24 protein-coding genes and 1 pseudogene (2 of these 25 cut by a window edge) are annotated in these 57671 nt (G+C 72.2%); 23 read left to right on the forward strand and 2 right to left on the reverse strand.

What is annotated here, in order from left to right; all coding sequences use genetic code 11:
* A protein-coding gene (locus tag KUM44_RS25570) for an aldo/keto reductase (RefSeq protein WP_254390078.1) crosses the window boundary here: on the reverse strand, positions 1-670 show its 5' portion. The gene continues 302 nt to the left of window position 1, outside the view; 670 of the gene's 972 nt are visible here — the first part of the coding sequence; its start codon is at positions 668-670; the stop codon falls past the left edge of the window.
* 443 nt (positions 671-1113) lie between these two features.
* On the opposite strand from KUM44_RS25570, the gene KUM44_RS25575 reads away from it, so the two are divergent.
* From KUM44_RS25575 to KUM44_RS25680, 23 genes and pseudogenes are all read left to right on the forward strand, one after another.
* Positions 1114-1770, forward strand: a complete 657-nt coding sequence (locus KUM44_RS25575) for a 4'-phosphopantetheinyl transferase (protein ID WP_217211463.1) — start codon at positions 1114-1116, stop codon at positions 1768-1770.
* Between the two features lie 841 nt (positions 1771-2611).
* The gene (locus KUM44_RS25580) at positions 2612-3073 is read left to right on the forward strand and encodes a hypothetical protein (RefSeq protein ID WP_217211464.1); all 462 of its coding nucleotides are present in this window, start codon (positions 2612-2614) and stop codon (positions 3071-3073) included.
* 322 nt (positions 3074-3395) lie between these two features.
* Complete coding sequence (locus KUM44_RS25585; protein ID WP_217211609.1) at positions 3396-4553, forward strand: acyl-CoA dehydrogenase family protein; 1158 nt, start codon at positions 3396-3398, stop codon at positions 4551-4553.
* A gap of 80 nt (positions 4554-4633) precedes the next feature.
* The gene (locus KUM44_RS25590) at positions 4634-11047 is read left to right on the forward strand and encodes a MupA/Atu3671 family FMN-dependent luciferase-like monooxygenase (protein ID WP_217211465.1); all 6414 of its coding nucleotides are present in this window, start codon (positions 4634-4636) and stop codon (positions 11045-11047) included.
* The gene (locus tag KUM44_RS25595; protein WP_217211467.1) at positions 11047-18954 is read left to right on the forward strand and encodes a non-ribosomal peptide synthetase/type I polyketide synthase; all 7908 of its coding nucleotides are present in this window, start codon (positions 11047-11049) and stop codon (positions 18952-18954) included. Before KUM44_RS25590 ends, KUM44_RS25595 begins: the two co-directional genes overlap by 1 nt.
* Positions 18951-22352: a non-ribosomal peptide synthetase gene (locus tag KUM44_RS25600; protein ID WP_217211469.1), complete on the forward strand. Its 3402-nt coding sequence runs from the start codon at positions 18951-18953 to the stop codon at positions 22350-22352. The genes KUM44_RS25595 and KUM44_RS25600 overlap by 4 nt, the downstream gene beginning before the upstream one ends.
* 296 nt (positions 22353-22648) lie before the next feature.
* Complete coding sequence (locus tag KUM44_RS25605) at positions 22649-29485, forward strand: type I polyketide synthase (protein WP_217211470.1); 6837 nt, start codon at positions 22649-22651, stop codon at positions 29483-29485.
* 74 nt (positions 29486-29559) lie between these two features.
* Positions 29560-29775, forward strand: coding sequence for an MbtH family NRPS accessory protein (locus tag KUM44_RS25610; RefSeq protein ID WP_217211471.1), 216 nt, complete (start codon positions 29560-29562; stop codon positions 29773-29775).
* Positions 29772-30539, forward strand: a complete 768-nt coding sequence (locus KUM44_RS25615) for a thioesterase II family protein (protein WP_217211472.1) — start codon at positions 29772-29774, stop codon at positions 30537-30539. The genes KUM44_RS25610 and KUM44_RS25615 overlap by 4 nt, the downstream gene beginning before the upstream one ends.
* On the forward strand, positions 30536-34069 hold the full coding sequence (locus KUM44_RS25620; protein WP_217211473.1) for a non-ribosomal peptide synthetase: 3534 nt from the start codon (positions 30536-30538) through the stop codon (positions 34067-34069). Before KUM44_RS25615 ends, KUM44_RS25620 begins: the two co-directional genes overlap by 4 nt.
* Before the next feature lie 8 nt (positions 34070-34077).
* Positions 34078-35937 carry a CocE/NonD family hydrolase gene (locus KUM44_RS25625; protein WP_217211474.1) on the forward strand — a complete coding sequence of 620 codons (1860 nt, stop codon included), beginning with the start codon at positions 34078-34080 and terminating at the stop codon, positions 35935-35937.
* A gap of 79 nt (positions 35938-36016) precedes the next feature.
* Complete coding sequence (locus tag KUM44_RS25630) at positions 36017-36997, forward strand: alpha/beta fold hydrolase (protein WP_217211476.1); 981 nt, start codon at positions 36017-36019, stop codon at positions 36995-36997.
* A 38-nt stretch (positions 36998-37035) separates the two neighbouring features.
* Positions 37036-37848 (forward strand): LLM class F420-dependent oxidoreductase, encoded by an 813-nt coding sequence (locus KUM44_RS25635; RefSeq protein WP_217211478.1) that lies wholly within the window; start codon positions 37036-37038, stop codon positions 37846-37848.
* A gap of 388 nt (positions 37849-38236) precedes the next feature.
* On the forward strand, positions 38237-40021 hold the full coding sequence (locus tag KUM44_RS25640; protein WP_217211480.1) for an ABC transporter ATP-binding protein: 1785 nt from the start codon (positions 38237-38239) through the stop codon (positions 40019-40021).
* The gene (locus KUM44_RS25645; RefSeq protein ID WP_217211482.1) at positions 40018-41805 is read left to right on the forward strand and encodes an ABC transporter ATP-binding protein; all 1788 of its coding nucleotides are present in this window, start codon (positions 40018-40020) and stop codon (positions 41803-41805) included. The genes KUM44_RS25640 and KUM44_RS25645 overlap by 4 nt, the downstream gene beginning before the upstream one ends.
* A gap of 67 nt (positions 41806-41872) precedes the next feature.
* The gene (locus KUM44_RS25650) at positions 41873-43045 is read left to right on the forward strand and encodes a pyridoxal-phosphate dependent enzyme (RefSeq protein ID WP_217211483.1); all 1173 of its coding nucleotides are present in this window, start codon (positions 41873-41875) and stop codon (positions 43043-43045) included.
* A 56-nt stretch (positions 43046-43101) separates the two neighbouring features.
* Positions 43102-47652 (forward strand): type I polyketide synthase, encoded by a 4551-nt coding sequence (locus KUM44_RS25655; RefSeq protein WP_217211485.1) that lies wholly within the window; start codon positions 43102-43104, stop codon positions 47650-47652.
* Positions 47649-52301: a type I polyketide synthase gene (locus tag KUM44_RS25660; protein ID WP_217211487.1), complete on the forward strand. Its 4653-nt coding sequence runs from the start codon at positions 47649-47651 to the stop codon at positions 52299-52301. Before KUM44_RS25655 ends, KUM44_RS25660 begins: the two co-directional genes overlap by 4 nt.
* A 97-nt stretch (positions 52302-52398) precedes the next feature.
* Positions 52399-52992: a cysteine dioxygenase family protein gene (locus KUM44_RS25665; RefSeq protein WP_217211489.1), complete on the forward strand. Its 594-nt coding sequence runs from the start codon at positions 52399-52401 to the stop codon at positions 52990-52992.
* A 34-nt stretch (positions 52993-53026) separates the two neighbouring features.
* Positions 53027-54340: pseudogene (locus tag KUM44_RS47640) on the forward strand (amino acid adenylation domain-containing protein); the annotation flags it as partial.
* A gap of 87 nt (positions 54341-54427) precedes the next feature.
* Positions 54428-55648, forward strand: a complete 1221-nt coding sequence (locus tag KUM44_RS47645; RefSeq protein ID WP_374202075.1) for an FkbM family methyltransferase — start codon at positions 54428-54430, stop codon at positions 55646-55648.
* Positions 55649-55900: 252 nt separating this feature from the next.
* Positions 55901-56413, forward strand: a complete 513-nt coding sequence (locus KUM44_RS25675; protein WP_217211494.1) for a flavin reductase family protein — start codon at positions 55901-55903, stop codon at positions 56411-56413.
* A gap of 169 nt (positions 56414-56582) precedes the next feature.
* Positions 56583-57467, forward strand: coding sequence for a LysR family transcriptional regulator (locus tag KUM44_RS25680; RefSeq protein ID WP_217211496.1), 885 nt, complete (start codon positions 56583-56585; stop codon positions 57465-57467).
* A 114-nt stretch (positions 57468-57581) separates the two neighbouring features.
* Here the strand turns inward: KUM44_RS25680 and otnI are convergent, their stop codons facing one another.
* Positions 57582-57671: the end of a 2-oxo-tetronate isomerase gene (gene otnI, locus KUM44_RS25685; RefSeq protein ID WP_217211498.1), read on the reverse strand. It continues 756 nt past the right edge of the window; only the last 90 of its 846 coding nucleotides appear in the window; the start codon falls outside the window, past its right edge; it ends in the stop codon at positions 57582-57584.

Consider the following 57671-nt stretch of genomic DNA (forward strand, 5'->3'; position numbering starts at 1 on the left):
CTCCCCGTACGCTCCCGGCGGCGGACGCCGCGTCGCGGTGCTTGCCCGTCAGGAACCCCTGCGCCAGCCCGAAGTAGGGCACGCAGGAAAGCCTCTCCTCGATACAGAGGGGGAGCAGCTCGCCCTCGAACGGCTCTCGGTCGGCCAGGTTGTACGGGGGCTGTACCGCCACGAACCGGGCGAGGCCGGCCTTGTCGGACAGGGTGAGGGCTTCCCTCAGCCGGGCTGCGGTGGTGTTCGACGCCGCGAGGTGGCGGACCTTCCCGGCCGAGACCAGGGCGTCCAGCGCCGTCAGGGTCTCCTCCAGGGGAGTGTCCGGATCGTCGGCGTGCGTGTAGTAGAGGTCGATCCGGTCCGTTCGGAGGCGGCGCAGCGAGTCCTCGACGGCCTGGCGGATCACCTTGCGGCCCAGTCCGGACAGGCCCTCCTTGCGGCCCACCTTGGTGGCGATGACCACCTGGTCCCGGACCTTGCGCGTGGCGAGCCAGCGGCCGATGACCGTCTCGGACTCGCCGCCGTTGTTGCCGGGGGCCCACTGTGAGTAGGAGTCAGCAGTGTCGATGAAATTCCCGCCGGCCTCCAGGTATGCGTCGAGGACGGCGAACGAGGTGTCCTGGTCCACGGTCCAGCCGAAGACGCTTCCGCCCAGGCAGAGAGGGAAGACTTTCATGTCGGATTGCCCAATAGCAGCCATGGTCGCTTTCTGAATGCGGTGTGCAGTCATCTTGACTCGGAGAATACGGAGGCATGTCCCCGTCGTAGTGCGGGTGTATCTCAGATCGCGAACGGTCGAATACTCCGACAGGTTCCTCCGGCGGGCAAGGCTTACTGTCCAACTCGCCCTCCATGTCGGGAAAGTTCGCGTATGGAGTTGAGTACCGGATTGATGTCTCGCAGGCGGGTGTGAGCCTTCTCGAAAACTCTTGCCGGGCCCCGCCGGTTGACGTAGCGTGGCTCGGGCCGGCGTGACCATAAATGGCCGGTGTTCGCTGGCGGTTCGGCCGGGAGTCGTAGCGTCGGCGATGAGGTCACCCACTCTCCGGGAATCCCGAGGGAGGCGTGGCCTCGGGACGGGTGGGCGGCAGAGCCCACCGCATCTGCGGGGGAGCGCTGATGATCGAAAGGCTGTTACCGGCTGCGGTGGCCGTCGCGGAGACGCGCGACGACCCACCCCACGCGCCGCTCCTTGACGGGGAGTCGGAAATCGTGAGCCGCGCAGTGGAAGAGCGAAGACGGGAGTTCGCCGCCGTCCGCTGGTGTGCGCGAAGAGCGCTCGCGGACCTGGGTGTCGGTCCCGTTCCCATTCTGCCGGGCGAGCGCGGCGCCCCTGTGTGGCCGGAGGGCCTCGTCGGCAGCATGACCCACTGCGACGGATACCGCGGGGCGGCCGTGGCCCGGGTGTCCGACGGCGTGCTCGCGGTCGCTGTCGACGCAGAGCCCCATCTGCCCCTGCCGGACGGGGTGCTGGGCGTCATGGCGCTCCCGGCGGAGCGGCTGCGGATCGCGGACATGGGGCGATTCGATCCCGAAGTCCATTGGGACCGGCTGCTGTTCAGCATGAAGGAGTGCGTGTACAAGGCTTGGTTCCCGCTCACCCGCACCTGGCTGGGTTTCGAGCAGGCGGACATCACGATCGAGCACGGGGGCACCTTCTCGGCCCGTCTGCCGGCAGCCGATCCCGCTGTACCCGCCGACGGGTTCACCGGCCGGTGGCTTGTGGAGGAGGGGCTGATCGGCACTGCCCTCGCGGTGCCGGCGGCGCGGTCCTGACCGAGCGTGTGCCGGCGTCCGGGACGCAGCAGGCTCTCGGTTTGCGTACATCAACGAAGTAATCACGCCATCGACGCGAAGTCGCCATCCGGGGACTTTTGCTTTATCAATTCCCATGACGGAAAAATATGGGCTGGTGATTCAGGTCGCAGACGGCTCGGCTGGTGATGATCATGTCTGTGACATACTCGGAGAGCGATATGTTCTATTCGGCGAGATGGAGCTGACGTAAGGGCGAGGGTGACGGGGCCTGCTGGATACCCTGCACGGTCCTGAATTCCTCGCACGGGGGCAGGTGGACATTGCGCGGCGAATGCGGCCGCGGTGCGGATCTCGCGAGTTTGACCTCTCGCGTGGCTTCCGTTTGCAATCGCCAACTTCCGACCGTGTCGCTGCGCATGTCGCGGCGGGCGCCCAGTTCTCCCTTTCCTCCACACCCGCGGCATGCGGTGACAGTATGAGGCCCAGGGGCTTCCCCATGGTGCAGACGGGAATTGAAGTGTCAAACGATGTACAGCAGATCGATCGATGTCACAGTTGCAAACGTGACGTGGTTCGGATGCGGCAGGCCGGTCAGGGTCGGCTGCATGTGTGTGGAAGTTGTTTCGATCAGTTCAGGCGAAATCTGATATCCCTGCCGCACCTCTACCGCCAGTGCGAGGAAATGCTGACGGTGACGCCGCAGAAGGGTGAGAAGGTATCCCGTCAGCCAGGCCGGGGGATCTCACTCAATTCCAGTGCGGTGGAGGCCCGGGATTCTGTCCGGGCGCGCCTGCTGGCCTGGTCCGACCTGGTCGCAACCGAGCGGGCCTGCGCCGCCCCCGACCGGTCGGTAAACGTCATGGCGGCTTTTCTCCACCGTCATGCCCATTGGCTCTGCGCGCACACGGCGGCCGCTGACGTCGTCGCTGAGATCGCCGAGACCGCGGCCACCGCGAAACGGGCCGCCTATCCCCACCAGGCGCGCAAGTTCAGGGTCGGCCCGTGTGTCGAGCAGCAGTGCGGCGGCTCCCTGGTCGCCGTGATCCAGCCCCATGAGCAGCTCCTGCCGAGCGAACTGCGCTGCGACATCGACCCCGAGCACGCCTGGCCCGCGCACCGCTGGCGCGAACTGGACCGGCAGGTGAGCCGGCAGAACGCCTCGGGCGGCGAGCGCTGGCTCACCGTCGTGGAGGTCTCCAAGCTGTGGGGCCTGTCCACCAGCAACGTCTACCGGCTCGCGTCGGTGAACAGTTGGCGGCGTCGCGCGGACGGCCGCAGGGTCTACTACTACGAGGCCGACGTGCTCCAGTCCGTGGGCTGACGCCGTCCCGTCGAGGCTTGTGCGTGGCGGCAGTTGACTCTTGACTTCCGGTCTGACGGCTAAGAGTATGAAAGTCAGACTGCACACGTGTCTGTGCAGGTCGCGCCCTGAACCGTCCTTCGAACCGGTCAGGCGGAGCACCAACCCGGCGGTGACACCGACACCGTTGAGACGCCACGCGGTACCGTCCCGGCGCCCGGCGGCCCACCCCGGTCCTCCCCACTTCCACGAGCGTCCTTCGACCGATGACGCTCGGCTCGCGCGCGCCCACCGTGGCGCGGCAGTTCACTCCTCCGCTCGTGACACAAGGTGGTGCTTGTTTGTGATCGTCCAGTTGTCTCCGGATCAGCGGGCGGCCTGGAGCCGGTTCAAGGCCCTCGCCGAGAAGGAGATCCTTCCGCACGCCGCCGCGTTCGACGCCGAACAGGCGATCTCCACGGACGTGGTGCGCGCGCTCGCCGACGCAGGCTGCCTCGCGGCGCCTGTGCGGGCGGACAGCGGTGGCGGCGGCATGGACTGGGTGACGTACGGGCTGCTGAGCGAGGAGCTCGGCCGCGCGTGCCAGAACATCCGCAACTTCGTCGCCGTCGAGGACATGGTGGCGCAGGCGCTCGACCGCTGGGGCACCGCCGAGCAGCGGGACCGCTGGATCGGCCCGATCCGCCGCGGCGAGACGCTCGCCGCCTTCGCCCTCACCGAACCGGGCATCGGCTCCGACGCGGCCTCCATCGAGATGGACGCCGAGCCCGTCGCCTCACCGGACGGGGAGGACGGCTTCGTCCTGCGCGGGAGCAAGAAGTGGATCAGCTTCGGCCAGATCGCGGACCTCTTCCTCGTCTTCGCCAAGCTGGACGGCAAGCACACCGCGTTCCTGGTCGAGCGGGACACTCCCGGCCTCACCGTCAACCCCCTCAACGGCCTGCTGGGCCTGCGGGGTTCCATGCTCGGTGAGCTCGTCTTCGACGACTGCCGCATCCCCGCCGGCGCGCTGGTGGGCCGGCCCGGCATGGGTCTGACCTTCATCGCCTCCTCCTCCCTCGACCTGGGCCGCTACAGCACCGCGTGGGGATCGGTCGGACTGGCCCAGGCGTGCATGGAGGCCTCGGTCCGGCACGCCGACGCGCGCCACCAGTACGGCGGCCCGATCAGCGACCACCAGTTGGTGCGGCGGATGCTCGCCGACATGGTCACTGACATCACCGCCACCAGGGCCCTGTGCCACCAGGCCGGACTGAGCAAGGACCAGGGCGAGGCGGACGCGGTCAACCTCACCCTCATGGCCAAGTACCGTGCCTCGCTGCTGGCCAACAAGGCCGCCGCCGACGCCGTGCAGATCCAGGGAGCGCAGGGCATCGGCACGCCCGGTCAGGTGGAACGGCACTTCAGGGACGCCAAGGTCATGGAGATCATCGAGGGCACCACTCAGATCCAGCAGTCCATGCTCGGCCAGTACGCCAGGCAGGTCGTCGGTCGCGGCTGACCACCGACCGGTACGTCGCCCGGGCCGCAGATCCGGCCACCGCAGACAACACCTCGATCACGGGGGAAGGACCAGCCTCGATGAACAGTGGACGGCCTGCGAGCCGCATCGCCGACTCGCTCACCGGTCTGTTGCTGCGTCGCTCCGCGGAGCAACCCGACTCCGTCGCCTACACCTTCCTGGAGCGCGACAGCGAGGTCTCCTGGACCTACGGCGAACTTGACGCCCGGGCCCGGGAGATCGGCGCGACACTTCAGCGGCACTGCGCGCCGGGGGAGCGCGTGGTGCTCGTCCTGCCGCCCGGACTCGACTACGTCGCCTCGTTCTTCGGATGCCTGTACGCCGGGGTCATCGCCGTCCCCGTGTACCCGCCGAACGGGGCCGGCCTGGTCCGCAGCCTGTCCCGGCTGGAGGCGATCGTCTCCGACGCCCGCCCGACCGCGGCCCTGACCCTCGGGGCCGTCGCGGCGCAGCGCGACGCGTTCGCCGAGTCCAACCCCCTGTTGGGCACGCTCCGGTGGATCGGGGTGGACACCGACGTGGCCCCGGAGGCCGACTGGCGGCCGGTGCCGGTGCCCCGTGACGCACTCGCCTTCCTCCAGTACACCTCCGGTTCCACCGGCACTCCCAAGGGGGTGATGGTCAGCCACTCGAACCTGCTGCACAACGGCGCGGACATCGAGCGGTTCTTCCAGCTCACACCCGACAGCAAAACCGTGATCTGGCTGCCGCCCTACCACGACATGGGCCTCATCGGGGGCATCCTTCAGCCGCTGTACACCGGATACCCGACGGTGCTGATGGCGCCCATGGCCTTCGCTGCGGACCCCCTGCGCTGGCTGCGGACCATCTCCGACCACCGTGCCACGACCAGCGGCGGGCCGAACTTCGGCTACGAGCTGTGCCTGCGCAAGATCTCCCCCGAGCAGTTGGAGGGCCTGGACCTGAGCTGCTGGCAGGTCGCCTTCAACGGCGCCGAGCCCGTCCGCGCCGACGTCATGGACGCCTTCGCGGACTTCCTGGCGCCCACCGGCTTCCGCCGCGAGGCGTTCTATCCCTGCTACGGACTGGCCGAAGGCACCCTCATCGTCACCGGCGGCTCGCCCAAGGCGGCACCCGTCGTGCGCGAGACCGAGGGCGCCGACCCCGTGGTGGGCTGTGGACAGCCCTCTCCTGAACAGGAACTGGCCATCGTCGACCCCGAGACGCGCCGACGCCGCGTGGACGGAGAGGTCGGGGAGATCTGGGTCAGCGGCCCGAGCGTCGCCCAGGGTTACTGGGAGCGCCCCGAGACCAGCGCCGAGGTGTTCGGCGCGCGCATCGAGGGCTCGGGGGAAGGCCCCTTCCTGCGCACCGGCGACCTCGGATACGTCGTCGACGGCGAGCTGTTCGTCTCCGGCCGCATCAAGGACCTGATCATCCTGCGTGGGGTGAACCACTACCCGCAGGACATCGAGTACACCGCCTTCCGGTCCCACCCGGCACTCCGGCACAACGGCGGAGCCTGCTTCACCATCCCCGTCGACGGCCAGGAGGTGCTGGTCGTCACGCACGAGGCCGAGCGGGTCCACCGCGACGCCGACGTGCGGGAGGTCGCGGCGGCGGTGCGGGCCGCCGTCGGAGAGAACCACCTCATCGCCCCGTACGCCTTCGCGCTGGTCCGGCCCGGACGGCTGCCGCGCACGTCGAGCGGCAAGATCCAGCGGTTCGCGGCCCGCGAGCAGTACCTGGCCGGCACGCTCACCGTGCTCGGCGTCCACGAGTACGGCCAGGACGACGCGACCGAAGCCTCCGCCGCCGCCGTCGCAGAACCCGCCCCGGCACGCACGCCTGAGGCGGTGGAGGCGTTCCTGCGGGCGGGCGTCGCGCGGCGCACGGGCGGCGACCCCGACGCCCTGGACCTCGGCATGTCCGGCCCCGCCCTGGGCCTCGACTCCCTCGACCTCCTGGAGATCCAGCACGAGGTGGAGAAGGCGTTCGGCGTCGAACTCGGGTACGAGGCCATGCACGGCGCCCCGGTCCGGGACGTCCTCACGACCGTGGCCGCCGCCGTCGAGGCCGCGCGGGACATGGCCGGACCCGATGCCACCGGCCCCGACGCGCCTCCCGCCGCCTCACCCGACGAACTGAGCCACGGCGAGCGCGGCCTGTGGTTCCTCGACCACGTCACCGGCTGCGGCCCCGCCTACAACATCGCGGGAGCGGTACGCCTCCCCGACGACGTCGACCCGGCCGCCCTGCACCGGGCGCTCGACCAGGTGGTGGAGCGCCACACCGCGCTGCGCACCTCGTACAGCGCGGGTGACGGGCAGCCGGTGCGCCGGATCGACGCCGAGCGGAAGGTCGTCCTCGACCGTACGGACGTCGCGGACGACGCGCCGGACGCCCTGGAAGACCTGCTCGCGGACGCCGCTGCCGAGCCCTTCGACCTGACGGAAGGGCCCCTCGTACGAGCCCGGCTGTGCGCGGGCGCCGACGGCCGGCGGGTCCTGCTGCTCGTCATGCACCACATCGTCGCGGACTTCTGGTCGATGTCCCTGGTCGTGGACGAACTGGCGCGCTGCTACCGGGCGGTGCTGACCGGCACGGCCGCGCAACTGCCGCCGGCCGGCGACTACGCGGACTTCGTCGCGGCGCAGAAGCGGTACACGCAGAGCCCCGAGGGCGAGGCCGCCGCCGCGTTCTGGGGAGAGCGGCTCGGCGGCGAACTGCCCGTACTGGAGCTCCCCACCGACCGGCCCCGCCCGCCCGTCCAGACATACCGCGGTGACACCCACGACTTCACCGTGGACGCGGAACTGCTCGGCGGGCTCACCGCTCTGGCCCGGCAGTCGGGGACGACGCTGTACACCGCGCTGCTGTGCGCCTTCGAGGTCCTGCTGCACCGCTACAGCGGCCAGACCGACATCCTGGTCGGCTCGCCGGTGTCCGGCCGGGGCCGCCCCGCGTACGCGGACACCGTCGGCTACTTCGTCAATCCCGTGGTCATCCGCGGCGATCTCGGCGGCGACCCGGTCTTCCGCGAGCTGCTGGCCCGGTTCTCCCGGACCGTGTCCGAGTCGCTGGCCCACCAGACGTACCCGTTCGGCCTGCTGGCCGAGCAGCTCCAGGCGGGTCGCGACCCGGCGCGGTCCCCCGTCTTCCAGGCCATGTTCATCCACCACCAGGCACCCTCCCGGTTCCCCGGCGACCTCGCCGCGGTCGCCACCGGGCACGGGACGCGGCCCTTCACCGTGGCGGGGCTCGACCTGGCGCCGGTCCACGTGCCGCAGCGGACCGCGCAGTTCGACCTCACCATGATCGTCGCGGAGCACGGGGACGGTCTCGTCGGACGCGTCCAGTTCAACGCCGACCTGTTCGACCGCGCCACCGTCGCCGACCTCGCCGACAACTTCCGCACCCTGCTCGCGGGCATCACCGCCGACCCCGACCGGCCCCTGTCCGCGCTGCCGCTGCTGAGCGAGGAGAAGAGCCGGCGCGTACTGGTCGACTGGAACGACACCGCCCTGGACCTCCCCGGCGAGTTGTGCGTCCACGAGGAGTTCGAGGCGGCGGCCGCCCGTACGCCCGACGCCGTCGCCGTGGTCTTCCGGTCGGCGCTGCTGACCTATGGGGAGCTGTCCGAGGCGTCGGACCGGCTGGCCCGGGAGCTGGTGGGGCGGGGCGTCGGCGCGGAGTCCCGAGTCGGTATCTGCCTGGACCGCTCCCCGGAGCTCGTCGTCGCGATGCTGGGCGTCCTCAAGGCCGGCGGCGCGTACGTGCCGCTCGACCCGGACTACCCGCGCGACCGGCTGGACGTGGTCGTCTCGGACGCGCGGCTCGACCTGCTCGTGACCCGCCGCCGCGTGGCGCACCGGGTGGCGGAGGGCGGCGTCCCCCTCCTCGACGTCGACACCGTCCTCGCCGCACCCGACGGGCAGACCGGATGCCCGGCCGGTCGGGCATCCGCGGACAACGCCGCGTACCTCCTCTACACCTCCGGCTCGACCGGCGTCCCCAAGGGCGTGGTGGTCACCCACCGCAACGTGGGCAACTTCTTCGCCGCCATGGACCAGAAGGTCGGCTGCGGGACCGACGACACGATGCTCGCCGTGACCAACGCCGGGTTCGACATCTCCGTCCTGGAACTGCTGTGGACGCTCACCCGAGGCGCCAAGGTGGTACTGGCGGAGGACGTGCTCTCCCGGCAGGCCGCGCCGGCGGCCCCGGCCAAGCCCGTCGACTTCAGCCTGTTCTTCTTCGCCAGCGACGCACGCTCCGGCACGGACGACGCCGGCCGGCGCTACGACCTCGTCTTCGACAGCGCCCGCTTCGCCGACGAGCACGGCTTCACCGCGGTGTGGACCCCCGAGCGGCACTTCCACGAGTTCGGCGGCCTCTACCCCAACCCCTCGGTGCTCAGTGCCGCCATCGCCGCCGTCACCCGCAACGTGGCCGTCCGAGCGGGCAGTGTCGTCCTGCCGCTGCACTCGCCGGTGCGCGTGGCGGAGGAATGGTCCCTCGTGGACAACATCTCCGGCGGACGGGCCGGCGTCGCGTTCGCCTCCGGTTGGCACGCCGACGACTTCGTCTTCTTCCCGGAGCGGTACGAGGACCGCAAGGAGCAGATGTTCCGGGACATCGACACCGTGCAGCGGCTGTGGCGGGGTGAGACGGTCTCCCTGCCCGGCGGCACCGGCAAGCCGGTGGACGTCGCCATCCGCCCCGCCCCCCTCCAGCCCGCGCTGCCCACCTGGATCACAGCCGCCGGCAGCCCCGACACCTTCGCCAGGGCGGGAGCCATCGGCGCGAACGTCCTCACGCACCTCCTCGGCCAGACTGTCGAGCAGGTCGCGGAGAACGTCCGCCGCTACCGCGAGGCACGGCTCCAGCACGGCCACGACCCGGACGCCGGCGTGGTGACCCTGATGCTGCACACCTTCCTCGGTGACGACGTCGAAGCGGTGAAGGAGCAGGTCCGCGAACCGTTCACGGCTTACCTGCGGTCGTCGGTCGGGCTGATCGAGAACCTGGTACGCACGCTCGGCCTGCCCGTCGACCTCGCCGCGATGAGCAAGGCCGACATGGACGACCTGCTGGAGTTCGCCTTCAACCGGTACTTCGACACCGGCGCGCTGTTCGGCACGCCCGAGTCCGTACGCCCGCTGATCGAGCGGTGCGCCGAGGCGGGGGTCGACGAGATCGCCTGCCTGGTGGACTTCGGGCTGCCCCGCCAGACGGTGCTGGACGGGCTGCCGGCCCTCGACCAGGTGCGCCGGCGCAGCGGACGCGAAACCGCAACCGACGCCGGCACCGCCGGGGACGAGGACAGGTCCCTCGCCGGCCAGATCGCAGCCTGGCGCCCGACACTCCTACAGGCGACCCCCTCCGCGATGCGGCTGATGGCCCTCGACAAGGCGGCCGTGAGCGGACTGGCGTCCCTACGGGCACTGCTGCTGGGCGGCGAGGCGCTCCCACCCGACCTCGCCCGGGAACTGCGCGAACAGTTGCCCGCCCGGCTGATCAACATGTACGGCCCGACCGAGACGACGATCTGGTCGGCCACCCACGAGGTGACTGCCGTGGAGGAGATGGTGCCGCTCGGCGGCCCCATCGCCAACACCCAGATCCACATCGTCGACGACGGCCTGCGCCCCGTTCCGGTCGGCGTGGCCGGTGAACTGGTGATCGGGGGCGCCGGGCTGGCCCGCGGTTACTGGGGTCGCCCGGACGCCACCGCCGAGAAGTTCGTGCCGAACCCGTTCACCCGCACGCCCGGGGCGCGCCTGTACCGCACCGGCGACCTCGCCCGCTACCGCCCCGACGGCCGCGTCGAGTTCCTCGGGCGGATCGACCGGCAGGTCAAGGTACGAGGGCACCGCATCGAGCTCGGAGACATCGAAGCGGTCCTGGCGGCCCGCGAGGACGTACGGGAAGCCGTCGTGATCGCCCAGCGGGAATCGTCCGCCGGCACCCGGCTCGTCGCCTGCGTGGTGGCGGCCGACGGCGCCGCCCCGTCCGCCCGCGACCTCCAGCGCGGCCTGCGCGAGCGGCTGCCCCAGTCCATGATCCCCAGCGGGTTCGTCCTCCTGCCCGACCTGCCGCGCACCGCCCACGGCAAGGTCGACGTCAAGGCACTGGCGGCCCTGGAGTGGTCGGGCTCCGGCAACGGCGCCAAGGCGGCACCGGTGACGGAGCTGGAGCGGTCGATCGCCGTGATCTGGAGTGAGGTGCTCGGAGTCGAGTCGGTCGGGTTGTACGACAACTTCTTCGACCTCGGCGGACATTCCATGCTGATGGTCCAGGTCCACAACCGGCTGCAGCGCGAAACGGGCGTGGAGCTGCCCCTGATCAAGCTCCTGGAGCACCCCACGGTCAGCGCGCTCGCCGCCCATCTGGGCGAGGGCGGCGCCGACACGGAGCAGCGGGTGTTCTCCGACAGCGAGGCACGAGCGCGACGTCAGCGCGACAGCAGGCGAAGGTCCCGCGGGCTCGGTGGAAGGGGCAGGGCGTGATGAGCGAGCTCAACGAGCCGGCGGAGGACCACGGGTCGGACATCGCCGTCGTCGGCATGGCCTGCCGGTTCCCCGGCGCGCCCGACGTCGAGACGTTCTGGGCGAACCTGCGCGACGGCGTCGAGTCCATCCGGCACTTCACCTCGGAGGAACTGGCCGAGCTGGGCGTGCCGCCGGAGGTCTCGGGACAGCCCGGCTTCGTCCCCGCGGGCGCTCCGATCGACGACCCCGAGGGCTTCGACCACCGCTTCTGGGGGTACTCCCCGCGCGAGGCGGCGCTGCTCGACCCCCAGCAGCGGCTTTTCCTGGAGACCGCGTGGTCCGCGCTGGAGCACGCCGGCCACACCACGTCCGGCCGGTCCGGCACCATCGGCGTCTACGCCGGCATGGGCCTGAGCACCTACCTGCTGTACAACCTGCTCGACCATCCGGACATCGGCGACTCCGACACACAGCTCGCCATGCTCGGCAACGACAAGGACTTCCTGAGCAGCCGGGTCTCGTACCACCTCGATCTGCGCGGCCCCAGCATGACGGTCCAGACCGGCTGCTCGACCTCGCTCGTCGCCGCCCACCTCGCCTGCGACAGCCTGCTCAGCTACCAGTGCGACGTGGCCCTGGTCGGCGGCAGCACGGTGGTGCTGCCCGAGCGCACGGGCTACGTCCACGTCCCCGGCGGCACGGCCTCCTCCGACGGGCGGTGCCGGGCCTTCGACGCGGCCGGCGACGGCACGATCTTCGGCAGCGGGGCGGGCGTCCTCGCCCTCAAGCGGCTGGACGACGCCCTGGAGGACGGCGACACCGTGTACGCCGTCATCAAGGCGTCCGCGGTCAACAGCGACGGTGCCAACCGGGTCGGTTTCACCGCGCCCAGCCTGGACGGTCAGGCCGAGGTGGTCCTGCGCGCGCAGAAGATCGCGGACGTCGATCCGCGGACCATCTCGTACGTCGAGACGCATGGCACCGCGACGAAGCTCGGTGACCCGGTGGAGGTCGCCGCGCTGACCAAGGCCTTCCGGCAGGGCACCGACGCCACCGGGTACTGCGCCATCGGCTCCGTCAAGACCAACATCGGGCACCTGGACGCCGCGGCGGGCGCGGCCGGCCTGATCAAGACGGCCCTGGCCCTGCACCACGGGCAGATCCCGCCGTCGCTGAACTTCGACGACCCCAACCCGCAGATCGACTTCGCGGCGAGCCCCTTCTACGTCAACACGGAGCTCGCCGACTGGCCCGACCGGGACGGCCCCCGGCGGGCCGGCGTCAGTGCCTTCGGCTTCGGCGGCACGAACGCTCACATCCTCCTGGAGCAGGCGCCCGCCACGCCGCCCGCCCCGGACGGTGCCGGGCCGGAGCTCCTCGTCCTGTCCGCCAAGACGCCTTCCGCGCTGGAGGAGATGACCGCGAGGCTCGCCCGCCACCTCGAGGAGCGGCCCGAGCTGGCGATGGCGGACGTCGCCCACACCTTGCGGCAGGGCCGGGTCCCGTTCGAGCACCGCAGGGCGTTCGCGGTGCGGGACCGCGAGGACGCCCTCGCCGTACTGGGGGACGGCGACCCCGCGCGGCTGCACGAGGGGACCGCGGCCCGCCAGGACCGGCCCGTCGCCTTCATGTTCGCCGGGCTCGGAGACCAGTACCGGGGGATGGGCCGGGACCTGTACCAGGGCATGCCGGAGTTCCGGACGGCCGTGGACGAGTGCTGCGACCTGCTCCGGCCGCTCCTCGGCCGCGACCTGCGGGACGAACTGGGGCTGCGCGGCCCGGCCGTCGAGGCGCCCGCGAGCGGCGGGTTCGACCTGCGGCGCATGATGTTCGGCGGACGCGAGGAGGAGGACGACCCGTTGCGGCGCACCGGGCTCGCCCATCCGGCGCTGTTCGTCGTCGAGTACGCGCTGGCCCGGCTGTGGCAGTCGCTCGGCGTGCGGCCCACCGCGCTCATCGGGCACAGCCTGGGTGAGTACGTCGCCGCCACCGTCGCGGGCGTCTTCACCCTGGAGGACGCCCTGAACGTGGTCGTCGCCCGCGCGAAGCTGTTCGACGGGATGCCGGAGGGCGCCATGCTGGCCGTCCCGCTCGGCGTGGAGGAGACCGAAGGGCACCTCGATGGATCTCTGGCCGTCGCCCTCGTCAACGGGCCCGCCCTGACGGCCGTATCGGGACCGGTCGACGAGATCGAGGCGCTGGAGCGGCGCCTCGCCGACCGGCGGATCGCCGCCCGGCGGATGCGCGCGGAACGGGGCTTCCACTCGCCCATGGTCGCCGGCATGGCCGCGCCCCTCGCGGAGCTGATCGCCGGGATACCGCTCTCTCCGCCCCGCATCCCGCTCGTGTCCAACGTGACCGGCACCTGGATGACCCCGGAACAGGCCACCGACCCCATGTACTGGGCCCGGCACAGCGTCAGCACCGTCCGGTTCGCGGACGGGCTGGCCACCCTGTGCGCCGAACGGGACCGCTCCCTCGTCGAGGTGGGCCCCGGGCAGTCGCTGAGCGCGCTGGCGGCGGAGCACCTCGCCGGGGCGGACCCGCAGTCGCGCCCCGTGGTGCTGCCCTCGCTACGGGCCGTCTACGACCGCCGCCGCCCCGACGACCGCAGCCATCTCCTGGACGCCGTCGCCCAGTTGTGGACCACCGGTGCGGCCGTCGACTGGGATGCCCTGGCGGACCCCGCCGGGCGCCGGAGGGTCGGGCTGCCCACCTACCCGTTCGAGCGCACACGCTGCCGGTTCGACCCGCCGGGTGACCGCACCGGGCCCTCCCGGCGACCTCCCGCCATCACCCGGGGGAACGACCCCGAGTCCTGGCTGCTCGCTCCCGCCTGGCAGTCGGCGCCCATGCCGCCCCCGGCGCCGCCCCGGCCCGCCGGCGAGCACTGGCTGCTCCTCGCCCCGGCCGGACAGGACGGCCTGCCGCACCCGCTGGCCCAGAGCGTCAAGGACCGCGCCACGGCGGCCGGACACCGGCTGACCGTCGTCGCGCCCGGCACCCCGGCGCCCGCCGACGGCCCCCAGAACGCCGTCGACCACCGGATCGACCCGGCCGACCCGGCCGCCTACGCAGAACTTCTGGCCGCCTTCGATGGTGACCAGTGGCCCACGAAGGTGCTCCACCTGTGGAGCGTCGACGCGGACGGCGACGACCCGGACGACGACCCGCAGACCCGCGGCATGCACAGCCTGCTGTGGCTGTCCAGGGCCCTCTCGGCCCGCAGCGCCGCCACCCCCGTCGACCTGTGGGTCGTCTCCCACGGGCTCGTCTGCGTCGAGCGCGCCGACCGGCCGAGGCCGGAGGTCTCCACCCTGCTCGGCGCCGCCAAGTGCGTCCCGCAGGAGTACGAGGGCATCAGCGTCCGCTGCGTCGACGTCGCCCCGGACGACACCCTGGGCCGCGGCGCGGACGAACTCGCGGACCGGCTCATCGACGTCATCGCGGAGGCGCCCGACGAGCGCCTGATCGCCTACCGCGGACGTACCCGGTGGATGCGGACCTTCCAGCCGCTGACACTCGGCACGGCCCGCAGCCCGCTACGCGGCGACGGCGTGTACGTGATCACGGGCGGGCTCGGCGCGGTCGGCCTCGAACTGGCCGACCACTTGGCCGACATGGCCGCGTCCGTCGTGTTGATCGGGCGTTCCGCCTTCCCCGACGAGGAGGAGTGGGACGGCTGGACGGCCCGCCACGGCGACGCCGACCCCACCAGCCGCAGGATCCGGCGGCTGCGCGCCATGCGGGAACGCGGCGCACGCGTCCTCGTGCAGCGGGCGGACGTCACCGACGAGGCGGAGATGAACCGGGCCCTGGCGGAGACGGAACGGCTGCTCGGACCTGTCACCGGCGTGTTCCACGCCGCCGGGATCGTCGGCGAGAACGCCTTCGCGCCCATCGACACCCTCGACCGGCGATGGCTCGACGGCGTGATGCGCGCCAAGGTCGACGGCACCCGCGTACTGGAACGGACCCTGACCGGACGCGAGCCCGAGTTCGTGCTGCTGTTCTCCTCGAACGCGGCGCTGCTCGGCGGCCTCGGCACCGCCGGCTACACCTCGGCCTGTGTGTTCCTGGACTCGTTCGCCCAGGCCAGGGCCGAACGGCCCGGGACGCGATGGATCAGCGTCGACATGGAGGACTGGATACCCGACGACGGCCTCGGCCGCCCGATGACCAGCGTCACCCGCTACGGCGTCGGCGTCGCGGACGGCATCCGGCTACTGAGCCGTATTGCGGAGAGCGCCGAGGCCGGCGTGACCACCATCGTCACCGCCGACCTTCAGGAGCGGCTCGACCGGTGGGTCCGCCACCCGGAGGCAGCCAGGCGCGGACCCGTTCTCGCCGGCGGAGCGCGTCACCCGCGGCCGGAGCTGAGCACCGGCTACGCGGAGCCGTGCGACGCCACGGAGACGGTCATCGCGGAGATCTGGGCCGAGATGCTGGGCGTCGACAAGGTGGGCCGCGACGACGACTTCTACGAACTGGGCGGGCACTCCCTGCTCGCGACGCAGATCGTGTCGCGGGCCCGCGCGGCGCTGGGCGTCGAACTGTCGCTGCTCAACCTGCTGCGCCGGCCGACCGTGGCCGGCCTCGCGGACTACGTGCGCAGCGACGAGAGTGAGGAGGCGGCCCAGGACCCCATCCCCCTCGCCCCGCGGGACCAGGCGCTGGCCCTCTCGTACGGGCAGCAACGGTTCTGGATCATCGACCAGCTCACCCCCGGCAACTCCGTCTACAACATCCCCGACGTCGTGCGCATCGAAGGGGCCCTGGACGCCGAGGTGCTGCGGTCCTCACTCGACGACATCCTGGCCCGGCACGAGGCCCTGCGGACGTCGTTCGGCCTCGACGGCGAGCGGCCCACCCAGCGCATCGCGACGGACGTCTCCGTCCCGCTGCCCGTCACCGACCTCCGCGACCTGCCGGAGGAGCAGCGGCGGCAGCGCTGGGAGGAGCTGGCCCTCGCCGAGTCGCGGCGGCCCTTCGACCTGACCCGGGCGCCCCTGGTGCGGGCCGCGCTGCTGCGGGTGGGCGACGAGGAGCACATTCTGCTGCTCACGATGCACCACAGCGTGTCCGACGCCTGGTCCACCGGCGTGTTCGTACGGGAACTCGGCATCCACTACGCCGGCCGCCTCGGCGCGGCCACCGAGGAACCGCCGTCGCTGCCCGTCCAGTACGCGGACTACTCCGCCTGGCAGCGGGCGCGGCTCGACGGGCCGAAGCACGAGGAACTGGTGGAGTACTGGCGCACGCAGCTCGCCGGCGCGCCCCAGCTCGTGGAGTTCCCACCGGACCACCCACGCCCGGCGGCCCAGAGCTTCGCCGGCGCGACCGTGCCCCTCACACTGCCCGGCCCGCTCGTCAAGGGCCTCCAGCAGCTCGGCGGCAGCCAGGGCGCCACCCTGTTCATGACGCTGCTCGCGGCCTTCACCTTCCTGCTGCACCGGTACTCGGGCGAGCGGGACGTGGTCGTCGGCTCCCCGATCGCCGGGCGCACCCACCCCGACGTGGAGAACCTGATCGGCGTCTTCGTCAACATGCTGGCCCTGCGCACCGACGTCGACCCCGGCCTGTCGTTCCGCGACCTGCTGGGGCGGGTCAAGGAGACGACGCTCGCCGCCTACGCCCACCAAGAGCTGCCGTTCGAGCTGGTCGTGGAGGCCGTCGCACCCGAACGGAGCCTCGGACACGGCCAGTTGTTCCAGAACGTCCTCGTCCTCCAGAACGCCCCGCTGCCTCCCCTCGACCTCGCCGGGCTGCACCTCGAACAGGTGCCGATGCCCGCCGTCAACGCCAAGTTCGACCTCATGATCATGCTTCGTGAGACCGGCGACGAGGCGGTCGGCATCCTGGAGTACGCGACGGACCTGTTCACCGAGGAGACCGTGCGCCGGATCGGCGCGCACTTCGTCACCCTGCTGAAAAAGGTCGTGGCGGACCCCGACCGCCCCCTTGCGCGGCTCGACCTGCTCTCGGAGACCGAGCGGGCGAAGGTCACCGGCGAGTGGGCGCACGGACCCGAGGGCCACGTCGGTGCGCGCTCTCTGCCCGAGATGTTCCGGGAGCGTGCCGCCGGCGCGCCGGACGCGGTCGCTCTCCGCGACGCGCTCGACCCCGCCGCGTCCCTGACCTTCGGGGAGGTCGAGGCCACCTCCAACCAACTCGCCAGGGAACTGCGGCGACGGGGCGTCGGCGCCGAGTCACGCGTCGCCGTCTGCGCCGAGCGGTCCCCGGAGACGATCGTGCTGCTGCTGGCCGTCATGAAGGCCGGTGCCGCTTACGTGCCCCTCGACCCGACGTACCCGACGGACCGGCTCCGGTTCATGCTGGCCGATGCCGCAGCCGACCTCGTGCTGGTCGCGGGTGAGTACCGAGAACGCCTCGGCGAGGGCACGCACACCGCGCGCACGGTGGACGTCGACGCGCTGCGACGGGCGTCCGTCGAGCAGCCCACGACACCTCTCGACGTACGCGTCGACCCCGCCCAGCCCGCCTACGTCCTGTACACCTCCGGCTCGACCGGCGTCCCCAAGGGCGTCGTCGGCCTGCACGGGGGCATGGTCAACCGACTGGAGTGGATGTGGCGGGAGTTCCCCTTCCAGCCCGGCGAGGTCCTCTGCCAGAAGACTTCGCTGAACTTCCTCGACTCGTTCTGGGAGATCTTCGGGCCGCTCTGCCAAGGCGTACCGGTCGTGGTGCTGCCGCAGTCCCTGCTGGTGGACCTGCCCGCGCTGGTCGCGGCGCTCGCCGAGCACCGGGTCACCCGCATCGTGCTCGTCCCGTCCCTGCTGCGGACCCTCCTCGACACGGTGCCCGGCATCGCCGGTGAACTGCCCGCTCTGCGCCTGTGGGTGAGCAGCGGCGAGGCCCTTCCGGCCGACCTCGCGGGCCGCTTCCTGAAGGCTCTCCCGGACCGGGTGCTGCTCAACCTGTACGGGGCGTCCGAGATCTCCGCCGACGTCACCTGGCACGTGCTCACCGACGCCGACGTGACGGCGGGCAAGGTGCCCCTGGGCAGGCCCATCGCGGGAACCAGCGCGTACCTGCTCGACGAGCTGATGCGGCCGGTCCCCGCCGGGGTGGCGGGGGACCTGTACATAGGCGGGCCCGCCCTCGGCCGGGGCTACACCGGACGGCCGGACCTCACGGCCGAGCGCTTCGTGCCGAACCCCTTCCCCGACGGACCCGGCGGACTGCTCTACCGCACCGGCGACCGGGCGCGGTTCCGGTCCGACGGGGTGATCGAGTACGTCGGCCGGAGCGACTTGCAGGCCAAGGTCCGTGGGTTCCGGGTCGAGCCCGCCGAGGTCGAACAGGCGCTCGTCGCCCACCCCGCACTGGAACAGGCCGTGGTGACGGCCGAGGGCGAGGTCCTGGCCGCCTACTGCTTCGCGGCCGAGGGACAGCGGGTCGACGCGGAGGAGCTGCGCCGGCATCTGCACGGGCGGCTGCCCGCCTACATGGTCCCGACGTTGTTCGTGCCCTGCGCCGAGCTGCCCTTGACCCCGAGCGGCAAGATCGACCGGAGGGCGCTCAGCGACCTCGCCCGTACCGGGGCACGGACCGTGACGGAGGCCTCGGTCGCACCGCGCGACGACGCCGAACGGGCGGTCGCCGTGCTGTGGCAGGAGACGCTCGGCACCACAGGAGCGGTGGGCGTCCACGACGACTACTGGGCGTCGGGCGGCTACTCGCTGCTCGCCACCAGACTCGCCGTACGCATCCGGGAAGCCTTCGGCGCGGCGTTCCCGCTGGACCGGTTCTTCGCGGACGCCACCATCGCCGGTGTCGTACGGACCCTGCGGGACGACCCCGACACCGGCCACGAGGTCGACGAGCGTGCGGCGCTGCTGCTGGAGGTCGCGGAGCTGTCCGACAGCGACCTCGATCGACTGCTGACCCAGGAGGACCTGTGAGCGGCACCGGCGGAGACATCGCCGACAAGCGGCGGGAGGCCATGCGCCGACTGCTCGCCCAACGCGGACTGAGCACGAGGTCCGAGTCGCGGATCGCAGCCCACCCGGAGCGCGGCAGCGCCCCCCTGTCGTATCCGCAACGCCAACTGTGGCTGTTCGAGCAGATGTTCCCCGATACGGGGGCGTACAACGTGCCCGCGGCGGTACGGCTGACCGGCACGATCGACGTCCCGGCCCTCCAGGCCGCCCTGGACGCCTCGATCGCCCGGCACGCCGTCGTACGCGCCACGTTCCGCCTGGAAGGCTCCGAACCCCGGCAGTACTTCGCCCCCGACCCGGACCCGGTGCCCATCCAGCGCCACGACCTGACCGGGCAGCCGGCCCCCGACCGGGAACGGCGCGCCCGCGAGCTGGCCAGGTCCATCGCCGCCCGCCCGTTCGACCTGACCGGCGCACCTCCCCTGGCCGTCCACCTCGTCACCCTGGCCGAGGACGACCACGTCCTGGTGCTCAACATGCACCACCTCGTGGGCGACGCCCTGAGCTGGGGTGTACTCCTGCGCGAGGTCGCCGCCGGCTATGACGCCGTCCTGCGCGGCGAGAAGCCTGCCGCCGAGCCCACGCCCGTCCACTACGGCGACTTCGCGCGCTGGCACCGCGACCGGCTGGAGGGCGCCGCGTACGACGACCACATCGCCTACTGGGAGCGGGTGCTGGCCGATCCGCCGCCCGTCCTGGAGCTCCCGGCCGACCGACCCCGTCCGCTCACCCCGGCGTACCGGGGCGACGTGGTGGACTTCGGCCTGGACGCCGCCACCGTCGCCGGGCTCGGGGAGCTCGGACGGCAGGAGGGCGCGACCCTGTTCATGACCGTCATGGCCGCCCTCGACGTCCTCCTGTACCGCTACACCGGCAGGACCGACTTCCTCGTCGCCACCTCGGTGGCCAACCGCGGCCACTCCCAGGTCGAACCGATGGTCGGCCTCTTCGTCAACACGCTGCTGCTGCGGGCCAGGCTCGACGGTGACCGGACGTTCCGCGAGGTCCTGCGCCACGTCCGGGAGGCGGCGGGTGAGGCACTCGTCCACCAGGAGGTCCCGTTCGAAAAGGTCGTGGAGCGGCTGCGCCCCGACCGCACCGGGGGAGCCGTCCCGTACTTCCGGGTGATGTGCACGCTGCGTCCCGCACCGCGCTTCCCCGCGATGGCCGGCCTGCGCTTGACTGACTTCCCCGTCCACAACGGGACCAGCAAGCGCGACCTCACCCTGAACCTCGTGGAGGACGGCGACACCGTCCTCGGGCAGTTCGAGTACGACACGGAGATCTTCGACCGTGAGACCGTGACCCGCCTGGCCGCGCACCTGCGGCAACTGGTGACCGCCGCCCTGGCGGCGCCGGACACCCCGGTCGGCGCACTGCTCATGTTCACCGACGCCGACCACGCCCCGCCCGCCGAACCGGTCGTCTACCCGGCGCAGGCCTCGTGCGTGCACGAGCTGTTCGCCGAGCAGGCCGCCCGCACCCCGGACGCCGTCGCCGTACACGGCGAGGGCACCGCGCTCAGCTTCGCCGAACTCGACCGGCTCGCCAACCAGCTGGCACACCTCCTGCGGGAGGCGGGCGTCGGCCCGGAACGCCCGGTCGGTCTGTGTCTGGAGCGCACCGCGGCCATGGTCGTGGCCGTGCTCGGCGTGCTCAAGGCGGGCGGTGCCTACGTGCCGGTGGATCCGGCCGACCCGGCGGCCCGCCGCGCGGCCGTCCTCGGTGACTCCGGTGCCGCCGTCCTCGTCCACACGGGCGGGGCGGACCCCGGGGCCCCGATCAGGACGGTGGAACTCGATGCGGACTGGACCGCCCTGCGCGACCGGCCCACCGACTGCCCCGACAGCGGGGTGGCACCCGGGAACACCGCGTACATCCTCTACACCTCCGGCTCCACCGGCGCGCCGAAGGGCGTCGCCGTCGAGCACCGCCAGATCGTCAACTACACCTTCGCGGTCCTGGACAGGCTCGGCGTCGACGAGCCGCTGAGCTACGCGATGCTGCAACCGCTCACCGTCGACTCGTGCCTGACCATGCTGGTGCCTCCCCTGGTCACCGGCGGAGTGCTGCACCTGATCACCCGTGAGCGCGCCCTCGACGCGGACGCCCTCGCCGACTACATGACGGAACACCGGGTCGACTGCCTGAAGATCGCCCCCTCTCACCTGAAGGCCCTCATGCGCTCGGGGCGGGGCGAGGACCTGCTGCCCCGGCGCCGTCTCGTCATCGGAGGCGAGGCGTCCGCCTGGCCGTGGCTGCGCTCGGTCGCCCGCACCGCCGGTCCGGACTGTCAGGTGTACAACCACTACGGGCCCACCGAGACCACCGTGGGCGTGCTGACCTGGCCCGTTCCCCGCGACGCGGAGCCCGAGGCGGTGAATGCCCCGCTGGGCCGGCCGCTGCCCAACACGACGGTGTACGTGCTCGACCGCGACGGCCGGCAGGTGCCGGCCGGGGTCCCCGGTGAACTCTGCGTATCCGGCGCCAACGTGGCCCGGGGCTATGTGGGCAGACCGGACCTCACCGCGGCCGCCTTCGTCCCCGACCGCCTCGGCTCGACCGGCGGCGGCGCGGCGGAGCCGCCGGGCGGGGAGAGCGGGGCCCGGATGTACCGGACCGGTGACCTGGTGCGGCTGCGCCGGGACGGCAACCTCGAGTTCCTGGGGCGCGGCGACGACCAGGTGAAGATCCGCGGGTTCCGGGTCGAGCTGGGCGAGATCGAGGCAGCCCTGACCGACTGCCCCCTCGTACGGGAGGGGATCGTGGCCGTCCGGCGTGAGGGGCAGCAGGAGCCCCGGATCGTCGGCTACCTCGTCCCGCAGGACGGCGGGGGCGCCGTGGACGACGGGGCTGCCGGGAGCGTCGACACGAGTGCCGTACTGGAGCACCTGCGGGCACGCCTGCCCCGCCACATGGTTCCCTCCGCGCTCGTGGCGCTGTCCGCCCTGCCTCTCTCCGCGCACGGCAAGGTCGACCGGAGGGCACTGCCCGCCCCGGCGCGCGCCGAAGCGCCCGTGCTCGCCCCCCGCAACGACACGGAGCGGGCCGTCGCCGACCTGTGGCGCGACCTCCTGGGCGTCGACGGCGTCGGCCTCGACCAGAACTTCTTCGACATCGGCGGCCATTCGCTGTTGCTCATCGAACTGCACCGGCGGCTCGCGGCGGACGTGGGCATCCGCACCGAGCTGATGGAGCTGTTCCGATCGACCACCGTCCGCGCCCAGGCCGCCCTCGCCGGCGGCGGGACCGGCCCGGCCGGACCCGCCGGCCTGGACAGCGCCAGGGAACGCGGCAGACGGCAGCAGCAGCAACTGAGGCGCAGGCAGGCCGCCCGGCCGCAACGGCCCGCGCCATGACGGATCTTGACACCGGGAAGAGCGGCTAAGAGTATGAGCGGGACGCTGCCGCAATGTGTCGACGTTCCCGCAGCGCGACCGACAGACCCGGCTCCCGGCCTTCTTCCGGGATTCCCGCCGACTGGTCGTCTCCTTCCCACACCACCCGGTTCGCGTCGTCCTGCCGCGCGCCCCGCCCCGGCCGGGGCGGCCCCCGGAACCACGACGGACACCGCCGCCTGCCCGTCGCGGCGGCGCGCGACCGCGCGCGGGCAGTGTCAGTCAACGCAACGCGGCAGTACGGATTGGAGGAGTACGTGGAAGAGTCCGACGACTCGCAGGAGCTGGGCACCGACATCGCCGTCATCGGCATGGCCGGACGATTCCCGGGAGCACCCGACCTGGACCGGTTCTGGTCGAACCTCCGGGACGGCGTCGAGTCCGTGGCCTTCTTCGACGATGCCGAACTGCTCGCCGCCGGTGTCCCCGAGGCGGAGTTCTCCCGCCCCGGTTACGTGAAGGCCGGGGCCCGGGCGGAGGGTGTCGACCTCTTCGACGCGGAGTTCTTCGGGTACACGCCCCGCGAAGCCACCATCATGGACCCGCAGCACCGGATCTTCCTCGAACTGGCCTGGGAGGCACTGGAGCACTCCGGCTACAGTCCCGGCCGGATCGGGGACAGTGTCGGGGTCTTCGGCGGCGCGGGGACCAGCGCCTACCTCCCGCACGTCTTCGCCAACCTGGAGAGCGGCGCCTCCATCGGCGCCTCCAACGTGGGGCTCGGAAACGAGCTCGGCTTCCTCACCACGCGCGTCTCCTACAAGCTCGATCTGCACGGCCCGAGCGTCCCCGTGCACACCGCCTGCTCCAGCTCCCTGGTGGCGGTCCACCTCGCCTGCCAGAGCCTGCTCAGCCACGAGTGCGGCATGGCGATCGCCGGCGGAGTGGCGTTCAAGGTCCCGCCGGGCAAGGGGTACCAGTACCAGGAGAGCGGCATCATGTCCCCCGACGGGCACTGCCGCCCCTTCGACGCCGACAGCCGGGGGACCGTCTTCAACAACGGCGCGGGCATCGTCGTACTCAAGCGCCTCGACGACGCGCTGCGCGCCGACGACACGGTGTACGCGGTCATCAAGGGCACCGCCGTCAACAACGACGGCTCCGCGAAGGCGAGTTTCACCGCGCCCGGTGTGGCCGGGCAGAGCGCCGTCGTACTGGAGGCCCTGGAGATCGCCGGTGTCGAGGCCGGCGACATCAGCTACGTCGAGGCACACGGCAGCGGCACCAGGATCGGCGACTCCATCGAAATCGAGGCGCTGACCAGGGCCTTCGGCGCCGGCTCGGACCGCACCGGATTCTGCGCGATCGGCTCGGTGAAGTCGAACGTCGGCCACCTCGACGCCGCCGCCGGAATCGCCGGGCTTCTCAAGACCACGCTCGCCCTGCGCAACCGCACCCTGCCGCCCACCGTCCACTTCCGCCAGGCCAACCCGGCCATCGACTTCTCCAGCACGCCGTTCCACGTCCAGCGGGAGCTCGCCCCCTGGAACACCCCCGACGGCGGCCCCCGACGAGCCGGGGTGAGCGCCTTCGGGTTCGGCGGCACCAACGCCCACGTCGTCCTCGAGGAAGCACCCGAGCCCGCCCCGCCCGGCCCGACCCGGCCCTCCCAGGTGCTCGTCCTGTCGGCCCGCACTCCGCAGGCGCTGGAGCGGGCCACCGACCGGCTGGCCGCGCGCCTGCGGCAGGAGGACCTGTCGCTCGCCGACGTCGCCTTCACCCTGGCGCAGGGCCGCCAGGAGTTCCGCCACCGCCGCGTCGTCGTCGCCCCGGACCCGCACGCCGCGGCGCGCGCCCTGGAAACCCGCGACGGCGGGAGCGTGACGACCGGCACCGCCGAAGCGGCCTCACCCTCCGTCGCGTTCCTCTTCACCGGGCAGGGCTCCGCGTACCCGGGGATGGCGGACGGGCTCTACGCGCACGAGGCGGTGTTCCGCGAGGCCGTCGACCGGTGCGCCGAACTGCTGCGCCCCGAACTCGGCGCGGACGTCCGCGATCTGCTGCTCGCCGCGCCGGACAACGAGGAAGCGGCCCGCCTGCTCGGTACCACCGCGCTCGCTCAGCCGGCCCTCTTCACCCTGGAACACGCGCTTGCCGAGCTGTGGAGCTCCTGGGGCGTCACCCCGTCCGCCATGATCGGGCACAGCCTCGGCGAGTACGTGGCCGCCTGCCGCGCGGGGGTCTTCGAACTCGCCGACGCGCTCCGGCTGGTCGCCCTGCGCGGCAGGCTGATGGAGCGGCAGGCGGGCGGCGCGATGCTCAGCGTCTCCTGCGACCGGGCCACCGTGGAACGGCTCCTGCCCGCCGAACTGTCCCTGGCGGCGCACAACGGCCCGTCCGACTGTGTCGTGTCGGGTCCGCACGAGGCGGTCGCCGCGTTCGCCACCCTCGCGGAGCGGCAGGGGATCGCGACCCGCCCGGTCGCCACCTCCCACGCCTTCCACTCCGCGCTGATGGCCCCGATGGTCGAGGAGTTCACCCACGCCGTCGCCCAGGTGCCCCGGCACGAGCCGGCGGTGCCGTTCCTCTCCAACGTGACCGGAGACTGGATCACCGCCCGGGAGGCCACCGACCCCGCCTACTGGGGCCGCCACGTCCTCGCCACGGTCGAGTTCGCGCGCGGCGTCGAGGTCCTGGCGGCAGACCCGGATGTGGCCCTGCTGGAGGTCGGTCCCGGCCAGACGCTGCGCAGCCTCGCCGCACGGACCCTCGCGGGCGCACAGCCGCCGCGCCTGGTGACCGCCACGCTGCCGCACCGGCAGGACGGCCGAGGGCCGCTGGAAACCGCCCAGCGCGCGCTGGGCCTGCTCTGGCTCCACGGCATCACCCCGGACTGGACCGGCTATCACGCCGACGAGCGGCCCCGCCGTGTGGCGCTGCCCGCCTACCCGTTCGAGCGGACGCGCCACTGGCTGGAGCCCGCCCCGGCACCACGGGCGCCGCTGACGCCGGGGCCCCACCCGCTCCTGGACGAGTTGCTGGTGCGGACGGTGGACGAAGCGGTCTTCCGTACGTCCTTCGACCTGGAACGCCACTGGGTGCTCAGCGAGCACAAGATGCTCTCCGAGGCCATCGTGCCGGGCACCACCTACCTGGAGATGGCGCGCGCCGCGGGCACGGAGTACCTCGGCGAGCAGGTCACCGTCCTCTCCGACGTCGAGTTCCAGGTCCCTCTCCTGGTGACGGCGGAGCAGCCGCGCGTCGCGCACACGATCGTGCGCTCCGACGGCGGTGACGGCGCCGAGTTCAAGGTCGTCAGCCAGGACCCGGCAGCACCCGACGGCCGGCGGTGGACCGTCCACGTGCGCGGCAGGCTCTCGGCGGAGCCCCAGCCGCCGCGCCGCGCCGACCTGCCCGCCCTCGCCGCCCGCTGCCGGCTCGCCACCGTGGACGTCGGCACCATGCAGGCCGAGCACCGGGTCATGGACTTCGGCAGCCGCTGGCAGGACAGCCTGCGCACGGTCGACGTCGGCGTGCGGGCCGCGCTCGGGCACCTGAACCTCCCGGAGCGCTACCACGAGGAGACCGGCGCCTTCGCGCTCCACCCCGCCCTGCTGGACCTGGCGACCGGGTTCCACCGCTGGGCGATGCTCCAGGGCGACGACGCCCCCGACGCGTCCGGAGACGATTTCTATCTGCCGCTGGCCTATGACCACCTCACTGTGCACGGGCCGATGCCCGCCCGGTGCGTCAGCTTCGTCCAGCCCGACCCGGACTTCCCGCAGAGCGACGAGATCCGCAAGGTCGACGTCCTGGTCTGCGCGCCCGACGGTGCCGTCGTCCTCGACGTCAGGGGATTCACGGCCAAGCGCGTCAACGACCCCCGGCGAACCGTCCAGAACGCCCGCGCGGCCTCAGCGCACCACACCCTGCGCTGGGTGCCCGCGGACGGCACCGAGGCGACCGGTGACGGCACCGACGAGGCGGGTGCCGCACGACGGCCGGTCGACCGCGCCCTGGTGGTCGGAGCCGACTCGCCCCGGCGCGCGGCCCTCGTCGCTGAGCTGCGGGACGCCGGCGTGACCGTCGACGTGACCGACGCCGACACCGACTGGACCACCTGGACGGAGCCACTGCCGGCGGAGACCGTGTTCGTGGCGAGCGAGGACGAGGCGGGCAGCCCCGGCCGACACGCTCAGGAACGCCTCCTGGACAGCGGCGTCATGGCCCTGCTGGGACTGGCCCATACCCTCGGCAGGCAGGGCGCGGGCCCCCGCCGGCTCACCGTCGTCGCCGGGCACGTCGAGGACGTCACCGGCGACGAGCCCTACCTCGTGCCCGCCCACTCCGCGCTGTTCGGCATGGCGAAGGTCATCGGCCAGGAGCACCCCGACATAGGCTGCCGGTGCGTCGACACGGCCGCCGACGTCCCGCCCGGCGCGCTCGTCCGGGAGATCCTCGGGACGGATCCGGCCGGGCAGGTCGCCCTGCGCTCGGACGGCCGCTACGTCCTCGAACTGGTCGAAGCGGACCTGGGCCCGCAGCCGGAGGACGCCACGGCCGTACCGGACGGAGTCCACCTGATCACCGGCGGTCTCGGCGGACTCGGCCTGGAGATCGCCCGGTCCATCGGCGCGGCCCGCCCCGGAGCGAGGATCGCCCTGGTCGGCAGGCGCGGACTGCCGCCCCGCGAGCGGTGGCCCGACGTGCTGCGCGACGGGCCGGCCGACCAGGCCGAGCGGATCCGCCTCATCCAGGAGATGGAGTCCCGCGGCGCCCGCGTCCTCGTCTGCGCGGGCGACGTCTGCGACCACGACGACATGGCCCGCGTCGTCGCTGCCGTCCGCCGGGACCTCGGCCGCGTCACATGGCTGATCCACGCGGCCGGCACCGCGGGCGACGGCTTCCTGATGAACAAGACGCCCGACGTCTACCGGGCCACCCTGGCCCCCAAGGTCACGGGCGCGATGGTGCTGGACGACGTCACCGCCGACGACCCGCCCGAGCTGATGGTGATGTTCAGCTCGACCACCGCCCTGTTCGGCTCACCGGGCCAGGGCGACTACACGGCGGCCAACCTGTTCCTCGACGCGTACGCGGCCTGGCGCGGGAAGCGGGGGCTGCGCACGATCACCCTGAACTGGACCGACTGGCTGGGCACCGGCATGGCCGCCGACCACGGCGTCCAGCGCGACCAGGGCTTCTTCCGGTCCATCGAGATCGAGGACGCGCTGGCGAGCTTCCACGCGGCCGTCCGTTCGGACCACACGCGGGTGATCGTGGGAGAGATCAACCACGACGCGCTGGCCGTGCTGGACCCGGCCGTGCTGCGAGCCCGTATGGCGGCCTCGCCCATCCGCCTGGGCGAGCCGATCCGGCGGGCCGTGGCCGCCCGGTCGGCGGCGCCCGCCCCACGGGCCGTCGCGGGGTCCCCGGCACCCGTCACGGAGGTGACACTGCTGGGGCGGCCCGACGGCGTGTACAGCCCGATGGAGGAGACCCTCGGCAGGCTGTGGGCCGCCGAGTTCGGCATCCGTGAGATCGACGTGTCCGCCACCCTTTTCGACCTCGGAGGCGACTCGCTGCTCGCCCTGCGCCTGTCGAACACCCTGCAAGAGGCCCTCGACGTGAAGACGTCGATCGCCGACCTGTTCGCCCACCCGACGGTCGCCGACCTCGCCAGGCACCTGACCTCCGACGACGAGGCGGCCGGCCCGACGGACGCCCCGGACACGGCGACGGCCCCGGACACCGCATCCACCCCGGACCAGGCGGCCGGGGACGAGACCGACCCGGCCTGGTTCGGCCTCTGGAACGCCCAGAGCGGCATGTGGTTGCAGCACCAGCTGGGGGAGGGCCGTGCCGAACTCAACCTGCCCGTGTGGACGCACGTGCACCGCGCCGTCGACCACGCGGTCTTCCGCAGGGCTGTCGCATACCTGATCGAGCGTCACCAGGCGCTCCGCCTCGTGTTCCGGGACACCGCGGACGGGCCCCGCCAACGGGTCCTGCCCGCTTTCGACCTCGACGTCCCACTGATCGACCTGAGCGCGCACCCCGACCCGCAGGCCGAGGCCGAGCGGCTGATCCGCGCGGACAGCGCCGTCCCCTTCGACGACCTGAGTACCCCGCCGCTGCGCGCCGCGCTGTACCGGCTCGGCCCCGAACACCACTGCGCGTACTACACCATGCACCACCTCATCTCCGACGGCACGGGCATCGGGATCTTCCTGCGGGAGCTGCTGGAGACGTACGAGGCGCTCGCCCAGGGCGAGGAGCCGTCGCCGGAGCCGCTGGAGACGACGTACGAGGAGCTGATCCGCGGCCGGTTCGCGTGGCTGGCCGGCCCCGAGCGCCCGGCCGCCGAGGCCTACTGGCTCGACGAGCTGGCCGGGCCCCTGCCCCGGCTGCACATCGGTGACCACGACGCGCCCGGCGCCGAGGTGGCCAACGAGACCCTGGACTTCACGGTCGACCCGGACCTGTCCGAAGCCGTGGGGGCGCTCGCCAGGAAGTGGGACGTCACCGTGCACGTCCTCCTCCTCAGCGCGTACGCCGTGGCGCTGCGAGGCATCGGGTCGGACGACGACATGGTGATCTGTGTGCCGTTCTCCGGGCGGGACAGCAAGAGCATGGGCAGCCAACTGGGCATGTTCGTCAACCCGCTCGCCGTTCGCCTCGCTCTCTCCGACACCGACACGTTCGACGAGCTGGTCCGGCGCGCCCAGCGCAAGAGCGTCGGCGCCTATGCCCACAGCCGCTACCCGTTCACGCTGATCGCCGAACGGGTGGCGTCCGCCGACAACACGCCCCGGGCCGGCCGGAACCCGGTCTTCTCGACCGCGTTCCAGTTCACCGACTTCCTGCCGCCCGCCAACCAGACGTCGCAGCTCGACCTCTGCCTGTACGGCAAGCCGGGCGAGGACGGTCTGAGCATGCGGCTCACCTACAACTCCCTGCGGCTGGCCGAGTCGGAGGCCCTGGAGGTGAGGGCGGCCTTCCTCGCCGTGCTGCGCGAGGTGACGGCAGGCCCGGACACGACGCTGGCGGCCCTGGCCGAACCCATGCGACGGGCCCGCCGGGCAGGCGTCGTCGCACCGAGGGGGCGCCGCCGCCTGGGAGCCCCGCGGTCCAACCGGGCCCCGGGCGCCTGACGAGGGACGGCGGCCCGGGACCGCAACCGAGTCCGGCAACCGGCGGACTCGCTCATTCGAGAAGGAAGAGTTCCATGGACGAGCGGCAGGAAGAAGCCCACTACGCCGTGGTGGTCAACCACGAGGAGCAGTACTCGATCTGGCCGCTGGGCCGCGAGGTCCCCGACGGCTGGAAGCACGCCGGACACGAGGGTCCGAAGGACGCCTGCCTGGCCCACATCAAGGAGGTGTGGACCGACATGCGTCCGCTGAGCCTCCGCCTGAAGATGGAGAACGAGAACACCCGATGACGACGCTTGTCCGGCCGTTCGTCCACAGGCCCCACGCGACCATGCGGCTGCTGTGCCTGCCCCACGCCGGAGGCGGTGCCTCGGCGTACCGCGGGTGGGCCGCCGAGTTGCCCGACGGCATCGAGCTGTGGGCGGTCCAGCCGCCCGGCCGGGAGGAGCGGGTCATGACCCCGCCCCTCGACCGCATGGACGACCTGCTCAACGCCCTGGTCCCCGCCGTCGTCCCGTTGCTCGACCGCCCGTTCGCCCTGTTCGGCCACAGCATGGGGGCCGTGGTGGCGTGGGAGCTGGCGCGGGCGCTGCAACAGCTGGAAGCGGGCTCGCCGGTACGGCTGTTCGCCTCCGGCTGTGTGCCGCCGCAGCTCGGGGACGTACCGGAAACGCCGCTGCACACCCTGTCCGACGAGGAGCTGGGCGACCGGCTCAGGGAGTGGGGCGCGACCCCGGAGGCCGTGCTCGCCGACCAGGAGCTGATGGCGCTGTTCCTCCCCGTCATACGAGCGGACCTCGCCGTCGTCGAGAGCCGTGTCCACCGCGCCGAACCCCTGCTCACCTGCCCCGTCACGGCGTACGGCGGCACCGAGGACGGCAGCGTCGGCAGTGACGTACTGGCGCGGTGGGGTGAGGTGACGACCGGGCCCTCGGACTGCCGCATGTTCCCCGGCGGTCATTTCTTCCCGCACTCCGCGCGCACGGCCGTCCTCGAGGACATCACCGAACGGCTCGGCGCGGTCTCGCTCTACGGAAAGGCTGGAACGGCATGACCTCGCAGTACGGGACCGCCCCGCAGGGCGACACGCACACCCCCTCCGTCACGGACGTCGTGACCTCCGTCTGGGCGTCCGTGCTGCGCATCGACACCCCGGACCCGGACGCGAACTTCTTCGCCCTCGGCGGCAACTCGCTCCAGGGCGCCCGGATGATCGGTCGGCTGCGCGAGGAACTTGGCGTCCGCATCCCGCTCAGCGCGCTCTTCGAGAGCCAGACGGCCGCCGAACTGGCCGCCAGGATCCACGATCTCGGCGGGGGCGCGCCGCTCACCGGCACCACTGTCGAGCCGTTCGCGGAGCGGACCGAGGGGACCTTCCAAGCACCGGCCTCCTTCGCCCAGCAGCGCCTGTGGGTGGAGGAGCACATCCTGGGACCCAGCTCCCGGTACAACGTCCCCGCCGCCGTCGAGATCGAGGGGGACCTCGACGTCGCGGCTCTGCGCCTGGCCCTCCAGACGCTGGTCGACCGGCACGAGCCGTTCCGCACCGCCATCCGCGCCGTCGGCGGCATACCCCACCAGGTGGTCGAGGCCGCCATGGAACTGCCCCTGGAGATCGTCGATCTCCAGGCCGAGCCGGAGGAGCAGCGGGAGCAGATCCTCGTCGACCGGATCGGCGCCTCGGCGCAGCTGCCGTTCGACGTCGAGCGGGGGCCGCTGCTGAGGGCGGAGCTGTACCGGCTGGAGGACCAGTGGCACGTCCTGCTGGTCAACATGCACCACGCCATCACCGACATCCACTCTTTCGAGCTCGCCGTGGCGGAGCTGCTGGAGCTGTACGCGGCAGCCGCCAAGGGCACCGTCCCGGCGGCCGACCCGCCGGCCCTCCAGTACGCCGACTTCGCGGCCTGGCAGCGGCGCACCGTCGGCGACGCCGCGTTCGACGCGCAACTGGAGTACTGGAAGGAGCGCCTGCGCGGTCCTCTCCCCGTGCTCGACCTGCCCACGGACCTCACCCCGCAGGGCTCGCCGAGCGGCCGGGGCGCGACCGTCGCCGTGGAGCTGCCGCGGGCGGTCTCGCGCCGCATCCGGGAGCTGGCCCGCGAGAACGACGCCACGCCGTTCATGACCGTGCTGACCCTCGTCGCCGCGCTGCTGCACCGGTACAGCGGCCAGACGGACATCGTGGTGGGCACCCCGAGCGCCAACCGGGACCTGCCCGAGCTGGAAGGCATGTTCGGCTACTTCCTGAACACCCTCGCCGTACGCTGCGACCTCTCCGGGGACCCCACGGTGCTCGGGCTGCTCGGGGACGTACGCGAGCGGACACTGGGCGCCTACGCGCACCAGGACGTGCCGTTCGAGCGGGTGGTGAACGCCGTGGCCACGGACCGCTCCGGGCTTCAGTCGCTGTTCCGGGTCATGCTCGCCTACCAGCAGGAGCTGCCGTCGCCGCAGCTGCCCGGCCTCACGGTCACCGACGTCGACCTGGACCGCAACGCCGCCAAGTTCGACCTGGTGTTCTCGGTGACCGAGACCGAGACCACCCACCGGGTGGCGCTGGAGTACAACACCGACCTCTTCGTCGAGGACAAGGCGTGGCGGATCCTCGACCACTTCCGCACGCTCGCCGCCGACGCGGTCGCCGCGCCGACGAAGCGGCTCTCCGGCCTCCAGCTCCTCCCCGACGACGAGCGGCGGCAGATCGAGTCCTGGTCGGCGGCCCGCTGCGGGCCGTACCCGACGGACACGTTCCTCCACCACATGTTCGAGGAGCAGGCGCGCAGGACTCCCGGTGCGGTGGCGGTGGAGAGCGCAGACACGAGGGTCACCTACCGCGAACTGGACCGGCGCGCGGATCTGCTGGCCGCCGCGCTCACAGAACGCGGCGTCCGCACGGACCACCTCGTGGGGCTCTGCGCGGAACCCTCGGTGGACCTCCTGGCCGGCATCCTCGGCATCCTCAAGGCGGGGGCGGCCTACGTGCCGATCGACCCGCTCGCCCCCGTGGACCGCATGACCCATCTGGTCGAGGACAGCGGCATGCGCGTGCTGGTGACGACCGCCGGGCTGCACGCCCAGCTGCCGGGCGTCGCGCTCGCCGGCGTCGACGTGGTGCCGGCCGAGGCGATGGGGCCCGTCGGCGGGGACGGCGGCGCCGCACCGGCCGCACCCGGGGCGCGGCGTCCCGACCCGGCGGTCGACCCGGCGCAACTCGTGTACCTCATGTACACCTCCGGGACGACGGGCAGGCCCAAGGGCGTGGGACTGCCGCACACGGCCGTCACCCCCTGGATGCGGTGGGCGCAGGACATCCGGCCCATCGGTGAGGGCACCCGGGTCGTACACAACCTCTCGTACCACTTCGACTGGTCCGTGGAGCAGATGTTCCACGCGCTGACGAGCGGTGCCTGCCTGGTCATGCTGCCGCTGGACGTACGGGCGGACCCCACGGCCACGGCCCGGTTCGTCAACGACCACGACATCCACATGCTGTACCTCACGCCCACCCAGATGCGGGCGCTCACCGGCGTGGGCGTCACCCTGCCGACCCTGCGGCACGTCTCCCTGGGCGGCGAGAACCTCAGCGGCGACCTGGTCGCCCGCATCCGCGAGGTCGTGTCGCCCGAGTGCCTGATCTGGAACGAGTACGGCCCCACGGAGACCGCCGGTGTGGCGCTCGCCGGGCGCATGGGCCACGCCTCGAAGGACCGCGCCTCCATGCCGCTCGGGGAGCTCGTCTCCAACGCCTCCTGCGCCGTCGTGGACCGCTGGGGCAACCAGCAGCCGATCGGCGTCCCCGGCGAGCTGCTGGTCGGCGGGGACGGCGTCGCCCGCGGTTACCGCAACCGGCCCGACCTGACGGCCGAGCGCTTCGTCCCGGACCCCGCGGGGCCCGGTCGCCGCCTCTACCGGACGGGCGACATGGTCCGCTGGCTGCCGGGCGGCGAGATGGAGTTCCTCGGCCGCACCGACCACCAGGTCAAGATCCGCGGTGTGCGGGTCGAGCTGGAGGAGATCGAGTCCGTGCTGCGCGGGCATCCCGGCGTGGCGAACGCGGTGGTGGTCCTGGAGCCCGACGAGCGGCTCGTCGCCTATCTCGTTCCGGCCCCGGAGGGCGGCCCGGACGATCCGGAGCTGCGTGCGTACCTGGCGCCCAAGTTGCCCGCGGTCATGCAGCCCGCCGTCTTCGTCCGGCTCGACACGATGCCCATGTCGGCCACCGGCAAGGTGGACCGGGCCCGGCTGCCCCGGCCCACCGACCAGCCCCCGGCCGAGGTCGCGGTGGTCCCGCCGAGCACCGAGACGGAGCACGCCGTCGCCGCCGTGTGGAGCGAGGTGCTGAAGCTCGACGTGGTCGACGTGAACACGACCTTCTTCGAACTGGGCGGCGACTCGCTCACCCTGCTGTCCGTCGTGGAACGGCTGCGCCGGTCCCAGGACCTGGAGATCCCGGTGCGCGCCGTCGTCGACACGCCGACGGTCGCGAGCCTCGCCGCCCGGATCGACACACTGCGCTGGACCCTCCGGTCCCGGGAGACGGCCGTCGACACGACCGGCGAGCGCGAGTTGGGCGAGCTGTGACCCCGCACGTGACCGAAAGCGTCGTCGACCTGCTGCTGTCCCTGCGCGCGCAGGGCATAGCCCTGTGGGCCGAGCACGGGAAGCTGCGGTTCGACGCCCCGGCCGGGGCGATGACCCCCGCCCTGCGCGAGAGGCTGGTGGCGCGCAAGGCGGAGATCGTGGCGTTCCTCGCCGAGGCCGACCTGGCCGAGCGCAGCACCGTACGGATCACCATGAACGACGGGGTGGGCCTGGCCGCCGACCTGTACCGCCCCAAGCGCGAGGGCACGGTGGTCGAGGAGCCCTTGCCGGTCGTCTGGTGCCACGAGCGCTACCGCCGGGCCGAGCACGTCAGCGGCGGCGTGCTGACCAAGCTGGACAGCCAGCCCTGGCTCAGGGAACTCCTGCGCCACGGGTACGTGGTCGCCGTGGTCGACGTGCGCGGCGGCGGCGCATCGGAGGGCAGCCGGCCCGTCGAGTTCGACCCCCAGGAGGCCCGGGACGCCCACACGGTGACCGAATGGCTGGCCGAGCAGCCCTGGTCCACCGGGCGCGTCGGCATGTTCGGCATGTCGTACTCGGGGATCAGCCAGCTGCTCGCCGCCGGGCAGGCGCCACCGCACCTGGCGGCGATCGTCCCGCAGATGGCGATGTTCGACCTCTACGCGTTCCTGCGCCCCGGCGGGGTCTTCCGGGACGATTTCGCACGCAACTGGGGCGAGACCGTCCGCAGGCTCGACACGGAGGCGGGCGCCACCCATGCGGGGGACTCCGACGTCGCCGGTGTCATGGCCGGACACCGGCTCAACGCGCGGGTGTTCGAGCAGGCCGCGGCGTTGGAGTTCCGCGACAGCACGGACCTGGCGACCGGCGTCGCACCGTACGAGCACGTCAACCCCGCCGCCGCGCTGGCCGACATCAACGCCTCCGGTGTCCCCGTGTGCCACCTGACCGGCTGGTACGACATCTGGGTGCGCGACACGACGCTCTGGTACCGCAATCTGACCAACCCGCAGCGTCTTGTCATCGGCCCCTGGAGCCACAACAAGTGGTCGGACGAGGACATCGCCCGTGAACACCTGCGCTGGTACGACCACTGGCTCAAGGGCGTCGACAACGGGGTCATGGACGAACGGCCGGTCAGGTACTTCACCATGAGCGCCCCGCCGGGCACCGAGTGGCGCACCGCGAGCCAGTGGCCGCCGCCCCACGTGCGGCCCCGGGCGTTCCACTTCCACCAGGGCCCGACCGGCACCGTCCCCTCCGCCAACGACGGACTGCTGCTCGCCGAGGACGGGACCGGGCCCGCCCCCGCCGCCGGCGCCGACGCGTACGAGGTCGACTACTCCGCCACCACAGGGACGACCTCGCGCTGGTCCGACGGGTACGGCGGCGGGTTCCGCTACGACCTCACAGCGAACGACAGCAAGGCCCTGACGTACACCTCGCCGGTGCTCACCGAGGACCTTGAGGTCACCGGCCACCCTCTGGTCCACCTGTGGGTCACCTCCACCCACCCGGACGGAGAGTTCTTCGTCTACCTGGAGGAGGTGGACGAGAAAGGCGACTCCCACTACGTGAGCGAGGCGGTGATCAGCGCCTCCCACCGCGGCCTGGGCACACCCCCGTACGACGCCATGGGCCTGCCCTACCACCCGGGGACGGCGGACTCGGTCGCGCCGCTCCCCGGCGAACCGGTGGAACTCGTCGCCGACATGCACCCCACGTCGAACGTCTTCGTGGCCGGCCGCCGGCTGCGGATCAGCGTCACCTGCTGCGACCGCGACAACGCCCAGGTGCCCCGGCGGGACCCCGTGCCGGTCGTGCGGGTCCACCGGGGGCCCGGCCACCCGTCGCGGGTGGTCCTGCCCGTAGTGCCCCAGCTGTGACGGGCGGACACCCCGCCCGTGCCACGACCCGGGCCCCCGCGAAGGCCCGGCCGAGTCCCCCGTACCGGAAAGTACCGTCATGAACACGGAAGTCGAAGCACGCCGGGAAGCCGTGGTGCGAGCCTGGCGAGAGACGCTGGAGTCCGACCCCACCTCGGACGACGAGGACTTCTTCGAGGCCGGGGGCAACTCCCTCCTCGCGGTGGAACTCCAGCGCCGTCTGACGGCGGCCCTCGGCCACCGGGTGCCTCTGCGCCACATCCACGACCACCCCACCGTGAGTGGACTCCTCGGACTGCGACCGCCCCGGCAGCCGGGCGCCGCTCAGCCGGAGGCGGCCGGCGCACCCGTGCTGAACCTGTACTGCCTCCCGTACGCCGGCAGTTCCGCCCGCATGTACGAACCGTGGAAGACCCGGTTGCCGTCGTCGGTGGCCGTCACGCCGTTGGAGCTGCCGGGGCGCGGAGCCCGCTGGCCCGATCGCGCCAAGTCCGAGCTGGAGCCCCTGCTCGATGACCTCGCCGGGGCGATGGAGGAGGCGCGCCATGTCCCGTACGCCGTCTTCGGTCACAGCTTCGGAGGCATCCTCGCCTTCGAACTCGTCCGCCACCTGCGCGCGCTGGGATTCCCTCCGCCCCGGCGCCTGCTGGTCTCCGGCTGCCCGGCACCCCATCTGGCCACGCCGGCCGAGACCACGCACGACCTCTCGGACGAGGAGTTCACCCAGCGGCTGCGGCGGCTGCGCGGCACCCCTGAAGAACTCCTGGAGAACGAGGAGCTGATGGAGCTGTACATCCCGATCCTCCGGGCCGACTACACCATCCTCGACGCTTACAAGGCGCCCCCGTCCGAACCGCTCGACTGCCCCGTCTCCGTGTTCTACGGGCGGGGAGACGAGGACGCCGGACGGGACGTCACGGAGCCGTGGAGCGCGTACAGCGGCGGGCCCGCGACGATCGAGGAGATCGACGGGGACCACTTCTTCCTCCGGGACGCCGAGGACGAACTCCTCACGAAGATGGCACGGCATCTCGGGGTCCCACTGCCCGGCAACCCGTGACCGGTCCACACCAACGGCGATTCCGAAGAGAGAAACCCATGTCCTACCCCCCCTCCGCCGCGCGGCCTGTCCGGGTCGGCGTGCAGATCCAGCCGCAGTACTGCTCCTACGCCGAGATCCGCCGCGCCGTCGCCAGGTACGAGGAACTCGGCGTGGACATCCTGTTCAACTGGGACCACTTCTTCCCTGTCTACGGCCCCGCCGACGGCGAGCACTACGAGTGCTGGACCATGCTCGGCGCCTGGGCCGAGGCGACCTCCCGCGTGGAGTTCGGGCCCCTGGTGAGCTGCAACTCGTACCGGAACCCCGACCTGCTCGCCGACATGGCGCGCACGGTCGACCACATCAGCGACGGCCGCCTCATCCTCGGTATCGGCGCCGGCTGGAACGAGAAGGACTACGACGAGTACGGCTACGAGTTCGGGACGCCGAAGAGCAGGCTCGCCGCCCTGGACGAGGGGCTGGAGCGGATCGAACGGCGGTGGCAGCGGCTCAACCCCGCGCCCACCCGGAAGATCCCCGTCCTCGTCGGCGGCAACGGAGAGCGCAAAACCCTCCGGCTGGCCGCCCGGTACGCCGACATCTGGCACGGCTTCGGCGACGCCAGGGAACTGGCGCACAAGCACGGCGTCCTCGACGCCTGGTGCGCCGAGATCGGCCGCGACCCGGCGGAGATCGAGCGGTCGACCCGGGTGTTCCGGCGCGGTCCCGATGAGGTCGGCCAGGACCTTGTGGACGTGGGCACGCGCCTCATCCAACTGGTCGCGCAGTCACCGAACTTCGACCCGGAACCCGTGAAGGACTGGCTGGACTTCCGCGACGACGTCAACAAGAGCCTCGTCGCGCACTGACACCGCAGGTCGTCGGCGTGGGGGCCGTCCTGGAGTCCGTCCCGGCGGACACCCGCTGCGGGGCGCGGACCGGATCTTCCGTACGCCGAACAGCCCCAAGATCATGCTCGCTTGACACACCGGGGAAGCTCTAAGAGTATGGCCAGCACGCTGCTGACATGTGCCCAACGAGACCGTGCCGGCCGGGGAATCCGACAGGACACCGGCGGCACCAGTGGGCCGGAAGCGCCACCCGGTCGCAGCGCTCCCGGCCGTCCGAGGCCGTCTCCGCAGTGCCCCGCCGCCCGACCCTGTCGTGCCGCGCCCTCCCACCGTGACCGCGCCGGCCGCGCTGCGGTCCGAAGCCAAGGCCCACGTCGATGACCTCCCCTGTACAAGGACGGCCGAGATGACCGAAGGATCCGACCTTCCCGCCCGCGAGCGCCGGGTCCCCTACACCGACCCCGGCACGCCGGACCGCCGAAGTCCGGCCCGCTATCTGTGGTGGCTGGTCGTGATGCAGCGCGGCCGGATCCTGCTCGGCTCCCTGTGGGGCTCCCTGTGGATGTGCGCGCTGATGCTGCCGCCGTACTTCATGGCCAAGGCCATCGACGACGGCCTCCGGCAGCGCGACACGGAAACGCTGATGTTCTGGGTCGTGATCATCCTGGTCACCGGCGCGGCCATCGCCACCCTCGGCATCCTGCGGCACCGCACCATGACGCTCATCCGCACGGACGCGGCCTACCGGACGGCGCAGGTCGTCGTCCGGCAGGTCACCAGGCTCGGCGCCACCCTGCCGCGCAAGGTCTCCGTCGGTGAACTCACCCACCTCCAGGCGGGCGACATGGGGCGGATCGCCGTGACGCTCACCATCACCGGCCCCGGCGTCGGCGCGGTCGTCGCCTACTTGGCCACCGCCGTCCTGCTGTTCACCATCTCCACGGTCCTCGCCGGCGTGGTCCTGCTGGGCGTCCCGCTGCTCGCCATCGCGGTCGGTCCCCTCCTCGGCAAACTGCACGGCGCCGAGGGCACCTACCGGGAAGGGCAGGGCGAACTGACGGCTCGCGCCGGTGACATCGTCTCCGGCCTCGGTGTGCTGTGCGGCATCGGAGGCAAGGCCGCCTTCGGCAAGCGGTACCGGGAACGGTCGCAGGCCCTCCTCGCCGACGGCTACCGGGTCGCCTCCTTCACCACCTGGGTCCAGGCCATCGGCGCCGGCCTGCCGGTGATCTTCCTGGCCGTCGTCACCTGGATCAGCGCCAGGATGGCCGCCAGCGGAACGATCACCGTCGGTGAGATGGTCGCCGTGTACGGCTACGTCGCCGCGCTCCTGGTCCCCGTGTCGTTCTTCATCGAGGGTGCCGACGACCTGCCTCGCGGCCTCGTCGCCGCCCGACGGGTGATCGACATTCTCGCGCTGGAGCCCGACGTGGAAGACGGGGCGAGCTCGGCGGCGGCCCCGAGTGGCCCTGCCGCCCTGCACGATCCGCACTCCGGACTGACGCTGGAACCCGGCCGGATGGCAGCCCTCGTCTCCGCCCGCCTCGACGAGGCACGCGCCGTCGTCGACCGGCTCGCCCGCTACACCGACTCCGACGCGACCTGGGGCGGCGTCCGGCTCTCCGACCTCGAACTGACCGAAGTGCGGCGCCGTGTCCTCGTCGCCGACAACGACGCCCACCTCTTCGCCGGAGCCCTGCGCTCGTCCGTCTCGGTCCGCGACGACCACACCGCCGGCGAATTCGACAGAGCCCTGCGGACCGCCGTGGCCGAGGACATCGTGGAGGCCCTGCCCGACGGCCTCGACACCCGGCTGGAAGCCCAGGGCCGCAACGTCTCCGGCGGACAGCGCCAGCGCCTGCGCCTGGTGCGGGCCCTCCTCGCCGACCCCGAAGTGCTCCTGCTGGTCGAACCGACGTCGGCGCTCGACGCGCACACCGAGGCCACCGTGGCCCAGCGCGTCCTCGAGGCCCGGCAGGGCCGCACCACCCTGGTGGTCAGCACCTCACCCCTCATCCTCGACCGGGCCGCCCGGGTGTCGTACCTGGTGGACGGTGAGGTCGTCGCCGTCGGCACCCACGGCGAACTGCTCGCTACCCACCCGGGCTACCGGGACCTCGTGCTCCGGGACAGCGACGAGAGCGTCCCGGCCGCGCACACGACGGCCCTCCAGGAAGGAAACAGCCGATGAGCCGCCCGAACGAGCCATGGCGGCTCCCGGTCGCGGACCGCGCCACCGTACGCCGGGCCGGCGTGGAACTGATCAAGGCCGACTGGCGGTCCATGGCCGTCGTCGTCCTGCTCGCCGGACTCGCCGCCGTCGCCGGACTCGCCGGGCCGTGGCTGCTCGGCCGGATCGTCACCCGCGTCGAGACCGGCGACGCAGCCACGTCCGCCGTCGACCAGCTCGCCCTGGGCGTGCTCGTCTGCGCCGTCGCCCAGCTGGTGCTCAGCCGGTTCGCCCTCAACCACTCCCACCGGTTCGGCGAGCGCGCCCTCGCACGGCTCCGGGAGGAGGTCGTGGACCGGGCGCTCGCCCTGCCCGCCCGGGTCGTCGAACAGGCCGGCACCGGCGACCTGACGACCCGCTCCTCGATGGACGTCGGCACCGTAGCCACCACGCTGCGCAGCGCCATCCCGGACGTGTTCGTCGCCGGTATGCAGCTGCTGTTCATCTTCGCCGCCGTCTTTCTGCTGGACCCGCTGCTCGGCCTGTGGGCCCTGGTCGGCATGCCCTTCGTCTTCCTGGTCACCCGCTGGTACCTCGCGCGGGCCAGGACCGCCTATCTCGCCGAGGGCGAAGCCGCGTCGGAGGCGGCCGAGATCGTCGCCGCCACCGCCGCGGGCGCCCGCACGGTGGAGGTGTTCGGCCTGCGCCGCCGCCGTGTCCGGGACGCCGACGCGGCCATCGGCCGCGCGTACGGCGCCGCCCGCCGCACCCTGTTCCTGCGGACCGTGCTGTTCCCCGTCACCGAGTTCGCGCACTCCCTGCCCGTCGCCGTGACGCTGCTCGTCGGCGGGCACGCCTACCTCGACGGCTCCATCAGCCTGGGCGTGGTCGTCGCCGGCAGCCTCTATATGTGGCAGCTGGTCGAACCGCTCGACCGCGTGCTGATGTGGATGGAGCAACTCCAGCGCAGCGGCGCGGCGTTCGCCCGCATCAAGGGCATCGGCATGGTCGCGGGCGAGCCCCGCAGCGGCGTCCCCACACCTGCCGACGACCGCATCGAGATGCGCGGGGTCCACTACGCGTACGTGGAGGGCCACGACGTGCTCAAGGACGTGAACCTCACCGTCCGCCCGGGGGAGCGCCTCGCCCTGGTCGGCCCTTCCGGCGCGGGCAAGACCACCCTCGGCAAGCTCCTGTCCGGCGCGGACACCCCGCGCACGGGCAGCGTCGAGGTCGGCGGTGTGCCGGTCGCGGACCTCGCCGCCGCCGACGAGCTCGGCAACCGCGTCGTCCTGGTGACCCAGGAACACCACGTCTTCATCGGCAGCCTCCGCGACAACCTGACCATGGCTGCCCCCGACGCCGACGACCAGCGGCTGCTGGACGCGCTCGCCGTGGTCGGCGCCGACTGGGTCAAGGACCTGCCCGACGGCCTCGACACGCAGGTCGGCTCCGGCGGTGAAGAGCTGGACCCCGCGCAAGCCCAGCAGCTGTCGCTGGCCCGGGTGGAGCTGGCCGACCCGCACACCCTGATCCTCGACGAGGCCACCTCGCTGCTGGACCCGGCCACCGCACGGCACGCGGAGCGGGCGATGGCCGCCGTACGGGCCGACCGCACCGTGATCGCCATCGCCCATCGCCTCCAGACCGCGCACGACGCCGACCGCGTCGCCGTGGTCGAAGACGGCCGGATCGCCGAACTCGGCTCGCACGACGAGCTGGTCACGAACGGCGGACCGTACGCGGCGCTGTGGCGCTCCTGGCACGGCCGGGGCGCCACAGCGGACGAGGGCCGCGCCGGCTGACTCCGGCGCTCCCTTCCCGCACGACACGTATCGCATCCGGTTCCACAAGAACGAGGGGGACGCCGCAGTGCCGGAGGACGAGAAGAGTCAGGGCGGCGCGGGAGGCACGTACACACTCGCCTGCCTGCGCTGCGACACCGAACTCGAACTGGCATTGGTGTACCGGTGCCCGAACTGCTCCGGGGCGCTGGAGCCACGCCACACCCTCCGCGGTGCGGCGCGCCGCGACCACGAGGCCCCCGAGCGGGCGTACTTCGACTTCCTTCCGCTGAGCTCGCCGGACTTCCTGGACGACGGCATCACACGCCGTACGCCCTGCCGGCCGGCACCGAGGCTCGGCGCCGCCATCGGCGTGCCCGGCCTGTGGACGAAGGACGAGTCGCGGCAGCCCACCGGCACCACCAAGGACCGACTGGCCTCGGTCGTCCTGGCCGTGTTCCGGCAGTTCGGGGTCAAGGAGTTCGTCGGGTCGAGCACGGGCAACAGCTCCACCGCCCTCGCCCGCGCGGTCCGCAGGGACCCCGCGATGCGCGCCCACTTCTTCTGCGGCGAGGACTTCGTCACCAACCACGACGTACCCGACCACGCCAGGACCTCGCTCACCGTGGTTCCCGGCACCTACGTGGACGCCTCCGCGCAGGCGCGCCGCTTCGCCGCCGAACAGGGGCTCCACCTGGACGCCGGGTTCTTCAACTGGGCGCGGCGCGAAGGGCTCAAGCTGGCCTACCTGGAGGCCCTCGACCAGATGGACCGCACGCCCGACGTGGTCGTCCAGGGCATCAGCAGCGGCATGGGGCTGCTCGCCGCCCACAAGGGCATGCGCGAGTACCTGCTGACCGGTGCGATCGACCGGATGCCACGGTTCCTCATGGTTCAGGAGGAGTCGTGCGCGCCCGCCGCCACCGCCTGGCGGCAGGGCCGCCGTGAACTGACCGCCGCTGACCGGATCGACCGGCCCGAGGGGCTGGCCACGGCAATCCTGCTCGGGGACGGCGCCCCGTATTACCCGTACCTGTACGACATCGCGTCGGAGACCGGGGGAGCCGTCGTCTCGGCGTCGCGCCGGGAGCTGGTCGAGGCCAGGACGATGCTGCGGGAACTCGAGGGCCTCGACGTGTGCTACGCCGCGGCGGCGACGATCGCGGCGGTACGCAACGAGGCCGCCGCCGGACGGATCGGTGAGGACGCGACCGTACTCGTCAATCTGACCGGGCGCAGCCGGACGGACACACCCGCCTGAGCCGGGGATCCGAGGACGGGGGAGAGACACATGCTCGCTGCGGGGACGGGAGACCGATGACAGACCAGCAGTTCGACGAGTACGCGGAGAGCCTGGATATCGCGGTGATCGGCATGGAGGGCCGGTTCCCGAAGGCCCCGGACGTCGACGCCTTCTGGCGCAACATACGGGACGGGAAGTGCGCGGTCACATTCCTGTCCGAGGACGAGCTGCTCAGCCGGGGGGTCGACCCGGAGACGGCTCGCGACCCGCTGTACGTACCGGCGGCCAACGAGCTGGCCGACATCGACAGCTTCGACGCGGAGTTCTTCGGCTACTCGCCGCGCGAGGCCGAACTGATGGACCCCCAGCACCGGCTGCTGCTCGAATGCGCCTGGGGCGCCCTGGAGAAGGCCGGCCACGACCCGGCCCGCTACGACGGACTGATCGGCGTCTACGCCGGCGCCGGCACCAACACGTACCTGATGTTCAACGTGGCGGCGAACCGCCGGGCGGCCGACATGCTGGGCGGCAGCCAGGTCATGATCGGCAACAGCGGCGACTTCCTCGCCTCCCGCGTGTCGTACAAGCTCGGTCTCCAAGGCCCCAGCGTCAACGTGCAGTCGGCCTGTTCCACCTCGCTGGTCTCGGTGGTCCTGGCCTGCCAGGCACTGCTCTCCTTCCAGTGCGACATGGCCCTCGCGGGCGGTGTCGCCGTCGACGAGTCGAAGCACAAGGGCTACCTGTACGCCGAGGACGGCATCTTCTCGCCGGACGGCTACTGCCGCTCCTTCGACGCGGACGCCCGGGGCACCGTCGGCGGCAACGGTGTCGGTATGGTCGTCCTCAAGCGGCTGGGTGACGCCATCGCCGACGGGGACCACGTCCACGCCGTCATCAAGGGCTCCGCCCTCAACAACGACGGCGACCGGCGCGTCGGGTTCACCGCACCGAGCGCCGACTCCCAGGCGTCGGTCATCACCACCGCCCTGGCCAACGCCGACGTGGAACCCGAGACCGTCGGGTACGTCGAGACGCACGGCACCGCCACGGTCCTCGGGGACCCCATCGAGTTCGCCGCGCTCACGGCGGCGTTCGGCGCGGGCACCGACAAGCGCTCCTTCTGTGCCCTCGGCGCGGTGAAGACCAACATCGGCCACCTCGACGCGGCCTCCGGCATCGCAGGGATGATCAAGGCCGTCAGCGCCGTCGAGCACGGGCAGATCCCGCCCACCCTCCACTTCAAGCGCCCCAACCCGCACATCGCCCTGGACGACAGCCCGTTCTTCGTCAACACCGAGGTCGCGCCCTGGCCCGTCACCGACGGCCCACGCCGCGCCGGAGTGAGCTCCTTCGGACTGGGCGGCACCAACGCGCACGTCGTACTGGAGCAGGCCCCGGACCGTCCCGCGCCCGAGCCCTCGGGCGAGGAGCACCTCGTCGTCCTCTCCGCCCGCAGCGACACCGCCCTCGAAGCGATGTCCGACCGGCTCGCGGACCATCTGCGCGAACACCCCGACACCCCCCTGGGCGACCTGGCGTTCACCCTCCAGACGGGCCGCAGGACGTTCGACCACCGCCGGGTGCTCGTCGCGTCCGGCTCGGCGGAGGCCCTCGACGCCCTCGACGCCCGCGATGACGGGCGCGTCCTCTCCGCCGCCCGCCCGGGGGACGGCCACCGCCCCGTCGCCTTCATGTTCAGCGGCTTCGGCGAGCAGTACCCGATGATGGCGGAGCGCCTCTACGCGACCGAGCCGGCCTTCCGGCAGGCGCTCGACGAATGCTCCCTGATCCTCGACCCGCTCCTCGGCAGGGACATCCGCGAGGTCGTCTTCGACCGGGAGGCCGCGCGCCGCCCCGAGGGCGACGGGAAGCCGGACCTCCGGCGCATGCTGATGGGCCCCCGGATCAGCGACCACCCGCTGGACCAGCCCGCGCTCGGCTACCCGGCCGTGTTCGCCGTCGAGTACGCGCTGGCCCGGCTGTGGCGCGCCTGGGGCGTCGTCCCCGAGGCGATGATCGGCCACAGCCTCGGTGAGTACGTCGCCGCGTGCCTGGCCGGGGTGTTCTCCCTGCCGGACGCTCTGCGGCTGGTCGTGGAGCGAGCCCGGCTGATCTCCGCCTGCGGCGAGGGCGCCATGGTGGCCGTACCCCTCACCGAGGAGGAGGTCGCGCGGCATCTCACCGACGAGGTGTCCGTGGCCGCCGTGAACGACCCGCGCACCTGCGTGCTGGCCGGACCGCCCGAGGCGATCGACCGAGTGACCGCCGCGCTGGAGGCGGCCGGGGTGGTCTCGCGGCGACTCAACACCCGGTTCGCGTTCCACTCCCCGATGATGGACCCGGTGGTCGCGCCGTACGCCGAGGCCGTGCGCCGGGTACGGCTGAGCCCGCCCGCCATCCCGTTCGTCTCCAACATCACCGGCACGTGGATCACCGCGGAGGAGGCGACGGACCCCGACTACTGGGCCCGGCACGTACGGCTCCCGGTCCGCTTCGCCGACGGCATGCGCACCCTGTGGGGCGTGGACGGCGTCGTCCTCGTCGAGGTCGGCCCCGGCCGGGCGCTGACCTCGGCGGCGATGCAGCACCCGGCGAGCGCGGAGGTCACCGACCGGGTCGTCGTCCCGTCACTGCCCGACGCGTTCACCGCCGAGTCCGACCGGGCGGCAGCGCTGCGGGCACTCGGCCGGCTGTGGCTCGCCGGGGTCACCCCCGACTGGGCGGGCCTGCACGCGCACACCCCGCGCCGCCGGGTGGTGCTGCCCTCCTACCCGTTCGCCCGCACCCGGTACTGGCTCGACGCCGACCGGCGCGACCGGCACTCGGCCGCGCCCGAGGAACGGGCCGGGATGGACGACTGGTTCTACGACACCTCGTGGCAGCGGCTCGGGCCCGTGGAGGACACCCTCGCGGCGGACGGTCACCGCTGGCTCGTGTTCGCCGACGACAGCGGGCTCGGCGGCGACGTCGCCGCCCGGCTGTCCGCGCTGGGCGCCCCCGTCGTGACCGTCACCGCCGGCCCCACCTGGCAGGACGAGGGTCCCGACCGGTACGTCATGGACCCCGCCGACCCGGACCACTACGGCAGACTCGCCGAGGGCCTGCGCGCCCGGGGGACCTTCCCCGACCGCGTGGTGCACTGCTGGGCCGTCGACCCGGGCCCGGCGACGGACGACCGCGCGGCGGCCGAGGAGACCCTGGACCGCGGCTTCCACAGCCTCGTGCGGTGGGCCCGCGCGTGCGAGCCCGAACTGATGGTGGGCGAGCAGCACTGGACCGTGCTGTCCAGCGAGACGTACCCGGTTCTCGGAGACGAGCCGGTGAACCCCGTCAAGGCCGCCGTCGCGGGCGTGTGCAAGGTCGCTCCCCAGGAGTATCCGTCCCTGCGCTGCGCCCAGATCGACGTGCCCGTCCCGACCGGCGCGCCCGGCCTCGCGGACCGGGTCCTCGCGGAACTCGCCGCCGGGGCCGACAGCGGGATCGTCGCGCTGCGCGGCACGACGCGCTGGCGCCAGGTCCTCGTACCGGCGCCGCTGACGGCGCGCGCCGGGGCCGGGCCGCGGCCCGGCGGCGTCTACCTGATCACCGGCGGCCTCGGCAAGATCGGGCTGGTCCTCGCCCGCGCCATCGCTGCCCGCGCCCCAGGCGCGCACCTGGTCCTGATGGGACGTACGGGCCTGCCCGACCGCGGTACCTGGGGCGGCGCGCACGCCCCCGCCACCGCCGCGGCCATCGACGCCGTCCGCGAACTGGAGGCCATGGGCGCCACGGTCGTCATCTCGGCCGTGGACGTGGCCGACCCCGACGCGGTCGCCGCCGCGGTGGACAAGGCCGTCCAGGAGTGCGGCCCCGTCAACGGCGTCATTCACGCCGCAGGCACCACAGGACCGGCCGCTCACCAGGTGCTCGCCGACCTCACGGACGACGACTGCTCCCGCCACTTCGGGCCGAAACTGCACGGCGTGTACGTACTCGACCGGGCCCTGCAAGGACAGCCCCTCGACTTCGCGCTGCTCTGCTCCTCCGTCGCGGCCCTGCTCGGCGGACTCGGGTTCACCGCTTACGCCGCCGCCAACGCCTTCCTCGACTCCTTCGCCCGGCGCGAGCCGCAGCCCGGTCGCATCCGGTGGACGTCGCTGAACTGGGAGGCGTGGCACTTCCCCGGCGACGACACCGCGGAAGCCGGCATCGGCGCCGCCATCCATCACGTCGCCCTCGACCCGGACGAGGGACGTGCCGTCTTCGAGCGCCTCCTCGACGCGGCGACCCGCTCCCAGGTCATCGTCTCCACGACCGACCTCGACGAGCGCATCCGGCAGTGGTCCGCACCTGTCCAGGACATGACGGCGGTGGAGCACCGCCACGCCCGCCCCAGCCTGCGCAACCCGTACGTGGCCCCGGCGACCGACCTGGAACGCCGGCTCGCCGCCATCTGGGAGGAACTGCTCGGCATCGAGGCGGTGGGAGTGCAGGACAACTTCTTCGAACTGGGCGGCAGTTCGCTGCTCGGCCTTCAGGTGGTGCACCGGCTGCGCAGCGGCCTCGGCATCGCCGTCCCGCTGACCGTCGTGTACGAGGGTCCCACCATCCGTTCGCTGGCCGACCTGATCGGTGAACTCGCATGAGCCGGGACCGGGACATCGCGATCGTCGGCATGGCGGGACGCTTCCCCGGCGCACGCGACCTGGACGAGTTCTGGGCGAACGTACGCGACGGCGTGGAAAGCATCTCCTTCTTCACCGACGAACAGCTCCTCGCCGCAGGCGCCTCATCGGACCACCTCGACCAGCCGAACTTCGTCCGCGCCGGCGCCTGCCTGCCCGGCATCGACACGTTCGACGCCGAGTTCTTCGGCTACACGGCCCGCGAGGCGGAGATCATGGACCCGCAGCACCGGGTCTTCCTGGAGACGGCGTGGCAGGCGCTGGAGCACTCCGGGTACGACCCGGCCCGGTTCGGCGGGGACATCGGCGTGTTCGCCGGCGCCGGCAGCAACGGCTACCTGGCCCACGTCTACTCCCACCCCGAGATCGTCGAGACCACCGGCGGAACGCAGATCCTCCTCGGCAACGAGCTGGGCTTCCTGTCCACGCGGGTCTCCTACAAGCTCGACCTGCGCGGCCCCAGCGTCTCGCTGCGCACCGCGTGCTCCACGTCGCTGGTCGCCGTGCACCTGGCCTGCCGCTCGCTGCGCGAGCGCGAGTGCGACATGGCGCTCTCCGGCGGTGTCTTCCTCAACCTGGAGCAGGAGCGCGGCTACTTCCACCAGGAAGGCTCGTTCGTCTCCCCGGACGGCCACTGCCGCCCCTTCGACGCCCGCGCGGCCGGCACCCTGTTCGGCAGCGGCGCGGGCGCCGTGGTGCTCAAGCGCCTCGACGACGCCCTCGCCGACGGCGACACCGTCTACGCCGTCATCAAGGGTTCGGCCGTCAACAACGACGGAGCGGTCAAGGTCGGCTTCACCGCCCCCACAGTGGCCGGTCAGGCCAGGGTGATCGCGGACGCGCTGCGCGACGCCGGTACGGAGCCGGCCGCGATCGGTTACGTCGAGGCGCACGGCACCGGCACCTCGCTCGGAGACCCGATCGAGGTCCGCGCCCTCACCAAGGCCTACGAGGGCGTGCCCCCCGCCACGGTCGCCCTCGGATCGCTCAAGTCGAACTTCGGCCACCTGGACGCCGCCGCGGGCATCGCGGGACTGATCAAGACGGTCCTGTCCCTGTGGCACGAGACGCTGCCACGCACCCTGCACTTCGAATCCCCCAACCCGGACATCGACTTCGCCGCCGGACCCTTCACCGTCCAGCGGGACACGGCACCGTGGCCGCGCTCCGGGAAGCCCCGCCTGGCCGGGGTCAGCGCCTTCGGCTTCGGCGGCACCAACGCCCACGTCGTCCTGGAGGAAGGCCCCCGGGAGGGCCGTCCCGACGCCGGAACGGACACCCGGCCCGAACGCCCCTCGCACCTCCTCGTGCTGTCCGCGCGCACCCACGCGGCGTTGGAGGAGCTGAGTGACACGATGGCCGCGCGACTGCGCCGAGGACGGGCACGGCTCACCGACATCACGTACACCGCCGCGACGGGCCGCCACCGCTTCCCGGTACGCCGCACTGTCACCGGCCCCGACGCCGCGTCGCTCGCCACTGCTCTGGAGTCACGGGACCCGGCGCGGGTGACAACCGGCGAGTGCGGCGGCACGCCCCCGCGCGTCGCGTTCCTGCTCAGCGGGCAGGGAGGCCAGTACCCCGGCATGGCCAGGGAGCTCTACGCGCACGAACCGGTCTTCCGCGACGCCGCGGACCTCTGCCTGAAGGAACTGGCCTCGCGTGGCGGCGGCGACGCGGGGCTCCTGGAACTGCTGCTCGACGCGGACGGGTCCGAGGCCGCCGCCGCCGAACTCAGCCGGACCAGGCTCGCCCAGCCGGCCCTCTTCGTCCTCGAATACGCCCTGGCACGGCTCTGGGAGTCATGGGGCGTCGTACCCGCCGCCCTGCTCGGCCACAGTCTGGGAGAACTCGTCGCGGCGTGCCTCGGCGGAGTGTTCACCCTGCGGGACGCCCTTGCCCTGGTGGCGCTGCGCGGAGAGCTGATGCAGGAGCAGCCGACCGGGGCGATGCTCAGCGTCGTCGCCGACCGTGCGACCGTCCTCTCCCTCCTCCCCGCCGACGCGTCCCTGGCCGCCCACAACGGCCCCAAGGACTGCGTCGTCTCCGGAGACCACGCCGCCGTGGCGGCGTTCGCCGCGCTGCTCGCGGAGCGGGGCATCGCCACCCGGCCGGTCAGCACCTCGCACGCCTTCCACTCCCCGATGATGCGGCCCATGGTCGACCGGTTCGTCGCGGCCGTCGCGGCCGTACCGAGGCAGGCGCCCCGCACCAGGTTCGTGTCCAACGTGACGGGCACCTGGATCACGGACGACGAGGCCCGCGACCCGGCGTACTGGGGCCGGCACGTACTTGCCCCGGTGGAGTTCGACGCCGGTGTGCGCACCCTGGCGGAGGAACCCGACCTCGTATTCCTGGAGATCGGCCCCGGCCAGACCCTCACCAGCCTCGCCCGGCGCGTTGTCTCGGGCGAAGCCCCCCGCCTCGTCACCTCCTCCTTGCCGCACCGCCAGGACAAGAGGCACCCGGTGGAGGCCGCACAGCGCGCCCTCGGCCAACTGTGGCTCGCCGGCGGCGAACCCGACTGGACCGCCTTCCACCAGCCGCACCAAGGCGGGCGGCTCCACAGAGTCGCCCTGCCCGTCTACCCGTTCCAGCGGCAGCGGTACTGGCTGGACCGGCACGCCGAACCCGCCGCGAGTACCCCGGCGACCCGCCGGGCCGACGTCACCGACTGGATACAGGCCCCGTCCTGGGAACGCACCGTACTTCCCCAGGCGCCCACCTTCCCCACCGGCCGGCGCTGGCTCGTCTTCGACGACCGGCTGGGCCTCGCCGAGGCGCTGACGGCCCGGCTGCGCCGCGAGGGCGCCCAGGTGGCCACGGTGACCGCGGGAGACCAGTGGACGCAGGCCCCCGGCCGTTTCACCATCGATCCCGCCGACGCGGACCACTACGTACGGCTGCTGCGGGCACTGCGCGAACAGGACCACCTGCCCACCCACATCGCCCACTGCTGGAACGTCACCGGCGCCACCCCCGACCCGGAGAGCGGTGCCGCCGCCGCGGGATTCGCCGCCGCCCGCCGCGCCTTCGACGGCCTGATCTTCCTGGCCCAGGCACTCAACAGCCACCCCGACCACCCGAACTGCGGCATCTGGGTCGTCAGCGACGGCCTGCACCGGGTCATCGGCACCGAACGGCTCATGCCGCTCAAGTCCACTCTGCTCGGCCCCGTCCGTGTCATCCCGCGCGAACACCCCGCCCTCGCCTGCCGCAGCGTCGACATCGTCCTCGACGGTGAGCCGATCGAGCGCACCGCCGACCAACTGCTGCGCGAGTTCTCCGTGCCGCCCGAGCACGCCGCCGTCGCCTACCGGGGGACACACCGCTGGTCGCAGACCTACGTACCTGCGCCGTTGCCGCCCTCGGACAGTGCCCCCTCCACCCTGCGCGACGACGGTGTCTATCTGATCACCGGCGGAACCGGTGGGCTCGGGCTCGCTCTGGCGGAGCACCTCGCCCGCCCCGGCCGGAGACTGGCCCTGCTCGCCCGCACCCCCGTCCCCCCGGAGGAGGAGTGGGACCGCCGGCTCGCACAGCCCGGCGGCGGCAGGACCGCCGAGGTCATCGAGAAGGCTCGCGCCATCCGGCGGCGGGGCGCCGAGGTGATGCTGCTGAACGCCGACGTCTGCGACCGCGACCAGGTCGAGGCCGCCGTCTCCGCCGTCGTGGACCGGTGGGGAGGCATCCACGGTGCCTTCCACGCGGCGGGCCTGGCCGGCGGCGGCCTCGTCCAGCTCGGGACCTCCGAGAAGGCCGCCCAGGTCCTGGGCCCGAAGGTGCTCGGAACGCTCCACCTCGACCACGCGCTGGCCGAGCGGCGGCCCGACTTCCTGTTCCTCTTCGGCTCCAACGCCGCCCACGTCGGTGACTTCGGCCTGGCCGACTACGTGGCCGCCAACAGCTTCCTCGACGCGTACGCCCACACCCACGCGCCCGATCGGCGGGTGCTCACCGTCGACTGGGGGCCGTGGAAGGACGCGGGCATGGCCGTCGCGACGGACCTCCCCGACGCGCTGGCGGAGGTCCGCGGCAAGGACGTCGCGGAGCGCGGCATGGCGTCGGCTGAGGCCCTGGAAGCCCTGGAACGTGTCCTCTCCTCGTCGCCCGAACCCCAGCTGATCGTGTCTCCCGTGGACGTCAAGGCCCTGATCGAGCAGGCTTTCGTGCTCGGTGCGGACGCCGGGGGTGACGAACGGCTGGCCGGACTCGGCACACCGCAGACCCTCCACCCCCGCCCGCAGGTCCCCAGCACCTACGTCCCGCCCAACGGGGAGACCCAGCGGCAGCTGTGCAAGGCGTGGCAGGACCTGCTCGGCATCGACCAGGTCGGCGTCGACGACAGCTTCTTCGACCTCGGCGGAAGCTCCCTGATCGCCATCCAGCTCGTGGCGACCGTCAACAAGTCCCTGGGCGCCTCGCTCACGGTGGCGCAGCTGTACGAAGTGCTCACCGTCGCCGGTCTTGCGCGGCTGATCGACGGGGCCGGCGCCGAACCGGACGAGGCGAGCGGACACGCGATCGAGCAGGTCAAGAGCCGGGCCAACGCACGCCGGCAGCAGCAGCAGAACCGGATGGCCCGCGCCCGTGCCCGCCGCCAGACCTGATCCGGCGACCGGCCCGTCCCGCACCGGGCACGGGCCGGGACACACCCGAGTCGACACCGTCACCCCTACCGGCCGGGCGCGGTACGAAAGGAGCACGATGCCCGCTCCCTCCTCCAGGGGATCGCGACTGGACACCCTTGTCAGGGAGATCCGCGACGCGCTGCGCATCCCCGCCGAAGGCCGGTCCGAGCAACCGGGCCGGCAGGTCTCGGACGTCCTCGCCGCCCATCTGCGCCACGACGACCTGCTGACCGATGAGCAGTTGGCCGCCGATCAGGCCGCGTACAGGCAACACGTCCTGCACATCGAGCCGGACGGCACGTTCTCCGTCGTCGCCCTCGTGTGGCTGCCCGGCCAGCACACCCCGATCCACGACCACGTCTGCTGGTGTGTGATCGGCATCTACCGAGGAGCCGAGGAGGAGATCCGCTACCAGCTCGTCGACGAGGACGGCTCACCGCACCTCGTCCCCGCCGACGTGACCGCCAACCACACCGGCACCGTCACCTACCTCTCGCCGCCGGGGGACATCCACGAGGTCCGCAGCGCGACCGACGGCCTGACCGTCTCCCTGCACGTGTACGGAGCCGACGTCGGCAGGCTCGGCACCAGTATCCGGCGGTGCTACGACCTGCCGGTTCGGCCGCCGCACGCCGCCCTCGGCGCGGTACAGCGGCCCGCCAGGCCGTAAGGGAAGCGACATCATGGGGGACAGCGTGCACAACCCGCCGACCACTCTGCCCGAGCTCTTCTCGGCGCAGGTGGCCAGAACACCCGACGCGGTCGCGGTCGTTGCCGACGGCAGCGTACTGACCTACGCCGAACTGGACGCCCGGGCCGAGCGGTTGGCCCGTGCCCTGGCGGCTCTCGGCGCCGGGCCGGAGACCGTCGTAGCGGTGAGCGTGCCGCGCTCCGTGGAACTCCTCCTCGCCCTGTACGCGGTCCACAAGACAGGGGCGGCCTACCTGCCGGTCGATCCGGGGCATCCGGCCGAACGGGTCGCGCTCATGATCGAGGACGCGCGGCCCGTGACGGTGCTGACCGCCGACGACATCCGGAACCTGTCGGCACGGGACGCGGCGGAGGACAACAAGCCCCTGCCCGCGCCGCCGCACCCGCTGAGCACCGCGTACGTGATCTACACCTCGGGGTCGACCGGACGGCCGAAGGGCGTCGCCGTACCGCACCGGGCGATCGTCAACAGGCTTCGGTGGATGCAGGACCGTTACTCGCTCGGCGCCGACGACCGGGTGCTCCAGAAGACCCCGGCGGACTTCGACGTCTCGGTGTGGGAGTTCTTCTGGCCGCTGAGCGTCGGCGCCTGCCTCGTCGTGGCCGAGCCCGGCGGACACCGGGACCCGCGGTACCTCGCGGAGTTGATCCGGTCCCAGCGGGTGACGACCGTCCACTTCGTGCCGTCGATGCTCAGGTTGTTCCTCGACGAGCCCGCAGCAGCCGTGTGTACCGGTCTGCGCCGGGTCTTCGCCAGCGGAGAGGCCCTCCCCGGTGAGCTGCGTGACCGGTTCTTCGCCGTCCTCGGCGGCGCCGAGTTGCACAACCTGTACGGCCCCACGGAGGCGGCTGTGGACGTCTCCCACTGGGAGTGCCGGGCGGACGACCCGCCGGGGCCGGTCCCCATCGGCCGACCCGTGTGGAACACCGGCCTCCACGTCCTCGACACCGACCTGAGGCCGGTGGAGCCCGGCGTCACCGGCGAACTCCACATCACCGGCGTCCAACTGGCCCGCGGCTACGTGAACCGGCCGGACCTCACCGCGGACCGCTTCTTCCCCAACCCGTACGGGCCGCCCGGCAGTCGTATGTACCGCACCGGCGACCTCGCCCGCCTGCGCCCCGACGGAGCCGTCGAGTACGTCGGCCGGACCGACCACCAGGTCAAGGTGCGGGGCATGCGCGTCGAACCGGGCGAGGTGGAGGACGTACTGGCGGGCCTGCCCCCCGTGGCAGCCGCCGCGGTCGTGGCCCGGCCGGACGAGACGGGCGGCGCGCGACTCGCCGCCTACCTCGTTCCGGACGCCCGCAAGGCGGGTCCCCTGCTCCAGGTGTGCCGGCTCGAACGCGAGGGCCTGCTCGGCGCCGACGAGCGGCACACACTGCCCAACGGCATGCTCGTCGCATCGGGCAACCACACCGAGACGGACTTCGTCTACCAGGAGATCTTCGAGCACCGCGAGTACCTCCGTAACGGCATCACCCTGCCGCCGGGCGCATGCGTGTTCGACGTCGGCGCGCACATCGGGCTGTTCACCCTCGCGGTCGCCCGGTCCTGCCCGGACGCCGTCATCCACGCGTTCGAGCCCATCCCCGACCTGTTCCGTCTGCTGGAGCTGAACACCCGCATCCACGGCGCCGACGTCCGGCTGTTCCCGTACGGGATCGGTGAGAAGGAGGACACGGCGACGTTCACCTACTACCCGGGCCTGTCCATCATGTCCGGGCGGTTCGGTGACACGGCGCAGGAACGCGGCGTCGTGGAGGCGTACATACGTAACGACCCTTCCGCGACGGGCCTCGATGTGCCGGGAGCCGAGGCTGACCTCGACGTGCTGCTCACCGAACGGCTGGGGCACGAGGAGGTGGTCTGCCGGCTGCGGACCCTGTCCGACGTCATCCGCGAGACCGGAGTGGACCGCGTCGACCTACTGAAGATCGACGCGGAGAAGAGCGAACTCGAGGTCCTCGACGGCATCGACGACGCGCACTGGCCCCTCATCCGCCAGTTGGCGATCGAGGCGCACGACGTGGGCGACAGGGTGGCCCGCGTCAAGGACCGGCTCACAGCTCACGGCTACGCCGTCGAGGTCGAGACGGCGCCCGTCCTCATGGACACGGGACTGGTCACCCTGTACGCCCGCCGCCTCGGCGACGCGCCGGACGGCACGGCCCGGCCCGCCGCCGAGCCCCGCCCTGGCCGGGGGGCCCTCTCCGACCCGGACCTGTTCGAGCAGGAGGTCCGCCGCGCCGCGGCACGCCACCTCCCGGAGCACATGATCCCGGCGACGTTCACGGTGCTCGACGCGTTTCCGCTGTCACCGAACGGCAAACTCGACCGCAGGGCGCTCCCGGACCCAATCCCGCGCACCACCACCGGCGCCGCCCCGCGCACTCCGCAGGAGGAGCTCTTGTGCACCCTGTTCGCGGAGGTGCTCGATCTCCCCGGCATCGGGATCCACGACAATTTCTTCCGCGTGGGCGGTCATTCGCTGCTGGGCATCCGCCTGACCGAGCGCATCCGTTCGGTCTTCGGCGTCGACCTGGACATCCGCTCCCTCTTCGAGTCTCCCACCGTCGCCGGCGTGGCCCACCACCTGATCAACCACCCCTGAGTTCGCGCGAACCGGAGGAGCCGGACGTACTCAGGGCGGCGGCCTGGCAGTGATGTGGAGCCTGTGGGATGTTCTCGCCCGTGGCGTCATCGACGGCCACTGCCAGGGCGTCGAGGCCATGGTCGACCAAGCCGTCCCCATCTCTAGGAACGCTGCCTGTTCCACCTCGAACAAGAAGGCCCCAGCCCGTGCGACCGTCTCGGAACGCGACGAGTACGGGCTCGACTCCCGCGTCACAGAAACGGCCCGGTCATGCCCACCCCCAAGCCCTCCAGCGCCATCACTCTGCAAGCGTTTCGCGACGCCATGTCCACCGTTGTCTCCCCCGTCGCCGTGGCCACCGCGATGGACGGCTCGCGCCCGCACGGCACCACCGTCAGCGCCTTCGTCTCGCTGTCCCTCACACCCCCGATGGTGCTGGTGTCCCTGGACAACCGCTCTCAACTGCTCGCGGTCATCCGCCGCACCGGACGACTGGGTCTCAACATCCTGGGCGCTCACCAGGCAGATCTCGCTCTCGCCTTCGCCCGTTCCGGACCGGACAAGTTCGACGGCGTGACCTGGTCGCCGAGCCAGGATCGACCCCGCCTGCCGGGCTCGGCGGCATGGATCGCCGCCAAGGCCGGTGAGTACGTCACCGCCGGGGACCATACTGTCCTGCTCGCCCATGTCGTCACGGCCGAACCAGGCGAGGGCGACCCGGCAGATCTCAGCCCCCTCACCTACCACCAACGCTCCTTCGGCACCCACACACCGCTCTGTTGAGGCCGGCGCTCCGGCGGCCGGACAGGGGCGCAGCGCCTGCACCATGGCGTGCACGGCACGCTGATCCACCGCATCGGTGGTCCGTACTTCGTCGAGGCTGTCCTTCACGCAACCATGGTCGGGACCAATCGAGTCGTCGGCTGATTTGTTGAGGGGCAGAGGGCGCGAAATGGATGTTCGGCAGCTGGAGTACTTCCTGGCGATTGTTGATCGTGGGGGGTTCAACCGTGCGGCCTCGGCTCTGTACGTGTCGCAGCCGTCGCTGTCGCAGGCCGTGCGGGCGCTGGAGCGTGACCTCGGCTCCGAGCTGTTCCATCGCATCGGGCGCAGGGCAGTGCTGACGGAGGCCGGAAGGGCTCTGATCGAGCCTGCCCGGGAGGCCGTGCGGAGTCTGGAGACGGCCCGGGCGAGCGTCGCGGCGGTGCATGAGCTGCGTGAGGGGCGCCTGGATGTGGCGTCCATGCCGTCGCAGGCGGTGGAGCCGCTGACGAGTCTGGTGAGTGCCTTCAGCCATCGGTATCCCGGCGTCTCCGTGGCCATCAAAGCGGCGTTCACCTCGCGTGACGTGATCGACATGGTGCGCACGGGTGCCGTGGAGTTGGGGCTTTTGGCGTCCGCCGGTCCCGTCTCCGACAAGGAGGTCGCCTCACACGCGCTGGGGCGGCAGCGTTTTGTGCTGATGGTGCCGGCCGACGGCCCGTTCGCCGGCCGGACGGCGGTGGAGTGCCGGGAGCTCGCGGGACAGCGGCTGATCGTCGGGCAGCCGGGTACGGGGATGCGTGCCTACGTCGACGCGCTGCGGGAACAGGGCATCGAGTTCACCGTCGCCGCTGAGACCGAGCACCGTGTGTCGCTCATGCCCCTGGTACTGGCCGGGGTCGGACTCGCGGTGGTCACGGATTCCTGGCGGGACGTCGCCCGGCGGCTGGGCGCCCGCATCCTGGACATCGAGCCGAGGGCCACCCTGGACGTCGCCCTCGTCAGCCGCCGCGGCAGCCTGTCGCCTGCGGCCGCGGCGTTCGTCACGGCCGCCACCTCGGCCGCCGACAGCTGACAGGCTGGCTGATGAGGCAGGTCCGCATCGCGTCTTGGACGCCTCACGGACCGCCTTGCCGCAGCGTGGAAGGCGAGTGCAGCACGGGCGTCATGCGTGTGCCGGACTACGCCGTCACGCCGGCCTCTCGGCGCGGCGGCCGCCTGACCTCCGCAACCCCCTTTGCCGGCTCCGGTAGTCGTTCAGCCAGCGGAGACCTTCACT

This window comes from Streptomyces sp. AC550_RSS872, from assembly GCF_019049285.1.
Taxonomy (GTDB): Bacteria; Actinomycetota; Actinomycetes; order Streptomycetales; family Streptomycetaceae; genus Streptomyces.

What these genes read in the sequence shown, in the direction of transcription:
- KUM44_RS25610 (WP_217211471.1), top strand. Translation starts at nt 29,560, where the DNA reads ATGGACGAGCGGCAGGAAGAAGCCCACTACGCCGTGGTGGTCAACCAC.
- KUM44_RS25665 (WP_217211489.1), top strand. Translation starts at nt 52,399, where the DNA reads ATGCCCGCTCCCTCCTCCAGGGGATCGCGACTGGACACCCTTGTCAGG.
- KUM44_RS25620 (WP_217211473.1), top strand. Translation starts at nt 30,536, where the DNA reads ATGACCTCGCAGTACGGGACCGCCCCGCAGGGCGACACGCACACCCCC.
- KUM44_RS25590 (WP_217211465.1), top strand. Translation starts at nt 4,634, where the DNA reads ATGAACAGTGGACGGCCTGCGAGCCGCATCGCCGACTCGCTCACCGGT.
- KUM44_RS25660 (WP_217211487.1), top strand. Translation starts at nt 47,649, where the DNA reads ATGAGCCGGGACCGGGACATCGCGATCGTCGGCATGGCGGGACGCTTC.
- KUM44_RS25640 (WP_217211480.1), top strand. Translation starts at nt 38,237, where the DNA reads ATGACCGAAGGATCCGACCTTCCCGCCCGCGAGCGCCGGGTCCCCTAC.
- KUM44_RS25645 (WP_217211482.1), top strand. Translation starts at nt 40,018, where the DNA reads ATGAGCCGCCCGAACGAGCCATGGCGGCTCCCGGTCGCGGACCGCGCC.
- KUM44_RS25615 (WP_217211472.1), top strand. Translation starts at nt 29,772, where the DNA reads ATGACGACGCTTGTCCGGCCGTTCGTCCACAGGCCCCACGCGACCATG.
- KUM44_RS25675 (WP_217211494.1), top strand. Translation starts at nt 55,901, where the DNA reads ATGCCCACCCCCAAGCCCTCCAGCGCCATCACTCTGCAAGCGTTTCGC.
- KUM44_RS25655 (WP_217211485.1), top strand. Translation starts at nt 43,102, where the DNA reads ATGACAGACCAGCAGTTCGACGAGTACGCGGAGAGCCTGGATATCGCG.
- KUM44_RS25575 (WP_217211463.1), top strand. Translation starts at nt 1,114, where the DNA reads ATGATCGAAAGGCTGTTACCGGCTGCGGTGGCCGTCGCGGAGACGCGC.
- KUM44_RS25680 (WP_217211496.1), top strand. Translation starts at nt 56,583, where the DNA reads ATGGATGTTCGGCAGCTGGAGTACTTCCTGGCGATTGTTGATCGTGGG.
- KUM44_RS25630 (WP_217211476.1), top strand. Translation starts at nt 36,017, where the DNA reads ATGAACACGGAAGTCGAAGCACGCCGGGAAGCCGTGGTGCGAGCCTGG.
- KUM44_RS25635 (WP_217211478.1), top strand. Translation starts at nt 37,036, where the DNA reads ATGTCCTACCCCCCCTCCGCCGCGCGGCCTGTCCGGGTCGGCGTGCAG.
- KUM44_RS25580 (WP_217211464.1), top strand. Translation starts at nt 2,612, where the DNA reads ATGGCGGCTTTTCTCCACCGTCATGCCCATTGGCTCTGCGCGCACACG.
- KUM44_RS47645 (WP_374202075.1), top strand. Translation starts at nt 54,428, where the DNA reads ATGCTCGTCGCATCGGGCAACCACACCGAGACGGACTTCGTCTACCAG.
- KUM44_RS25595 (WP_217211467.1), top strand. Translation starts at nt 11,047, where the DNA reads ATGAGCGAGCTCAACGAGCCGGCGGAGGACCACGGGTCGGACATCGCC.